The sequence below is a fragment of the Halotalea alkalilenta DSM 17697 genome (assembly GCF_000621205.1).
In the GTDB taxonomy this organism is placed as follows: domain Bacteria; phylum Pseudomonadota; class Gammaproteobacteria; order Pseudomonadales; family Halomonadaceae; genus Halotalea; species Halotalea alkalilenta.
Map to the genome: position 1 here is coordinate 210,046 of NZ_KK211230.1, position 42,780 is coordinate 252,825.

Sequence of the window (42,780 nt, forward strand, 5' to 3'; positions counted from 1 at the left end):
CCTTTTGCGACATCCATGTCGCAAACCCCGGTGCAATCGATTGCCGGCCAGCGCGCTCTCGGAGGCGGCTGGAAGCCATCGTGGCATCTTCAAATGCTTTGTCAGCAGTCTGAAACGCGATGCCCCGTCTCTCTCGAGACGGGGCATCCGGTTGCGATCCGCCCGATGCGCCTTGCATCGTGACGGCCCGATGGGGCTACTTGGCGATCTTGCGATAGATGAACAGCACTACCAAGGCACCGATCACCGCGACCGCGAAGCTGCCGAGGTTGAAGCCGTCGACGGTGCCGTAGCCGAGCGCGGTGCTGATCCAGCCGCCCACCACTGCGCCGACGATGCCGAGCACGATGGTCAGGATGAAGCCTCCGCCGTCCCTGCCGGGCATCAGGAACTTGGCGATGATGCCTGCGATGAGGCCGAACACGATCCACGAGATGATTCCCATTGCACCCTCCTTAGTCTAGAGAACGTGTTGATTGTAGTAGCTATTAGGCCGAGGGAAAGGAATCGTGGCGGATTGCGTTCAGACCGTCTCGGTGGGCCGTTCGATTTTGTCCACTTTCAGCATCCGGGCGATCACCTTGTCCAGCTCGCGCTGGTCGAAGATCTTCTTCCAGTCCGGCTTGATGATCGTCTCCTTGCCGTAGTCGATCGCGATCATGCAGGCGTCGGAGAACGGGTTGGTGCTGCGGAAGGCGACCGCCAGGGCGATCTGGATGTGTCCATAGAGCATCGCCTCGGCGGCTTCACGGGGTACGCCGACCGCCTTGACCGTTTCTTCGAGCGCTTCCTTCATGAAGGTGCCGACCATGCAGGCCACGGTCTCGACCAGGGTCGGTTCGAGGTAGGCGAGCTGCGTGACCGTCACCCAGTGAACCTGCTCGACCGGCGCATACATCACCCGGATGACCTCGGTCAGCGCGGCCCGCTGGGCGTCGCTGCCGCGTTCGAACGCGGCAGCGACGTGCTGGGGCGCGGCGACACCGCCGAACGCATCGGCATGCTCCTCCTTGGTGTAGCGCTCGAGGAATACCGAGGGGTGGCACGGGTGGGCGACGGCGTAGTGGATGTCCTCGCGCTTGGCCAGCAGGTTGGCGTAGGCCGCCGCCGGGTCGAGGGTCAAGAGCACCGCACCGCTTTTCATCTGGGGTACGACTGCGCCCGAGACCGCGCCGAGGGCGATGTCCGGGACCGCGAGAATCACTACGTCGGCGTCCGGTACCGCGGCATCGCTGTCGCAGAGTTCACGGCCCGCGGCGGTCACCTGCGCCTGTGCGGATGGGGAGTTTTCGCAGTAGCGGACGTCGAACGAGCTGCGCTGCAGGTTGGCGGAGATCCGCATTCCCATTTTGCCGCCGGCGCCGATCAATACTATGGATTGGGTCTGGAGAGTCATCATCGGGCTCCTTGGAGCGTTAGTGAGCATCACAGGGGTAGGTCTTGAGGTAATCGAGGCAATGGCGGGTCCACTCGGCCTCGAGACGGCAAGTAGTCGCCTCGTCCGTCTGCCAGGGCAGCCAATGCTCTACGATCTGGTTGATCCCGCGGGCTTGGGGACGTATCCGTTGGTCCAGGTAGGCGTAATCCAGCAGCCCCTCGCCGAGCGGGCAGCCAGCGAAGGTGAAGCCGACCCAGCCGTCACGACGCGAGAAGGCGAAATCCTTGACGTGCAGGTTGAGGACCCTCGCGGCACAGGCATCGATCACATCGACCGGGCGCTCCAGCGCGGCGACGCAGTTGCCGGGATCGAGGCAGATGCCGAGGAAGGGGCTGTCGATCCGCTCGACCAGATCGACCAGCACCGCGCTGGGCACCTGTTCGTAGGTCTCGAGTGCGAGCCTCACCCCTCGGGCCTCGAAGCGCGGTACCGCCTCGCCGAGCAGCTTTCGGGCCTCGAGCGCGGTGGGGCGGTGGTCCGCGCTGTAGAGCATGCTGCGCAGCAGGCTTACGCCAAGGGGCTCGGCGAGATCCAGGTAGCGATCCAGCGGGGCGCGGCCGATCCCCCTGGTGCCGAGCTCGAGCTCGACGCCGAGCTCCTCGGCGCGCAGGCGCAGTTTTTCGAGGCGTTGGGACGATAGCGTCTCCACCGCGGGGTAATCGCAGATCTGGAACACGCCGGCACCCAGCTCGGCGCACTCCTCGAGCATCGCCTCGATGCTCAGTGGCTTGCTGACGCGTGATGATGCGCGCCAGAAAAAAGCATAGGTGCTCAGGCCGATCGCCATGTCGCTGTCTCCTGCTGTGGCCGTTGCGCCGCCCGGCGCGGCATTGGGTGGTCAGGCATTGGAGGCGGTCCGGGTATCGCGAAGCGCGCGCTTGTCCGCGCCGTCGAGTAGCTGCATCAGAACGGCGGAGAGCAGCATGAAGCCGCCGACCACGAACATCGGAACGGTGTAGCCGCCGCTCAGATCATGCAGTGCTCCGGTCAGGTAGCCGGCGCTGAAGCCCGCCAGGTTGCCGATGGTGTTGATCAGCGCCACGCCGGCCGCCGCCGAGGCGCCGGTCAGAAAGCGTGTCGGCAGGGTCCAGAAGGTCGGCAGCGCGGAGAAGATCGCGCAGGCGGTCACGGTGAGCACCAGCACCGTGGAAAAGGCCGAGCTCATGTACAGCGCCATCGGCACGCTCACCGCTCCGGCGAGTGCCGGCAGGGTGATGTGCCAGCTGCGAAGTCCGCGCCGGCTGGCGTCGCGTGACCAGAAGTAGAGCACCACCGCCGCCGGCAGGTAGGGGATCGCGGTGATCAGCCCTTTCTCGATCACGTTGAAGGTGGTGCCGAACTGGGCCTGGAACCCGGCGATGATGCTCGGCAGGAAGAACGCCAGCGCATAGAGGCCGTAGATGAAGCCGAAGTAGATCATGCACAGCACCCACACCCGGCCGTTGAACATCACCGTACGTACGCTGGGATGGTGCGCTCCGCTGCTTTTCTCCACGTGCTCGCGCTCGAGTTCGTCGCTTAGCCAGCGGCGCTCCTCTTCTGTCAGCCAGCGGGCGTCCATCGGGCGGTCGACGAGGTAGAACCAGGCGACGATCCCGATCACGATCGCCGGCAGCGAGACGCCGAGGAACATCACCCGCCAGCCTTCGAGGCCGAACAGGCCGTGCTGCTCGATCAGTGAGGCGGCGAGCGGGGCGCCGATCACCGTGGTCAGCGGCTGGGCGAGATAGAAAAGGCCGAGCACCTTGGCGCGGTAGCGCGAAGGCACCCACATGCTCAGAAACAGGATCGCGCCCGGGAAGAAGCCCGCCTCGGCGATGCCAAGCGCCAGACGCAGGACGTAGAGACCCTCGACGCTCTGTACCCAGGTGAACAGCAGCGAGACGATCCCCCAGCTGACCATGATCCGCGCCAGCCATTTGCGGGCGCCGAACTTGTGCAGCGCGAGGTTGCTCGGCACCTCGAGCAGGATGTAGCCGATGAAGAAGATGCCCGAGGCGAGCCCGAACTGCGCGGCGGTGAGGCCGAGGTCCTGGTTCATCCCGTTGGGGCCGGCGAAGGAGATCGCCGTGCGATCGAGGAAGTTGATGAAGAACATCAAGGCGACGAACGGCACCAGCCTGATCGAGACCTTGCGGATCGCCGATTTCTCGACCTCCGATTGCAGCCGATGGTGGTTCACGGTGACTCCTGCGGCAGCCCGTCTTGCTGCCTTGGCGGGTGGAGACATTCGACTCGGCGCCCATCCGGTACCGATGGCCGATCTCTGAAGAGCCAATTCATGATTATATGATCGATGTTTGATCATATGATTGGTCTGGTCGTGAGTATCCATCCGCTCGCCATGGAGCTATATACAACTTTAGTGTTGGGTCCGGTCCGGCGGCCAAGATCCGGTGGTTTTTTTAATGCCTATTAAAATCAGTGTATTGAGGAATTTTTTAGGCGAAGCAATCCCCCATGTCGCGTTGAGTGCTTCACGGTGGAATAAAGTGCAAATAGTGTCATGCGTCGATCATATGATCGAGCGCTGAGCTTGGGTTTGATTCCCTGGCGCTGCGTTCAGGGTATGAAAACCCACTGAGCATGATGATGTCATCATACCAATGGTCGAATATCCTAAGGTTTCTGTCTCTGGCCGCTTGGCCGTTCGTGGCTCGACGCGGGGCCGGTGTAGGATGAATCGTTCTCCGCCCGGGTGGTTCCATCCGGCGCTGCGAGCGATGAGCGCAAGTCGATTCACGCTAGAGGAGTGAAATGCTGAATGCCGCCGCTTAAACCGCTGAAGAAGCGCCCGGTCGCGAGGCGAAAGCTGTCAGAGATCGTCTTCGAGCAGCTGATCGAGCTGATTCGGGAGGAGGGCTATGCGCCGGGTGACCCTTTGCCCACCGAGCGCGAACTGATGGAGACCTTCGGCGTCGGCCGTCCAGTGGTTCGCGAAGCGCTTCAGCGGCTCGAGGCGATGGGCATGATCTCGATCCAGCACGGTGAGCGGGCGAAGGTGCGCCAGCTCGACATGCACGCGCTGATCCAGCAGCTCGACGTGGGCGCTCGCCATCTGCTTTCGACCTCGGCGGAAAGCGTCGATCACCTGCGTGAGGCCAGGGTGTTCTTCGAAACCGGCCTGGTGCGGATCGTCGCCGAACGTGCCGATGCGCAGGCGCTCGAGCGGCTCAAAGCGGCGCTCGAGCGGATGCGTACGCTGCGCGATGCGCCGCGCGCCGAGTTCATCCCCGCCGATATGGCCTTTCACCTGGAGATCGCGCGGATCAGCGGCAACCCTATCTACCTCGCGGTGGCGAAGGCGATCCTCGAATGGATGGCGGATTACCGCCGCGACATGCTGCGCTTCAAGGGCACCGAGGTATCGATCGCCGAGCACGAGCGGATCTTCGAGCGGATCGAGCAGGGCGACGCCGAAGGTGCCGTACGCGCGATGCGCGATCATCTCACCGCCGTTGGCGGCGGCTGAGGGGCGCTGGGCTTCTACGCTACCAGCGTTGGGGAATCACGATCCTGCGCTCCTCGGCCGCCTGATAGGCGGCTTCGACCAGCGCCAGGGTGTGAAAATTGTCGATGCCGTGGGTTTCGGGCAGATCATCGGTCTTTAGCTTCGCCAGCCAGTCCGCCTGGAAGCGCACCACGCTCTGCTGAATCGGCGTCCAGGGAGGCGTGCTCCAGCTCGGCGCGCTGGGCGCGACGAGGCGTTCGGTTCGTTCGATCCGGCCGTCGCGCAACCGATCGATCTGCAGGCGAAAGCCTGCGAGCAGCCGTATTGAACCCCGTTCGCCGTCGATCTCGATCAGCGTCTGGGGAAAGGGATCCTCGCTCTGCCGGGTCGCGTAGCTGCAGTCGACGATCGAGGTCACGCCGCTGGCATGGGCCAGCATCATCGTTGCCACGTCCTCACCCTCGATATCCGCAGAGACTCGTCGCGTCTGGCAGCCCAGCCGGTCGACCTCGCCGAACAGCGCGCGGGCGATGTCGAGCAGGTGGATGCCCAGGTCGGCGATGATGAAACGCTTGGTTCTTGCCAGGTAGGGTTGAGCGCGGAAGACGTCGAAGCCGCTGCGATAGCTGATCCGGGCGAAGAAGGGCTCGCCGATCGCACCGTCGCGCAGTGCGTCGATGGTCTCGCGCACGGCCGCCTGCCAGCGGAAGTTCTCGTGCACGGTGAGCGAGACGCCGGCCCGCGTACAGGCCGCGATCATCATCCGGGCGTCGTTGAGATCGGTGGCGAAAGGCTTCTGGCAGATGACCGGCACGCGATGGGCGCAGGCGAGGGTGATCAGTGACCGATGCGCGCTGGTCGGCGCCGCGATATCGACGAAGTCGAGCGCGACCTCCTCAAGCAGACGCTCGGCTTCGGTATAGCAGGCGCTGGGCGAAAACGAGAACGAAGCGGCGAAGCGCTCCAGGCGCGCGGCATCGAGGTCGCACAGTGCGACGATCTCGACGCCCTCCAATTCGCGCCAGGCACGCAGCTGGTTCTCGGCGAAGAAGCCGCAGCCGAGCAGCGCGCCGCGCAGCGGTGCCTGAGGTCGTGCGCTTTGCGCTTCATCATCGGTGTCGCGTGGGGCGCGCAGTACGCCGCGCAGCGTCCTGATCTGGGTCATCTTTTTCTCCTCGTCCTACCCTCGTTATACTCGGCCATGGCTTGGATCGAGCGCTGCGGGCTTGGATGGCGCCGATGTTCAGCGCATGCCGAACCCGCCGGGCAGCACGTCCCCGGCGTTCTCCTTGCTGACCAGCACGCAGTCGACCGACTGCTTCTCCGGGAGCTGGGTGGTGCCGCTGCGCAAGTAGGCATCGGTCTGCTCGACCGCCATTTCCGCCATTCTGGTCGCCTGCTGCAGGCCGGTCGCCTTGATCGTGCCGTCGTTCGCGATCTGGCGGATCACGTCCGGGTTGCCATCGATACCGACGACGATCACATCGTCGGCCCCTGCATTGCGCAGCGCGGCCGCCGCGCCCAGCGCCATGGTGTCGTTGCCGGCGAGCACGCCGACGATGTCCGGATTGCCCTGCAGGATCGACTGCATCACGTTGTAGCCCTGGGTCTGGTCCCAGTTGGCGGACTGCTGGGCGACCATGGTCATGGTGGGGATCTGGTCCAGCACACGGTGGAAGCCTTCAGAGCGGACGTGGGCGTTGGTATCGGAGGTGCGTCCGAGCAGCTCGACGTAGTTGCCCTGGTAGCCGACCTGCTCGGCGAAGAACTCCGCCACCGAGGTAGCGCACTGGGAGTTGTTCGAGACGATCTGCGCAGTGGCGACGCCGTTGGCGTTGACTTCACGATCGATCAGAAACACCGGGACGTTCGCATCCTTGGCTCGTCTCACCGCCGCTACCGAGGCGTCGGAGCCTGCATTGTCGAGGATGATCGCGCTGCTGCCTTCGCCCAGAGCGGTCTGTATCAGGCGCAGCTGGACGTCCGGGTCATCCTGATGGTCGAGCGTCTTGACCCGGTAACCGAGCTCGGTCGCCTTGGCACGCGCCGCGTCTGCTTCCGCCTTGTAGAAGGCATTGCTCGGCGGTGGCGTGATCACGGTGATCAAGTGGTCCGCGGGAGAGAAATCTGCGGCGGCGTGGCCTGCGAATCCCATCGCCGCGGCGAGGGTGAGGCTGATCAGCGATTGGCGATGCATGGTTGTCGCTCCTTGGGTGACCGAACGAATGGTGGGCGGCTAGGCTTGCCTGGCTCTACGTTCCGACATCGACTTCTCCACCCGGCGCTGCAGCTGGTCGACCACCACCGCCAGCACGATCACCGCGCCGGTGATCACCGTCTGCCAGAAGTCCGAGATACCGACCAGCACCATGCCGTTGCTCAGCACGCCGAGCACGAAGGCGCCGACCAAGGTGCCACCGATGGTGCCGACGCCGCCGAACAGAGAGGCTCCGCCGAGCACGACGACGGCGATGGCGTTGAGTTCATAGGAGGTGGCGATGGCCGGGTTGGCGGCGCCGAGGCGGGAGGCGATGATCAGACCGGCGAGCGCGGCGCAGAAGCCTGAGATCGCGTAGGTGCCGATCTTGATCCGGTTGACCCTGACGCCGGAGAGCTCGGCCGCGCGCTCGTTGCCGCCGACGGCGAAGACCTGGCGGCCGAATACGGTGCGCCGGGTGACGTAGATCGCGACCAGTGCCAGCGCGACCATCAACCAGATCGGGATCGGCACCGACAGCAGCCGGCCGGTGCCGAGCAGCAGGAAGCCTTCGTTGTTGAGCGCCGCCTGGCCGCTCAGGTCGCCATAGGTGGCGCCGTCGGAGACCAACTGCGCCGCGCCCCTGGCGACGTAGAGCATGCCCAGGGTCATGATGAATGGCGTGACCCGCAGCCGGGTGATGAACCAGCCGTTGATCATGCCGACCAGGGTGCCTATCGCCAGGGCGGCGGCGCAGACCAACACCACGTGGGCGAACACGGCGACGTCGACGAACGGCAGCCGCAGCCCTTCGCTGATCAGGTAGCCGGTGATCATCGCCGAGAGCCCGGCGATCGAGCCGACCGAAAGATCGATGCCCGAGGCGAGGATCACGAAGGTCATGCCAATACCGAGGATGGCGAACACCGCGACCTGCTCGGCGACGATCACCAGGTTGCGCGAGGAGAGGAACGACGGCGCCACCAGCGAGAACAGCACGACCAGGAAGATCAGCGCGAGGTAGGCCCGCAGGCGCAGCAGCAGCAGCGGCAGCGACCTGAACGAATGGCTGGCACCGGCACGCGGCGTGGTACCGATCGAATCCGTCATCATGCACTCTCCTTGCGCGTGTCTCGTCGTTGGACTTGCGAGCTGGCCACCAGCCGGGCTTCGGTGAGTTCTTCGCGTTGCAGGTCGGCGGTGATTCGGCCCTGGCTCATGACCAGTACGCGATCGGCACCGCCGATGATCTCTCCCAGGTCCGAGGAGGCGTAGAGAATCGTAAGCCCGCTCTCGGCCAGGCGGTCGATCACCTCGAACAGCTCCCGCCGAGCCTTGATGTCGATCCCTCGGGTCGGCTCGTCGAGCAGCAGTATCCTGGGCTCGGTGAGCAGGTTCTTGCCCAGCACCGCCTTTTGCTGGTTACCGCCGGAAAGGGTCGAGACCAGCACGTCGGGATCGGATACCTTGATCATCAGCTCATCGATGCAGCGCGATACGTCGCGGCGCATCCTGCCCGAGCGCAGCCCTGTGATGCCTGCATAGCGCTCTAGGTTGGCCAGCAGCAGGTTGTCGGCGACCGAGCGATTGGGCACCAGGCCCAGCTTCTGTCGATCCTCCGGGACCAGCGCAATGCCTGCCCGGATCCGTTCGGCGATGGTGCCGTCGAGGGGGAGGCGTTGGCCCTCGATCTCGATCGTGCCCGCCAGCGCGCGGCGTAGGCCGATCAACGTCTCGAACAGTTCGGTTCGACCCGCACCCATCAGGCCGTAGAAGCCGACGATCTCGCCGCGCTTGATACTGAACGAGAGCCGTTTCAGCGCCAGACCGCCATTGACCCCGCTCGCCTCGAGGCCCTCGACCCGCAGCGCCACCGGGCGATCAGCGAAAGTGGCGGCGGCGCGCCCGTCGCGCAGCGGCCCTTCCATCTGCGCCCCGATCATGCGTGTCACCAGCCAGTCGACCGTCACCTCGCCCGCCGTTCCCGTACCGGCCAGATTGCCGTCGCGCAGCACGGTGAAGGTGTCGCCGATCTCGATCAGCTCTTCGAGCCGGTGCGAGATGTAGACGATCGAGACGCCCTGGCGCTTGAGTTCCTCGATCAGCGAGAACAGCACCCCGACCTCCGCCTTGCTGAGTGACGAGGTCGGCTCGTCGAGGATCAGAACGTCGACCTCGGAGACCAGCACCTTGGCGATCTCGACGATCTGGCGCTCGCCGATGCTGAGTTCCTGGACCAGCGCATCGACGTTGATCCGCTGGCCCATCCGCGTCAGCACCTCGGTGGCGATGCGGCGCTGCCGGTCGAGACGAACGGTGCCGACGGGGCCTTTCAGTTCCTTGCCGATGAACATGTTCTCGGCGACGTTGAGGTTGGCGCAGAGATTCAGCTCCTGATGGACGATGCCGATGCCACGCTTGATCGCTTCTCGGGGATGGGCGAGATGCAGCGCCTCGCCGCGGTAGTGGAGCGTTCCGGAAGTCGGCTGCTCGATACCGGCGAGAATCTTCATCAGCGTCGATTTTCCCGCACCGTTCTCGCCGATCAGCACGTTGACCTTGGCATGGTGGATGTCGAAGTCGACGCCCTTGAGCGCAACGGTGCCCGGATAGGCCTTGCGGATCGCACGGGCGCTGAGCACGATCCTGGGATCATCGTCCCGACACCGTTCGGCCGGGGCCGTCATGGCGCCACCTCCAGGCTTACCGGCACGATCCGCTGGGGCCCGCTCGGCCTCAAGTCGAAGACTCCGAGGAAGCGCACCCGCTGGCCCTCCAGCGTGCTGGCTGGATGGTCGGCATAGGCCTGGGCGAGGGCGCGCTGGTTGAGGGCCTGGGCGACGTCGGCGAACTGCATCTGGTTGGTGAAGCTGTCGAGTCCCATGCCCTCCATCGCGTCGCGCAGCGAGGTATCGACCACCAGCGGACCGGCGAACAGCTGGGCCGGGGTGTCGACGCCATCGAGCTCGAGCACGACCACGCCCATCGGCGTATCGGTGCGCACCTCGACCACACGGGCGCTGCCTTCGATCACATAGCGCGGCGTGCCGCTCGGCTGGCCGTATCGCTGGCGAGCGCCGTCCGGGTCCTCGGCAAGGGCCGCGAACAGGGTGGCTGCGTCGAGCTTGGCGCGCTCGAGCGTGGGGAGTACCTGCGTGCTCCACTGGTTATCGACGTAGGTCGCGGGGTCGAAACTGCCGACCGCGAACTTCTGATCGAGCCCTGCGCTATTGGCCGCAGTATCGCGTATCACCCGGCCGCTATCGGGATCGAGCGGACGCAGGGTGACCAATGGGCCGCTGGTCGACTCGAGCAGTACGAGCGACAGCGCCACCAGCGCGATGGGCAGGATGGGGAAGGGGAGTCGCCATCGATAGGTCGCCATCGTGTTCTCCGCAGGATGATGATCGGATGTTGGATGGCTGATCAAAGCGCACTGATCGAGATGATGTCATCATACCAATGGTCGATCATCCTAAGGTGTGATTGCCCGCCGCTCGCCCGCTCGACATTCTCTCCCGCAGCGCTTAGTCCTCCATCGACGTTCCAATCGTTGGAGAGGATGCCGCGCGCCGTCGGATCGTGACGAGGAGGCGCCATGGTGTGTGTACGCAAGAGTGCCATGCAGTGGCTGTACGGTACCGAGCAGCCGCCGACTCTGCCGCGTCGGGTGGATCTCGGCCCGTTGGGGTTCGATTGGTATGGCGAGACGATTCGGGCGTTGAGCTGGAATGGGCATGAGCTGGTTCGCGCGGTCTCGCTGGTGATTCGTGACGAAGACTGGGGCAGCTATGCGCCGACGGTGGTCGATTCGACGCTTCGGCACGGATCGAAGGGGTGGGAAATCGAGCACTTTTGTCGCATCGAGGATCATCTGGATGGTTCGACCTTGCTCGACAGCCGTTTCAGCGTACGGTTAGAAGCCCGAAGCGTGGTGGTCGAGGCGGTGCTCGATGCCCGCCGGCGCTTTGCCACCTGCCGGGCGGGGATCACCGTACTGCATCCGTTGCACGGAGTGGTCGGGGCACCGGTCAGCGTGACCCATACCGATGGCACGGTGAGCGAGAGCCGGTTTCCCGAGCTGATCAGCCCCTGCCAGCCTTTTTTTTCCATTCGTACGCTGCGCCATGCGCCGGCCGACGAGATCGAACTGAGGCTGCATTTCGAAGGCGACGTATTCGAGATGGAGGATCAGCGCAACTGGTCGGACGCTTCGTTCAAGACCTACAATCGGCCGCTGGCCTGGCCGACCCCCTATGCGATCGAGGCCGGTGATCGGGTCGAGCAGCGGCTGACGATCGAGATCATCGACCGGAGCACCGGGCGATGAGCGCTTCGCTGCGGGTCCAGCTGCGCGCGGCGGATCAGGTCAGGGTGCTGCCATCGCTCGGCTGTGGGCTGTGGCTCGAGACGTTCGATCCGGCTTTCGCCACCCGGTTGGGCCAGCTGCTGCGTCCTGCCCATCTCGACCTGCTGGCCGATGCGCGCAGGGCTGATTGGGAAGCTCGCCTGGACGCTGCGATGGCGCTCTGCGCCAAGATCGAAGCCCAGGCCTGGCTCTATCTGGTGCTGCCCGACGACCGGCCCGAAGCCGTGCTCGAGCGGTTGGCAGCGAGGCTCGATGGCAGCCCGGTCGCGGGTCTGCTGCTCACCCCGGCGGCCTATCTCAAGAGCTACCAGCCCGATGCCGTCTGGCCGAGTGGGCCTTCGCCCGCCGAACTCCTGGCGCTCGGTCGGAGGCGCTTTCCCGAGCTGGCGCTGGGCGGCGGTACGCCGACCTACTTCACCGAACTCAACCGCTGCCGGCCCGATCCCCAGGCGATCGATTTCATCACCCATGCCACCTCGCCGATCATCCACGCGGCGGATGATCGGTCGGTGATGGAAAGTCTCGAGAGCCTTGCCCATATCGTTCGTTCATGTCGGGCGTTGGCGCCTGGCAAGCCCTATCGGATCACCACCAGCGCGATCGGCGCCTGGACCAATCCCTATGGCCGGCGGCTGACACCTAATGATGGCCTGCAAAGGGTCACCCTGAGCGAGCGCGATCCTCGCCAGCGCGGTCTCTTCGCCGCCGCCTGGGCGCTTGGCTATCTTGCCGAGATCAGCCGGGTCGGTGGCGTCGATGCCCTGAGCCTGGCATCGCTGGGCGCGCCCTTCGCGCCCGCGACGCAGTTCCATCCCTATCCGCTCTACCTGGTGCTCGAGGGAGTCCTGCGCGGCAGTAGGCGACCTGCGCTGGAGATTGGGCACGCCGGCGGGAACAGGCTTGCCGCGGTCGGCTGGCACGAGTCCTCGGCGAAGGGCGAGCTGTGGTTGGCCAACCTATCGAGCGAACCGCTCGAGATCGAGCTGGCCGGGGCGCGGGTGGAGCGAGGCGCCGCGCTCGATCTTTCCTGCGTCGAGAGACTCTGTGCCGATTTCGGTTCACTGGAGTACGGCAGTTGGCAGGAGGCCCCCACGATCGCGCTGTCCCCCTTCGCTTCGCTGCGCCTGGATGTCGCACTGGCCGATCGAGCCGGGCCGGCGTAGCGGTTCAGTCGCCCCAGCCGACGATCAGCCCGGCCCGGCCGCGGCTGGCGGCGATCAGGCGCGCATTGGGTTCGTCGGTATGTTCGACCCAATCCCGCGCGGCTTCGGGCGATCGGCCGAAGCGTCGGTGCCTGCTTTCGAGCCGCTCTCGGCGCAGGCCGTCGTCGACTTCGAGAAACCAGCTCTGGTCGAGCATGGTCGCTACGCGGTTCCAACCCGGCTGCTCGAGCAGCAGGTAGTTGCCCTCGGTGATCACCAGCTCGACCTCGGGCTGCACTGCGATCGCGCCGGCCACTGGCTCTTCGATCTCGCGTTCGAAGGCGGGCGCGTAGACCACCTCATCGGTGCGCTGATGACGCAGACGCTGGAGCAGGGCCAGATAGCCGTCGATGTCGAAGGTATCCGGTGCGCCTTTGCGTCCCATGCGACCGAGCCTCGAGAGCTGGCGATTGGCGAGGTGGAAGCCGTCCATCGGTACGATGGCGGCGCGCTCTCCCAGGGCGGCGACAAGTGCTTCGGCGAAGGTCGACTTGCCCGCTCCGGGGGCGCCGCAGATGCCGAGCAGCCGCCGTTGCCCGGGTGTGCAAAGGGCGGCGGCGCGCTCGATCAGGGCCGCGGGCAGTGGGGGAGCGGGTGGCCGAGCGTGCAGGCCGGCGTGATGATCGAGCACTTGGATCTTCCTTGTGATGACGGTTTGGGGTCAGGCAATATACCCTAGCTGAATGTGTCCTGATCTCCGAGCCCCCATACGGTGGTGGCCGGGTGCCAGGGTGTTCTGGTCCGGGTCGCAGTGTCTGCGATGCGCGGTTGCCTCAGCGCTTTGCGGTACGGTAGCTGCAACGAATTCACTTGCGATGTTTGAGGCGTGGCCGGGAAGCTGTGCTAACATATGACGCCTCCCCCCCTTGATACTTAGCCGTCTAGCCACCATAAACCAAAGTGTCGGCAACGCGGTCCGAGGTTAGCTTCTCGTGTCGAAATTCCTGTCAGTCAAAGAAAAATGGTCACTGGAAGAACAGTTCGGGCAGATGCTTCGCGAACTGGATGAAAAGAAATCGCCAGCCAGGCGTGAAGAAGAGTTTGAATCCCGTCTGCACGCGCTGATGAGTGAATATGGCATAGCTGCCTCTACCATCGTCGAATGGTTCATGGCGGAGCGTCAGAGTTAGACCGGGCGGTCGATCGAATGGATCAACTCGATGTCGTTTCCCCTGTTGATTTCGCTTTCGTGCCGCCGATGTAAGAAGAGGCGGGGATGTAATCGTCCCAGGTTCGAAAAGTGCCGCTGTTGAGCTGAATAAGTGACTTTTGGACATGGCCCGGTCGGGTCCAGGTGCTATATTTTCCTAATCCGATGATGCCGGCTGATATTGTCTTTCGCATCGGCCCATTATCGGCCAGAGCCGCGACGCTTCTTTCGAACTCCATCGTGACTGATTGGAGCGTGGATCAATGCTCCTTCGCTTTCCAAGCCTGTCCATCGCGCGTCCGTGCCTGTCGGAAAACGAGCGGTCACTTCGATCCTTGGTGCATATCGCTCGCAGGCTCGTGTGCAAGAACGTAGAGAGCAGTGGATAACTCCCGCTCAGAGTAAGCGCCCTGAGCGCGGGAGCAGTCGATAATCCCGTTCGCGGTGAGCACCCGAGGAACGAGGGTAGTCGAACCATATCTCGCGCCAACCTGCGATTGCGCCGTGCCTCGCCGTCGAATTTTCGGGATGCGCACGAATTCGTCGAACCACGTCTCAAGCTGGGCGAACGGGTTTGGAAGGGCTGTTGGACGCGATTGCCCAATGGCGCTGTATTTGTATTGCGCACTCATCAGCATGGCGGCCAAGTGCCGCTGCATTCGTTGGAGACGTATTTCTATAATCTGGGGACGCTTTGCGTCTGATTATTTGGAAGGAATGTTATGGCTCGAGAAAGTACCTTGTCGATCAAGCAGAAATGGGCCCTGGATTCACAATTGGGCGAAATGCTGCGCAGTCTTGAAAAGCCGGCCGCCAATGATCAACGTTTCGAGAAACGCCTCAATGCGCTGATCGATGAGTACGGCATCGCTCATCAGGATGTCCTCGAGATCGTACTGTCGATGCGTGGCGCTTCGCGCTGACGCCCGCTATGGATGCTGGGCAAGGAAGGCCCGACCGGGCCTCGTCCATCGGGCTAGCACCGCCGCCCGGGGCGCATGGTCTTTCTTTGGCCTGCAAATCCCCGACTCTTGGGCGATGACAAGGCCGCGGCGCTGAACCAGTTCGACGAGTGGGATCGATCTCCCATCCATCGGATCAGGTCAGCGCCGCGGCCCGTTTCTTTCCAGACCTTTCTTTCCAAGGCTTTCTTTCCGGCACTTTGCCCCGCCCCGCGGCGGGGGCCGCTCAGGGCGCCTTGGTGCTGGCTACGTTGGTGTCGCGTAGCTGGCCGGTGAGCTGGGCGTAGTCGAGCAGGATCTCAGCGCTTTCCTGTAGCTGCGCCTGGTTGATCGGCGAATCGCTCTGGGGGGCAGTGTCGTCGTCATCCAAGGTTTCGGTCCAGCTCGCCAACGTCTCCAGTCCGAGCGCCTGACGCCGGCTATTCTCCAGGGCCAGCTGCTCCGCTTCCTGTGCCTGCATCTCACGGCGGCGCTGCTCGAGATTGAGGCTGACGCTGGTGTTCTGCTCGCGCAGGGTCTTGAGTAGCGAAGCTTCGCGCTGCAGATAACGGAAGTTCGGATTCTGCGCTGCGCGAACGGCATGCTGGTCGCGCAGGGTAGGCAGATAGGCGTCGAGGTTGCCGTAGCGGCGATAGTTGACCGGGCGCACGGTGTCCCACGGCAGCGCGTTGGGCAGTGCGCTCTCGCCGATCTCCTCGTCGCTGAACAGGGTCGGGAAGGTGATGTCCGGCTCGACCCCGCGCTCCTGGGTGCTCTCGCCGGAAATACGGTAGAACTTGGCGCGGGTCATGCGCAGCTCGCCGTGGCTCAGATCGCTCAGTGTCTGCACCGTACCCTTGCCGAAGCTCTGCGAGCCGAGCACCAGCCCGCGGCCGTAGTCCTGGATCGCGCCGGCGAAGATCTCCGAGGCGGATGCCGAAAGACGGTTGATCAGTACCGTGAGCGGTCCGTCCCAAGCGACGCCGCGGTCGGTGTCGCCGTAGAGATTGATGCGTCCGCGTGCGTCCCGCACCTGGACGGTGGGGCCGCGATCGATGAACAGCCCGACCATCGAGTTGGCTTCCTGCAGCGCGCCGCCGCCGTTGCCGCGCATGTCGAGTACGATACCCTGGACGTTTTGCGCCTTGAGCTTCTCGATCAGCGCGGCTACGTCGCGCGTGGTGCTGCGGTAGTTGGCCTGGCCCGATTGCCAGGCATCGAAGTCGACGTAGAAGGCCGGCACGGTGATCACGCCGACACGTTCGGTACGGCCATTGCGCTGCACCTCGATCACGTCGCTCTTCGCTGCCTGATCCTCGAGGTTGACCGTATCGCGGGTGATGGTCACGGTGCGGGTCTGGGTCACATCGAGCGCGCGCGCCGGGATTACCTCGAGGCGCACGGTGGAGCCCTTGGGCCCGCGAATCAGTTTGACCACGTCGTCCAGGCGCATGCTGACCACGCTGGTCATGTCGCCGCTGTCGCCCTGGCCGACGGCGATGATCCGGTCGGCGGGATGGAGCTGCCCGCTGCGCTCGGCGGGGCCGCCCGGCACCAGCTGCGCGACCTTCACGTACTCGTCTTCGGATTGCAGCATCGCGCCGATGCCTTCGAGGGAGAGGCGCATCTGGATGTCGAAGGACTCGCTCTGATCGGGCGACATGTACTCGGTGTGCGGATCGATCGAGCTGGTCGCGGCACCGAGGAACAGGCTCAGCACGTCCTCGTTGTTGGTCTGGCGCACGCGATTGAGCTGGTCGCGATAGCGGTTGACCAGCCGTCGGTTGATCTCGGCGTCGTCGATATCCGGCTCGGTGAGTTTCTGAGTCAGCGCCGCGTTCTTCATCCGCTTGGTCCACACCTGATCGAGTTCGCTGAACTCGTCGACCCAGTTGTTCACCTCGCCTTCGAAAGCGAGGCGTTCGTTGCCGGTGTAATCGAAAGTCGGGTTGGCCTCGAGCTGAGCGATCAGCCATTCGAGACGCTGTTCGAGACGGCTCTGGAACAAGCCGTAGAAGGCATAGACGCGCTCGAGCTCGCCCTGCTCCATGGCCTGGTTGAAGCCGGTACGCAGGTCGCCGAAGCGCTCTATGTCGGTGGAAAGCAGGTAGAGATGCTGCGGATCCATCATCTCGAGCATGCGAGCGAACGCTTTGCGCGACCAGGCCTCATCGAAGTTGATGTCTTCGTAGTGGCCGAAGCGGATCGACTGAGCGACTTCCCGGGAAGCCTGAGCGTCTTCCGCGGTGGGGGTGATTTCCGCCAGCGCGGGTATGGAGATCAGTAAGCACACCGCCATGGCGGCGATGCGCTGCATGATGACAGACGGGCTCATTAAAGAAGCACTCCCGGTTTGATGTACACTCTTGCATGTCTCAATTGAGAGGTCGTCCTTGCCTGCGATGTCGGTCGTATTGTTGGGCAAGTGGCGAATTGTAGCAGCTGATTGAGATCGCGCGCAGGGCATCGGCGGCGAAATCTCTTCACGTATAGAGCGTTGCGTGCGCCGGGCTTCGGCCCCGAAGGCGCGAGGGAGCTCCGAACGGCGACGAAAAGCCGTGGAGAAACACATTGGATGGCGCTCAAGACGTTCGTTCATTCGTCTCTCGTGTAGTCGAGCGCCGCTCATCAACCTGGGAGTTCCAATGGCTGAATCGCGGGTCATCGATCGACTTTTTGATTTCCTCAAGACATCCCCAACGCCCTGGCACGCAGTGGCATGCATGGCCGAGAGGCTCGAAGCGAACGGTTTCGAACGTCTTCGCGAGACTTCCTCCTGGTCGATATTAGCGGGCGGAAAGTATTACGTCACTCGTAGCGACGGCGCATTGATCGCCTTTCGCCTGCCGCAGGGCAAGCTTGAGTCGCTGCGGATGATGGGGGCGCACACCGACAGCCCCCAACTGAGGCTCAAGCCGCGGCCGCTGGTGCGCTCGCGCGATTGGCTCCAGCTCGGTGTCGAGGTGTATGGGGGAGCGCTGCTCAACCCCTGGTTCGACCGCGATCTCGGCATCGCCGGCCGCGTGCAGCTGCGTCGCGCCGGCAGGATCGAGCCGCTGCTGGTCGATACACGTCGCGCCGTGGCGGTGATCCCAAGCCTTGCGATCCACATGGATCGCGAAGCCAACCAGGGCCGGTCGGTCAATGCCCAGACCCAGATGGCGGCGGTGCTCGCCTCGCTCGAAAGCTGCGTCGACCAGAGCGTCGAGACGCTGATCGCGCGGCTGATCGAAGAGCAGTATGGAGAATTCGACGCCGAGGTACTGGATTTCGAGCTTGGCCTCTACGATCGCCAGCCGCCGGCGCAGATCGGTCTCGAGGGCGAGCTGTTCGCCAGCGCCCGGCTCGACAACCTGCTGTCTTGCTTCTGTGCGCTCGAAGCGCTGCTCGATGCAGACGGTAGCCAGGGTGCGCTGCTGGTCGCCAATGATCATGAAGAGGTCGGCAGCTCCAGCGCCAGCGGCGCGCACGGCACTTTCCTCGCCGATGTGCTGGCGCGACTCAACGAGAGCGTCGGTGAAGGTGGTGAGCAAGGGCGGGTACGGTTGGTCCAGCGCTCGCGGATGATCTCCTGCGACAACGCCCACGGCTTGCATCCCAACTTCGCCGACAAGCACGATGCCGGCCATGGACCGAAGCTCAACGGTGGCCCGGTGATCAAGGTCAACGCCAACCAGCGCTATGCCACCAGCAGCGCCACCGCCGCGCTGTTTCGCGACATCTGCCAGAGTGTCGAGGTCCCGGTGCAGACCTTCGTCACCCGGGCCGACATGGGCTGCGGCAGCACCATTGGGCCGATCACCGCCAGCGAGCTCGGTATCGCCACGCTCGATGTCGGCATCGCGCAATGGGCGATGCACTCGATCCGGGAAACCGCCGGCAGCGCGGATCCCGCTTATCTGATCCGCGCGCTCACCGCCTTTTGCGAGCGCTCGGAACTCGACTGAGGCTCGTCCCAGCCCGCCTGCCTGGCAATGGCCAAGACGGGCGGGCCCAGCGGGTGCGCGGGAGATGCCTGGGGGGCCAGCGCTTCAGTCAGTCGCGGTACCCAGCGCGGTGACGCACTGGCGTAGCGCCGCCTCCAAGGCGATCTCATTTTTGCCAAACCGCCGGGCCGGCGCCGGGATCGCCAGAGCATGGCGCTCGGCGAGGCCCAGTTCGACCACGCACGCCAGGGCGCAGACGTCTTCGGCATGCTCCTCGCGGTCGTAAGCCACGCCGCCACGGCGTATCGCCTGGATCTCGGCCAGCAGCGCCTGTGGCGACGTCGTGCTGTGCGGGGTGGGCGCCACCAGTGGGCGCTCGGCCAATGCGATGATGTCGGCATCGACCCATTCGGCGAGGAAGGCTTTGCCCGGTGCGGTGCAGTGCAGCGGATAGCGGCTCCCCAGCGCCACCTCGATGCGTACCTCCCGCTGGGCCACGATCTGATCGACCAGCACCGCGGCGCCGTCGCGCAGCGCCCAGACGTCAACGGTCTCTCCGGTAGCCCGGGCGAGCGCTTCGAGGTGCGGGCGCAGGCGATCGCGCACATTCTGGTGGGCAGCGGTGGCCAGGCGCATCAGCGCTGGACCCAGGCGTACCAGGCCATCGTCGATGGCGACGAGTTGTTCGACCGCGAGCGAACCTACCAGCCGCTGCACCGTGGTCCTCGGCAGGGCGCTGGCGCGGGTGACCTGCGCGATCGTGAGGCCAGCCGGAGCCTGTTCCAGGGTGCGCAGCACGCGGGCCGCACGGGCGATCACCGCGCGGCAGCCCTCGTCCTTACTGCGCTCCATGGAGGGAGCGTGGGCACCCTCGAGCAAGCTTCGGTTCATGTATTCCACCCTGGATGTCCATTATTCGGTCACTATAACCACTATTCGGATATATTGGTCTCTCAATCGGTCACTCTGGCAGCACCCATGTCGACGCGTTCATCCTCCCCGGTTTCTCACCGTGGGCTGATCCTGATTCTGGCCATGCTCACGGCCTTTGCCCCCTTCGCCACCGACATGTACCTGCCGGGCTTCGGCCAGATGGCGCTGGCCTTCCACACCGATAACGGCCGCATCGAGTCCACGCTGTCGGCTTTTTTTCTTGGCTTGGCGCTGGGGCAGGCGCTCTACGGCCCGTTGATCGACCGCTTCGGCCGGCGCGTTCCGCTGCTGATCGGCGTCGGGCTGTTCATCGCCACCACCATTGGCTGCCTGCTGACGCGGGACATCTCGGTCTTCACCGCACTGCGCGTGGTGCAAGCGATCGGGGGCTGTGCCGGCATGGTCATTGGCCGGGCGATCGTCAGTGACCTGTTCGACTCCAGCGAGAGCGCGCGGGTGCTTTCGCTGCTGCTGATGCTGGTGACGCTGGCACCGATCGTGGCCCCGCTGCTGGGCGGATGGATATTGATAATCGCCGGCTGGCAGGCGATTTTCGTGTTCATGCTGGTGTTCGCGCTGATCTGCGGGGTGCTGGTCTGGTTCCATGTGCCCGAGACCTTGCCATCCAGCCGGCGAACGCCGCTCAGGCTCTCGCAGGTCATGCGTACCTATGGCGAGCTGTGCCGACGCCCGGCCTTCATCGTGCCGACGCTGGTGGGCGGGCTGGCGCAGGCCTGCATGTTCGCCTTCATCACCGGTTCTCCGTTCGTCTTCATGGGGCTGTTCGACGTCGGCGAGCAGCAATACGGTTGGCTGTTCGGCCTCAACGCACTGGGCGTCGTCGCTTGCGCCCAGGCCAATCGGATCGGGCTGCGCCGCTGGCCCGTGCAAAAGCTGCTGGGCGCGGCACTCTGTCTCAACCTGGTGGCCGGCCTTGCGCTGGTGGCCAGTGCGCAGACCAGCCATTTGGTCGTGCTGATGGTCCCGCTGTGGGTCGCCATCGCCTCGCTCGGCTTCATCGGCGGCAACGCTGCGGCCGTCGCGATGGACGCCAGCGGAGAGCACGCGGGCAGCGGCTCTGCGCTCATCGGTACGCTGCAATTCGGCTGTGCTTTCCTGGTCAGCAGCCTGGTCGCCGCCGCGCAGAATGGAACGGCCTATCCGATGGCGCTGGCCATTGCCGCGGCGGGGCTCCTGGCCACCGTGCTGTGGTTCGCTACGGCGCGGATCAGACGTTGAGCAGGCGATGCCGGCGTGCGGCATGGCTTCGGCATTCCCAGGCGGGGCATGAAGCGGCGCGGCTGAGTTGCTCCACCGGCGCAGTCCAGCGAAGTGCTGGTGGGCTTGAGTCATCGCGGAACGAAAAAAACCGCCCCGCGACTGAGCGCGGGGCGGTTGGAAATCTTGGTGGCTACGCCCTGATTCGAACAGGGGACCCCATCATTATGAGTGATGTGCTCTAACCAGCTGAGCTACGTAGCCGCTTTCGATGGCTGCGCATCTTACTGATCCGCCTGAATAAGGTCAACTCTCACAGTAAAAAATCCCTCATCCCGCAGGGCGAGCGGGCACCGCCTGTGCCAAGCTGGACGAGGCGGAAGAAAGCCGACGGGCATGAGGAGACCGCATGGAGCGCGAGAAGTGAAGGCAAGTGGAGAGTGGATACCTGCGCTGGGCGTCGCAGCGGCCCGGGAGGGCGACAGGGAGAGGCGGGATGCCTGAGCTTTCCGTGCTGATCGAGCACTACGGCTACATCGCGATCCTGGTCGGCTGCCTGTTCGAAGGCGAGACCGTGACCATTCTCGGCGGTATTTCCGCTCACCAGGGGTGGTTGAGCCTGCCTGGGGTGATCTTCTGCGCCGGTCTCGGCGGTGCGCTGGGCGACCTGACCCTGTTCTTGCTCGGGCGGCGCTATGGCGAGCGGCTACTGGCCCGCCTCAAACGCGACCCGGCGAGGATCGAGGCGCTGCGCGCGAGCGTGCGCCGGCACCAGGACCTGGCGGTGTTCGGCGTGCGCTTTCTCTACGGCCTGAGACTGGTGGGCCCATTGGTGATCGGCGCCAGCGGGGTAGGGCTTTGGCGCTTCGTGCTGTTCAACCTGCTCGGTGCCGCCACCTGGGCGACGCTGTTCGTTGTCGGCGGCTATCTGTTCGGCACGGTGCTCGCACGGGTGCTGGGTGATCTGGAGCACCATCTGCTCTGGCTGCTGCCGCTGGCGGTGGTGCTGGCTTTGTTCATCCGCTGGAGGCGTCGCAGGCGAGCTAAGGGGGGTTAATCCTCGCTATCCGCCTTGCCATCGATCGGCGACATCGGGTGATGGGTCGAGTAGTCGCGCTGCTGCGATTCGCTCAGCGGCGTGCGGTGCAGCAGCGGCCGGTTGAGCGCATCGCGCCAGGCTCGACGCAGGCCGCGCTGGACGTCATCGAATACCTGCTGGGAGATCAGCCGATCGGCGACCATCCCCTCCATGCTCTCGCTGCTCTGGCGCAGGGCGAGCAGCCTCAGCATGCGGTATTCGAGCTGATAGGCGCGCGGGCCGAACTGGGCCTCGATCTCGCGGATCACCTGGTCGACGGAGTTGATCCGGATGTCGAGCACCGCGTCGAGCAGTGCGCTCATCCGCTTGCCGAACAGCGGTGCCAGCCGCTTGACGTTGTAGTCACGCAGCTCCTCGAGCACCGCGCGGCGGCAGATCAACAGCTCGAAGCGGTCGGTGAGCAGCAGCGACAGCGGCCAGCGCAGGTGCAGGTAGCGGTGCATCCAGGTGCTGAACTTGAGCCAGATGCTCGGGTCGAGGATCTTGCGCGCCTCGCGGTTGTAGCCGATCCGGCCATCGCTGCGGGCGGCGTCGATCATTCGTCCACCGTTGTGCATCATTGCGTCGAGGTTGCGCACGTTGGTCACACCGCTGCCGTAGCGCGGGATCAGGTCACGCTCGCGAGTCGCCAGGGTGACCAGGGCGATCGCCAGTCGATCGCGTTCGGGCAGCGCCTGGTCGAGGTCGAAGGGCGCGGCTTCGATCGCCATATCACGGCGATAGCGCGCATTGACCGCATCGACGATCGAGGAGGCGATGTGGAAAGTCGCCGCGCTACGCTGTACCGCGCTCTCGACCTCGATGGTCGAGAGCCGGATCGCTTGCTGCTGCAGTGCGCTATCCTGCGCGCTCAGCTGGTCGAGCTTGAGTGCGCGGATCACCGGGCGCAGGGTCGAGCCATTGATCAGCAGGCTGAACAGCACGAAACCGGTGGCGAGGATCGCGACGAAGTGGCGCACCTGCTCGGGAAGGTTGGTCTGTTCGGCGATCCCCAGTGCCAGCACCAGGGTCACCGCGCCACGCAGCCCGCCCCAGGTGATCGCCAGCTTGTAGCTGGCGCTGATCGGTGCGGAGAGCTTGAGCCGGCTGAGCACTGGCAGGAAGCCGAACAGCACCAGCAGGCGGGCGAGCAGGGTGGCGACGACCACTACCGCGAGCAGCGGCAGCCACGCGAGACTGATGCCCTCGAGCATCCTCGGTACCTGCAGGGTGGCGATCAGGAACACCGCGGCACCGGCGAGCGAGGCGATCTGCCCCCAGAGCAGCTGCAGGTGCGTCCAGTTGACCGGCGAGGTGCGGGTGCGCCCCAGCCCGCTCAACACAAGCCCTGCCGCGACCACCGCGACCACTCCCGAGACGCCGAGACTTTCACCGATCAGGTAGACCGGGTAGGGCAAGGCCAGGGTCAGCGCGGTCTGCGCCTTGCCATCATTTCCGATCAGCGCCAGCGCCGCCGCACCGAGCCGCCCGACCAGCGCGCCGAACAGCAGGCCGCCGCCGAAGGCGATCGACAGCGCCCAGGCGCCCGCCTGCCAGGTCGCGGCGGCCGCATCGCCGGTCAGCGCGGCGACCAGCACCCCGACGATCGCGATCGCCGCGGCGTCGTTGAGCAGGCTTTCTCCCTCGACCAGGCGAATCAGCCGCGCCGGCGCACCGACGTTGCGGAAGATGGCGATCACCGCCGCCGGGTCGGTGGTGGCGATCACCGCGCCCAGCAGCAGCCCCGCGGTAAGCCCGGCACCGCCGAGCAGCCACATCGATACCCCCACCATGCCGGTGGCGACGAACACCGCCACCACCGCGAGCAGCAGGATCGGCGCCGCATCCGGCACCATCTCGCGGACGTCGACGCTGAGCGCGGCCTGGAACAGCAGCGGCGGCAGGAAAATCCACAGATAGGCCTCGGCAGGCAGCCCCGACGACAGCAGCGGCTCGAACAGCGCCGCTGCAGGCTCCGGCCAGAGCGTCGAGAAAGTGGCGTAGGCGAGTCCCAGCGCGATACCGGTCAAGGCCAGCAGGGTGGCTTCCGGAAAAGCGGTGCGCGAGGAGACGCTCTGCACCGCGGCGATGATCAACAGCACCAAGCCGCCGAGCAGCAGCAGATTGAACAGCACTTCCATCGATGCAACATCCCCGCGCGATAAAGCCTGGATTCAAGTATCGATCCGTTGGCGAATCGGCGCCAGCGCCTTCGCATGTGGGTATCGAAGCAGCGCAGCTCGAGGAGGTGGACGGGGCCGCGCCAACGCAAACCGCCCACCGTCGTCGACGGTGGGCGGTTGAGTCGGGATCGCAGCGGCGGTTCAGACGTTGAAGCGGAAGTGCATCACGTCGCCGTCCTGGACGATGTAGCTCTTGCCCTCGAGGCGCCACTTGCCGGCATCCTTGGCGCCTTGTTCACCCTTGTAGTGGATGAAGTCGTCGTAGCCGATCACCTCGGCGCGGATGAAGCCTTTCTCGAAGTCGGTATGGATCACCGCGGCGGCCTGGGGCGCGGTGGCGCCGACCTTGACCGTCCAGGCGCGCACTTCCTTGACCCCGGCGGTGAAGTAGGTCTGCAGGCCCAGCAGGGCGTAGCCGGCGCGGATAACTCGGTCGAGCCCCGGCTCTTCCATGCCCAGTTCGCCGAGGAACATCGCTTTCTCCTCGGGGTCGTCGAGTTCGGCGATCTCGGACTCGAGCTTGTTGCAGACCGCGACCACCAGGGCGTTCTCGGCGGCGGCGATTTCACGCACCACTTCGAGGTGGGGGTTGTTCTCGAAGCCGGTCTCGTCGACGTTGGCGATGTACATGGTCGGCTTGAGGGTGAGGAAACCGTAGCCGCGTACCAGGGCGAGTTCGTCCGCCTCGAGGCCGAGCGAGCGCAGCGGCAGGCCTTCGGCGACGTGGGGCTGGATGCGCTCGAGCAGCGCCTTGGTCGCGACCGCTTCCTTGTCGCCGCCCTTGGCCATGCGGGTGAGGCGCTGGATGCCGCGCTCGACGCTGTCGAGATCGGCGAGCGCCAGCTCGATGTTGATCGTCTCGATGTCGGCGCGTGGGTCGACCTGGTTGGCGACGTGGATCACGTTGTCGTCGTCGAAGCAGCGCACCACGTGGGCGATGGCGTCGGTCTCGCGGATGTTGGCGAGGAACTGGTTGCCGAGGCCTTCGCCCTTGGAGGCGCCGGCGACGAGGCCTGCGATGTCGACGAATTCCATGGTGGTCGGCACCACCCGCTCGGGCTTGACGATCTCCGCCAGCGCGTCGAGGCGCGGGTCGGGCATCGGCACGATGCCGGTGTTGGGTTCGATGGTGCAGAACGGGAAGTTCTCGGCATCGATCCCGGACTTGGTCAGGGCGTTGAAGAGGGTGGACTTGCCGACGTTGGGAAGGCCGACGATGCCGCAGTTGAAGCCCATGGCGAGATCCTGGAGAAATGTGTTCGTGAACGGTTGTGGCGGCCAGCGCCGCGCGAAAGGCGCAGTCTACACCAGCGCGCCGCTGGCTTCAGTGGCAGGGTGTATCCACCCTGATGCCGAGGCGGGCTGCGATGAGCGAAAACGCGGCCGGTCGGCTAGAACTTGCTCGCGTGCAGCCGGTTCATCGCCTTGGCCCAGTCGCCGGAGAGCGCGTAGGGCAGGGCGTCCAAGGCGGCGTCTATGCTCTCGTCGATCGCTAGGCGCTCCGCCTTGCCGGGCAGGCCGAGCACGTAGTCGACCACCTTGGCGGCGTCCCCGGGGTGGCCGATGCCGATGCGCAGGCGATGGAAGTCCCGCGCGTTGCCGAGCGCGCTGATGATGTCGCGCAGGCCGTTGTGCCCGCCATGGCCGCCGCCTTGCTTGAATCGCGACTGGCCAGGCGGAATGTCGAGCTCGTCGTGCGCGATCAGCAGCGCCTCGGGGGCGAGCTTGTAGAACTTGGCCAAGAGCGATACCGCCTGGCCGCTGTGATTCATGTAGGTGGCCGGTACCAGCAGGTGCAGCTCGTGGCCGTCGAGGTTGAGCTTGGCGTAGTCGCCGAGGAACTTGCGTTCGGGACGCAGCGAAATCCCCGCGCGCCGGGTGAGCAGCTCGATGAACCAGGCACCGGCGTTATGGCGGGTATCGGCGTACTTGGCGCCGGGATTGGCGAGGCCTACGATCGCGCTGACCTGGGACGGCGGCATCGGTTGTTCTCTCGGTGACAGGGGTATCCGTAAAGGGGCATCGCGACACCGTCGCAGGCCTCTGACCGTCTGAAAAGACGAAACCCCGGGCGCCTCGTCGAGGCGTCCGGGGTCGCGGACAACGGCCTTACTCGGGGCTGTTGTCGGTGTTGCCCGCGTCTGCCGCTGCGGCTTCGTCGTCTTCGCCAGCGCCGCCGGCCGGACGGGTGACGGTGACCACGCCGATGTTGTGGTCATCGCCATGGCCGAGCGCGACCAGGCTGACGCCCGCCGGGGTCTTGATGTCGGAGAGGTGCAGGGTGTCGCCGAGGCCCAGTGCGCTGACGTCGAGTTCGAGATACTCGGGGATGTTCTTCGGCAGGCAGCTGACTTCGACGTCGGTGGCGAGAATGTGCAGTACGCCGCCGTCTTCCTTGACGCCCTTGCAGCTTTCTTCGTTGGCGAAGTGCAGCTGGACGGTCAGGGTGATCTCTTCATTGGCGCTGACGCGCATGAAGTCGGCATGGGTGATCAGCGGCTTGTACGGATGGCGCTGGAGATCACGGACGACGACCTGCTCGGTCTTGCCTTCGACGTCGATGTTGATGATCGAGGAGAAGAAAGCTTCGTCTTCGACCATCTTGTACAGCGCGGGCTTGTCGATCGCGATCGGGGTCGGCTGGGCGTTGCCGCCGTAGATGATCGCGGCGACGCGCTCGTTCACACGGCGCAGGCGGCGGCTCGCACCTTTCCCCAGCTCCGAGCGAACGACAGCGGTGAGATTGTAGTCGTGCTTCATGGATGAATCCTCTTGGGCGCCTGTCGGCGCTCAGTCTATGTAAGCGAATACCCGGCCAGGGTCCGCGACCAGACCTCGACCGTTTCGCGGTTCGGGCGGCGTGGCGCCGCCCCTTCTCCCGCGCGCTGTTCCTCGATCGATCAGTGGAACATCGCGCTGACGGATTCTTCGTTGCTGACCCGGCGGATCGCCTCGGCGATCAGCCCGGCCACCGACAGCTGGCGAATCTTGCCGCAGCGTCGGGCGTGCTCGGCGAGCGGGATGGTGTCGGTGATCACCAGCTCGTCGAGCAGCGAATTGTTCACGTTGTCCACCGCTGGACCCGAAAGGATCGCATGGGTGGCATAGGCCAGCACCCTGGTGGCGCCGTGGGCCTTGAGCGCCTCGGCGGCCTTGCACAGGGTGCCCGCGGTATCGACCATGTCGTCGACCAGGATGCAGGTCCGGTCGCGCACTTCGCCGATGATGTGCATCACCTGGGCCTGGTTGGCCTTGGGGCGGCGCTTGTCGATGATCGCCAGCTCGACGTTGAGCTGCTTGGCCACCGCGCGGGCGCGAACCACGCCGCCGATGTCCGGAGAGACGATCACCACGTCTTCGTAGTTCTGCCGCTCGATGTCGTCGAGCAGGATCGGCGAGCCATAGACGTTGTCCACCGGCACGTCGAAGAAGCCCTGGATCTGGTCGGCATGCAGGTCCATGGTCATCACCCGGTCGACGCCGGCCTTGACCATCATGTCGGCGACCACCTTGGCCGAGATCGGCACGCGGGCGGAGCGCACGCGACGGTCCTGGCGGGCGTAGCCGAAGTAGGGGACCACTGCGGTGATGCGTGTCGCTGACGCGCGGCGCAGCGCGTCGACCATCAGGATCAGTTCCATCAGGTTGTCGTTGGTGGGCACGCAGGTCGACTGCAGGATGAAGACGTCCTTGCCGCGGACGTTTTCGTTGATCTCGACGGCGATCTCGCCATCGCTGAACTGTCCTACGGTCGCATGGCCTAGACGATTATCGAGGCACTCGGCGACCCGGCGGGCCAGTTCGGGGTGGGCGTTCCCGGCGAAGACCATCAATTTGGACACAGCGCAGCCACCTTTGGATGCTTATGGAATCTCGAGAGTGGTGTTGGTGCCAGGCGTTTTGGATCGGTGCGCGCCGAAGAGACAAAGAGGCGCTGAATGAAATGGCTGGGGTACCAGGATTCGAACCTGGGAATGCCGGTACCAGAAACCGGTGCCTTACCACTTGGCGATACCCCAGCAACCGACCTACCTGTCATGCTCGACCGACTGGAGCGAGACATGAAGGGAAGAGACGTCACTCGAACCCGCCGACGGTGTCGTCGAGCTCGGCGCAGAATCTTAAGGGTCGCGGTTCGATTCGTCAAGGCGATTTCGGCGTTCGACCTCGACGCCGTGCCTGGACCGCTCCCCGCGCGCCCTCCCTGCAGCGCGCGCCATACTAATCATTGGCCCTGGGGGTGTCAATTTGATCCCGACCCCGTTGACGCGCAAGGCGAGGGGCGCGGCGGCAGGGCAGCGTCGCGCCGGAACCGGTCAGGAGCCGGTCTGGTTGGGCTGCCATTGGGTGACCACCAGGGTGGCGATCAGGTCGCCGTAGCTCATCCTCAGCCGTCCCGGCAGCCAGTAGCCCGCAGCGTAGCTCCACTGACGATACTCGATGTTCCAGCCGTCCTGAGTGATCGCCTGCGGGAAGCCCTGTGCATCGACCTCGACCTGGCTCGGCGAGCGTGGGTCGGGCAGGCCCCGCACCCAATGGTCGAGCGAGGAGATCGGCAGCGACCAGCCCATGCGCTGCTCCATCAGGTCTTCAGGCGTGGCGGCGGAGAACCGGCCATCACCGTTTTCGAGCGTGATCCCGCCCTGTTCGCCGGTCAGCACGTTGCGGCCAACGCCGAACGGGCCGGAGATCAGCATCCGATAGCCGGTGTCCTGCTGGACCCAGTCGAGGTTGGCGCTGCGGCTCTGCTGCGGCGAGCGCAGGCCGATCTTGCCGGTCAGGGTCCAGCGGTCGAGGGCCTCGATCCGGCTCAGCTGGTGCTCCCAGTCTCCCTGGGCCCGGTCGACCTCGGGGGAGGGGGGCTGGCTGGCGCAGCCGGCGAGCAGGGTCAGCAGCAGGGTGAACAGATAGAGGTGCATACGTTTCATCGCGGAGGTTCTCCTTTTCCAGGCGATGAGGGGGACGATTCGCTGGCGCTGCGCGAGTCCAGCCAGGGCTGGCTTTCGATCAGCGCATCGATGTGCGGGTGAGGCTCGGGGCGGGCCAGGCTGCGCTCGACCAGCTCACGGGCGCGGTCGCGCTGGTCCAGCGCGATCAGCACGCAGGCCAGGTGGGCGGCGATCTCGTCGTCCGGCATCAGTTGGTGGGCACGCTCGAGCAAAGGCAGCGCCCGCTCCGGCTCGTCGAGGCGAAAGTGGGTCCAGCCGAGGCTGTCGAGGATCGCGGGATTGTCCGGGGCGAGGGCGTGGGCGCGTTCGAGCATGCCGAGCGCCTCCTGGTAGCGGTCGGTCAGCTCGGTGAGCGAGTAGCCGTAGGCATTGAGCACTTCGGGGTCGTCCGGATGGCGTTCGAGCAGGGTGCGCAGGTCTCGCTCCATCCCCGCCGCGTCACGGCGTTCGATCGCGCGAAAGGCGCGGATGAACAGCAGCGGGTCGTTGTCCGGCGCGCGTGCGGCGACCGCGCGGTCGAGCAGTGCGTCGGCATCGTTGGTGCGCCCGGCCTGGTCGAGCAGGGAGATGCTCATGTCGAGCAGTGGCGCATCCTGCGCCGGTACCGCCCGGCGCTGCGCGGCGAGGAAGGCCAGCGCGGCATCGATTCCCCGCCGCTCTTGCAGCAGTTGGGCCACACGCGCGCGCGAGGGCAGGAAGCTTTCGCTCTCGGCGGGCACGGCGCGGTAGCGCTCGATCGCGGCGTCCAGGTCTTCGCGCTGCTCCGCGGCGAGCCCGAGCAGCGACTGGACGCTGCCGTCGGTCGGCACCCTGGCTGCCAGGGGGGCGAGCAGGGCCTCCGCACGCTGGGGTTGCTCCTGCTGCAGATAGACCCGGGCGAAGGCGAGGCGCAGTTCATCTTGATCGACGGGTTGTTCGAGCAGGCTCTTGATCTCTCGATCGGCCTCGTCGAAGCGTTCGAGCATGATCAGCGTCTGCACCGCGGCGAGGTTGAAGCGCAGATCCCGTGGCGCCAGCCGCTGGCCGTGGCGGGCATCCTCGAGGGCGCGCTCGGGCTCTGCGCTCCTGCTCGCTATCTGGCTCGAGGCCAGCCATACCGACGGCAGCTCCGGCCAGCGCTCGCGCAGCCGCTCGATCTCGGCCAGGGCGGCCTCGCGCTGGCCTCTGCGCTCGGTGAGCAGCGCCCTGGCGACCTGCGGGATCGGATGGTCTGGTTGGGCCTCGATATGAGCCGCGAGCTGGGCGTCGAGGGCATCGAGGTCGGCCCCCTGCTCGGCCGCGCTTTCGATCATCGCCTCGAACTGCAGGGTCTCGCCCGCCGTATCGAGTACGAGCGCCTGGCGCAGCGCCTCTTCCCAGTCGCCTCGTCGAGCGGCGGCGTCGACCAGCAGCCGGCGCATCGAAATGCTCTCCTGCGGGTTCGGCTGCGCCTGGCCATCGTCGACCTGGCGTGCCCACTGCTCGGCGACGCGCTCGAGTAGCGCGGAGTCGCCGGTCGCCTGGGCGATCTCGCCTGCCCGGCGGATCAGCTCGAGATTTTCGTAGCGCTCGCCGACGGAGAGATAGCGCTGGGCGGCGAGGCCGAAATCACCGCTGTAGAGCGCGAACTCGGCTTCGAGCAGTGCGCTCAGCGAGGCGGCGTCGAGGCCTGCCTCCCCGGCAGTCGCCGGGGCGGCCTGGATGGGCCAGGGCGCGAAGGCCAGGCTCAGCGCGAGCAGCAGGGAGGTGCGAGAGATTCGTTTCATTCCGGCCTCATGCCAGGGCTGCTTGGCAAGACCGGCAGTGCGCGGCCATGCGGGGAGAGTTCACCGCGAACGGCGCTCGCCGGCCCGGTATGGCAAGCGCCGGTCGGGAGCTCTTGCGTGTGGAAACGGTGGGAAGGATCGATCATGTAGCCAGCATAACGGCTCTCTTCGAGGGCGACCATAGCGCGCCCCTCGAGGCGAGCGCGCAGCGCAGCGCTCGCTCTGTAACGATAGCCCGGCGCAATCGCTTCCATAGCACCAGCAGCCGCGGTGTTCTCAAGGTCTGTGCGTGGGTGGGAGAAGAAAGTATCGCTATGCTAGAATGCTCGGCGTCGACAAGAGGCGCGGTCGCGCCATCCATCTTGGTAAGTTGATCATCTGCGCGTTCGCGCCGTCCTCGCCGTATCCGGCGTGGGACATCGCCATGCGGCTCGTGCCCGAACGCTGGAAGTGCCGGACCGCTGAGAGCTCGGTTCGACTCGACGCTTGAAAAAGACGGGCATCATGACGCTTCTGATTCTGGGCACCAATCATCGTACCGCTTCGCTCGATCTGCGCGAGGCGGTGGCCTTTTCGCCTGAGCAGCTCGAGCAGGCCCACGCCGAACTCGTCGCCCTTGAGGGCGTCGATGAGGCGGTCATCGTCTCGACCTGCAATCGCACCGAGCTGTACCTCAGCGGCGAAGGCCTCGACGCGGGGTTCGGCGCGCGGGCGTTCGCTTGGCTCGCCGGTTTTCACCGGGTGGCACAGGCTTCGCTTCAGGAGTGCTTCTACCTGCACGTCGGCGATCGCGCGGCCAGGCACCTGATGCGGGTCGCCTGCGGGCTCGACTCGATGGTGCTCGGCGAGCCGCAGATTCTCGGCCAGATAAAAGGCGGCTATCAGCTCGCGCGGCGCTACGCTACGCTCGGCGGCCCGCTGGAGCAGCTGTTCCAGTACGCGTTCTCCACCGCCAAGCAGGTGCGCACCGAAACCGGCATCGGCGAGAACCCTGTGTCGGTCGCCTATGCGGCGGTGAATCTCGCCGGGCGAATCTTCGACGATCTATCTCATTCGCGCGCGCTGCTGATCGGCGCTGGTGAGACCATCGACCTGGTCGCCCGGCATCTGCGCGAGGCCGGTATCCAGGGGCTGATCATCGCCAATCGCACCCAGGCCCGCGCCGAGCGGCTCGCCACCGAGGTCGGCGGCGTCGCCGTCGGCCTGGAGGAGGTGCCCCAGGCGCTCTCCTGCGCCGACATCGTGATCACATCCACCGCAAGCCCGCTGCCGGTTCTCGGCAAGGGGGCGGTCGAGAGCGCGCTGAAGGTGCGCCGCCATCGTCCGATCTTCATGGTCGACATCGCCGTGCCGCGCGACATCGAACCCGAGGTCGGCGAGCTCGACGACGTCTTCCTTTATACCGTCGACGATCTCAACGAGATCATCGACGAGAACCGCCGCAGCCGCGAGGTCGCCGCCACCCAGGCCGAGTCGATGATCGACGAGCGGGTCGACGAGTGGCACCGCGATCGCCGCGAACGCGGGGCGGGACAGCTGATCCGGCGCCACCGTCGTCAGGCCGAGGCGCTGCGCCAGGCCGCCGAGGCCCATGCGCTGGCCCAGCTCGAGCGTGGCGAGGACCCCCAGGACGTGATCCGCAGGCTCTCTCACCAGCTCACCAACAAGTTGCTCCATGGTCCCACCGCGCGGCTGCGTGCCGCCTCGGGTGCCGAGCGCCAGGACATCATCGCCGCCGCCGAGGCGCTGCTGCTCGACGAAGCCGCGAGCGACGCCTTCGACGCCGCGGAGATCGACGCGCTGAAGCCCGGCGCGCACTGCCCCATTGGTGCCCACTCTCAGCAGGTCCCCTAGATGAAGGATTCACTACGCGCGCGCTTCGAGCGTGCCGCGGAGCGTTTCGAGGAACTTTCGGCGCTGCTCTCCGAACCCGAGGTCATCCACGACCAGGCCCGCTTTCGCAGCTATTCCCGCGAGTATGCCGAGCTCGACGAGCTGGTCCAGGTCTGGCGCCGCTACGTTGGCCTCGAGGAGGAGCGAGAGGGCGCGCGTGCGATGGCGAAGGACGACGATCCCGAGATGCAGGCGATGGCCGAAGAGGAGCTGGAGTCGCTGAACGCCGGGCTCGAGGCGCTCGAGCTCGAGCTCAAGCGCCTGCTGGTGCCCAAGGACCCCGACGATGAGCGAGGGGTGTTCCTCGAAGTGCGCGCCGGCACCGGCGGCGACGAGGCGGCGCTGTTCGCCGGCGATCTGTTTCGCATGTACTCGCGCTATGCCGAGGCGCGCGGCTGGCGGGTCGAGCTGATCAGCGCAAGCCACGGCGAGCAGGGCGGCTACAAGGAGGTGATCGCGCGGCTCGAGGGCACCGGGGTCTACGGCCGGCTCAAGTTCGAATCGGGCGCCCACCGGGTGCAGCGGGTCCCGGCCACCGAGTCGCAGGGCCGCATCCACACCTCGGCCTGCACCGTCGCGGTGATGCCCGAGGCGGATGAGGTCGGTGAGATTTCGATCAATCCCGCTGAGCTTCGCGTCGACACCTTCCGCTCCAGCGGCGCCGGTGGCCAGCACGTCAATACCACCGACTCGGCGATCCGGATCACCCACCTGCCCACCGGCACCGTGGTCGAGTGCCAGGACGAGCGCTCCCAGCACAAGAACCGCGCCAAGGCGATGGCGCTGCTCGCCGCCCGGCTCAAGCAGGCCGCCGAAGATGCCCACCACCGCCAGCAGTCGGAAACCCGTCGCTCGCTGGTCGGCTCCGGCGATCGCTCCGAGCGGATTCGCACCTACAATTTTCCCCAGGGCCGGCTCACCGACCACCGTATCAACCTGACGCTCTACAAGCTTGCCGATGTGATCGAGGGCGACCTCGACGGGGTGGTCGAGCCGCTGATCCACGAATACCAGGCCGAGCAGCTGGCCGCGCTCCAGGAGAGCTGAGCCGATGAACCTCGACGCCGCGCTGCGCGAGGCCGCGGGTCGCCTGAGCGATGCATCGGCGACCCCCCGGCTCGACGCCGAGCTGCTGCTCGCGCAGCTGCTCGGCAAGCCGCGCAGCTGGCTCTACGCCTGGGGCGACCGCGCGCTCGAGCCAGCCATCGGCGCCGCCTTCGAGTCGCTGATCGAGCGTCGCCGCGCCGGTGAGCCGGTAGCCTATCTGGTCGGGTACCGAGAGTTCCATGGCCTCGAGCTCGAAGTCGGCCCGTCGACGCTGATTCCCCGGCCGGATACCGAGTGCCTGGTCGATCTCGCGCTCTCCCTCGCCGAGCAGGAGCAGGGCGATGCGCTCGATCTCGGCACCGGCAGCGGCGCGATCGCGCTGGCCTTCGCCCGCGCCCGGCCGGGCTGGCGGGTGGTCGCCTGCGACCGGGTCGAGGAGGCGCTGGCGCTGGCGCGGCGCAACGCCGAGCGTTTGGCGATCGACAATCTCGAGTTCGTCCACAGCGACTGGTTCTCAGCGCCCGGGTTCGCCTCGCGACGCTTCGGGCTGATTCTTTCCAATCCGCCTTATGTCGCCGAGGATGATCACCACCTCGCGCTCGGCGATCTGCGCTTCGAGCCGCGCTCCGCACTGGTCGCGGCCGATGGGGGCCTGGCGGACCTGCGCCGGATCGTCACGGATGCCGTTCACCACCTGCTGCCCGGCGGCTGGCTCTTGCTCGAGCACGGCATGGCGCAGGGCGGCGCGGTGCGCGATCTGCTGATGGCGGCCGGATTCGAACGAGTGGCCACCCATCCCGACCTCGGCGGTCGCGAGCGGGTGAGCCTCGGTCGGCGCACCTGCCCGGCGCCCGGCGAATGACTCCCACCACAGCCTGGCCAGGACGATGAGGAACAAATCCCGCAGCCTCGATCGCATCGATCTCAACATTCTCCGCCACCTGCAGGAGAATGCGCGCATCTCCTACGTCGATCTCGCCGCCAAGGTAGGGCTTTCGACCACCCCCTGCCTCGAACGGGTCAAACGGCTCGAGCGCGCCGGCGTGATCCGCGGCTATCGCGCCCTGCTCGACCCCAAGGCGCTGCGCGCCCAGCTCCTGGTGTTCGTCGAGATCAGCCTCGAGACCCAGTCGCCTTCGGTGTTCGACGAGTTTCGCCGCGCGGTTTCCAAGCTGCCGCAGATCCTCGAGTGTCACTTGGTCTCCGGCCAGTTCGACTACATCCTCAAGTGTCGTATTCCCGAGATGTCCGCCTATCGCCAGCTGCTCGGCGACGTGGTGCTGACCCTGCCCGGGGTCAAGGAGACCAAGAGCTACGTGGTGATGGAGGAGGTCAAGGAGTCGTTCTCGATCGACGTGCCCGAGCTGGATGCGTTCGACTGAGCCGATGCGGGCCATTCGATGTTGACGAGGGATTCGCGATGAATGACCAACAACTGCTGCGCTACAGCCGCCACCTGCTGCTGCCCGAGATCGACATCGAGGGCCAGCAGCGCCTGCTCGACGCCAGCGCGCTGATCATCGGCCTCGGCGGGCTCGGCTCGGCGGCGGCGCTCTATCTCGCCGCCGCCGGAGTGGGGCGGCTGACCCTGGTCGACTTCGACAGCGTCGAACTCTCCAACCTCCAGCGCCAGGTGATCCATACCCAGGCCCGTATCGGCGAGGCCAAGGCGCGCTCCGCGGCGATCGCGATCGCTGAGCTCAACCCGGATTGCGAGGTCGAGGCGCTGGTCGAGCGGCTCGACGACCAAGCGCTGGTCGAGCAGGCCAGGCGCGCCTCGGTGGTGCTCGACTGTACCGATCGGTTCTCCAGCCGCTACGCGATCAACCGCGCCTGCGTGATGGCCGGCACGCCGCTGGTGTCAGGCGCCGCGATCCGTTTCTCCGGCCAGCTCGCGGTGTTCGATCTGCGCCGCGCGAGTGCGCCCTGCTATGCCTGTCTCTACGGGGTGGAGAGCGACGACGAAGCGCTCTCCTGCGCCGAGAGCGGCGTGGCCGCGCCGCTGGTGGGGGTGATCGGCGCCTGCCAGGCGCTCGAGGCGATGAAACTGCTGAGCGGTGCCGGCGAGCCCGCCTCCGGGATATCCACCTTCGATGGGCTCAAGGGCGAGTGGCGCCGTTTCGAGCTCGAGCGCGATCCCGCCTGCCCGGTCTGCTGCCACCGCTAGGCTTCGATCCTTGCGGCTTTTTCGCGGCACCGCGAAGAGGCTATGGTGGACGTTCCATCCATCCTCTGCCCTCCATCCTTTGAAAGGAGCTTGCCGTGTCCCGTGCCGATCGCTCTGTCCCCAATCTCTCTGCCTTTGCGCTCGCCCGGCGACTCGATCCGGTGATCGCTTCGGCGCTCGACCAGCGTCGTCTGGTCGGTGGGGTGGTCCTGGTCGCCGTCGATGGCGAATGCCGCTTCGCTCGCGCCTTCGGACTCGCCGACCGCGAGGCTGGGGTCGCCGTCGAGCAGCGCAGCCTCTTTCGCCTGGCCTCGGTGACCAAGCCCATCGTCAGCACCGCGGCGATGCGGCTGGTCGCCGAAGGGCGGCTGGCGCTGGACGAGCCTATCTCGCGCTGGCTGCCCGAGTTCGATCCCCGCCTCGCCGGCGGCGAGGCGGCGGTGATCACTCCCCGCCAGCTGCTCAGCCATACCGCCGGGCTGAGCTATCGCTTCCACGAGCAAAATGACGACGGGCCCTATGCCCGCGCTGGGGTCAGCGACGGGCTCGAACTGGTGGACTTCGATCTCGCCGAGAACCTGCGCCGGATCGCCTCGGTGCCGCTTGCCTATCCGCCGGGCCGTAGCTGGCGCTATTCGCTCGCCATCGACGTGCTCGGCGCACTGATCGAGCGGGTCGTCGACGCCCCGCTCGATGCCGCGATGCGGGCCTTGGTCACCGAGCCGCTGGGCATGGACGACACCGCTTTCCGCGTGGTCGATCCCGAGCGTTTGGTCACGCCCTACGTCAATGCGCAGCCCGAACCGCGCCGGCTGGCCGACGGTGAATGGGTGGGGACGCCCGAGGGCGGCGGTGTGCGTTTCTCACCGTCGCGGGCGTTGTCCTCCCAGGCCTATCCTTCCGGCGGTGCCGGCATGGTCGGTAGCGCGCCGGACCTGCTGCGGCTGCTCGAGACCCTGCGTCAGGGCGGTGGTGAGCTGCTGCCGGCGGCGCTGGTCGCCGAGATGGCGCGCGACCAGACCGAGGGGCTCGAGCTCGAGGGGATGCCGGGCTGGGGGTTCGGGCTCGGCTTCGCGCTGCTGCGCGATCCGCGCGCCGCTGGCTCTCCCGCCACCCGGGGCAGCTGGCGGTGGGGCGGCGTCTATGGGCACAGCTGGTTCGTCGACCCGGCGCAGCGGCTCAGTGTGATCGGCCTGACCAACACCCTCTACGAGGGGATGGGCGGCCGTTTCGTCGATGAGCTGCGCGATGCGGTCTACGGCGCTTAGGATGAGGCGCGGGCGCTGCGCTGAGGTTCAGCGCGTGCGCTGATGACCACCGCGAGCAGGATCAAGGCACCCCCGGCCAGGGTGCGCGTGGCCGGGATCTCGCCGAGCAGCAGCCAGGCGGCGGCGATCGCGTAGACCGGCTCCAGCGCGATCACCACCGCAGCGGCGCTCGCGCGCACCTTGCCCAGCGCCTGGACGAACAGGGTATAGGCCAGCGCGGTGCAGCCGATCCCGAGCAGCGCCAGCAGGCCCCATTCGACCGCGGTCGGCAGGCGCTCTTCGAGCAGCGCGAAAGGGGCGAGCAGCAGGGTGATCGTCAGGCATTGCCACCAGCTCGCCACCAGCGGTGCGACCCTTGCCGAGGTAGCGCGGTTGAGGATCGCCAGCAGCGCATAGAGCGCACCCGAGCAGACTCCCCAGAGCAGTCCGGCGAGTGCCTGGTCGCCGAGCTCCAGGTTCGGGGTGACCAGTACCAGGCCGAGGCTCACCATACCGAGCGCATAGAGCGCGCGCCGGCTCGGGCGGCTGCGCAGCAGCAGCCATTCGAACACCGTGGTGAAGGCCGGGAAGCAGGCGAAGCCGAGGGTGCCGAGCGCCACGCCGCCGAGCTGCACGGCGAGAAAGAAGGTCAGCCAGTGGATCGTCAGCAGCGCGCCGCCGAGCAGCAGCCAGCCGGCGGTGGCGGCGCCCACCTCGCGCCACGGCCGGCTGCCGAGCAGCGGGCACAGCAGCCATAGCGCGAGCAGCGCGAAGGCGCCGCGGCCGAGCACGATCAGCGTCGGGGACAGCGAAAGCGCCGCGCCGATCAGCGCGGAAAGGCCGAACAGCGCTGCGGCGATGTGCAGCTGCAGGTGGGCGAGTCGATCGCTGCTCCGAGGCTCAGTCAAGCTTGGTCAAGACCTCGCCGACGGCATCGAACAGGCGATCGAGTTCGGTTTCGGTGGTGGAGAAGCACGGCCCGAACTGGAGGCAGTCGCCGCCGAAGCGGACGTGGAAGCCGGCCTCCCACAGCGCGCGCGAGGTGTCGCGCGGGCGCAGGCTCGGGTCATTGTCGCGCGGGGCGAGCTGGATCGCGCCGGTCAGGCCGTAGTTGCGGATATCGACCACCGGACCGCTGCCGCGCAGCGCATGGATCTTCTCCTCGAACGCGGGCGCCAGTGCGGCGGCCTGGTCGGGGAAGCGCTCGCGGTCGAAAAGCTCGAGGGTGGCCAGGGCCGCGGCGCAGGCGACCGGATGGGCCGAGTAGGTGTAGCCGTGGGTGAATTCCACCGCGTTTCGCGGCAGGTCGGCATTCATGAAGGTGGCATAGATGTCGCGGCTGGCGACCACCGCGCCCATCGGTACCGCGCCGTTGGTGATCTGCTTGGCCAGCGTCATGATGTCCGGCACCACGCCGAAGGCATCGGCGCCGAAGGCGCGACCCATGCGGCCGAAGCCGGTGATCACTTCGTCGAAGATCAACAGGATCTGGTGATCGTCGCAGATCTTGCGAAGCCGCTGGAGATAGCCCTTGGGCGGTACGATCACGCCGGCCGAGCCTGAGAGCGGCTCGACGATCACCGCGGCGATGTTCGAGGCATCATGCAGTGCGATCTGGTCGAGCAGGGCATCGGCGAGTTCGGCGCCTCGTTCCGGCTGGCCGCGGCTGAACTCGGCGCCGGGCGTTTGGGTGTGGGGCAGGTGGCTTACGTCCAGCATCGTGCCGTAGAGCTTGCGGTTGCCGCCGATACCGCCGACGCTGGTGCCGCCGAGGTTGACTCCGTGGTAGCCCTTGGCGCGGCCGATCAGCCGGGTCTTCTCCGGGCGGCCCTTGAGCCGCCAGTAGGCGCGCGCCATCTTCAGCGCGGTGTCCGCGCTCTCGGAACCGGAGCCGGTGAAGAATACGTGGTCGAGTCCCTCAGGGGTCAAGGCGGCGACTTTTTCCGCCAGTTCGAAGGCCAGCGGGTGACCGAACTGGAACGCGGGCGCGTAGTCGAGGGTACGCAGCTGGCGCTCGACCGCGGCGCGGATGGTCTCGCGATTGTGCCCGGCGCCGCAGCACCAGAGTCCGGAGAGCGAGTCGAACAGCTTGCGGCCGCGCGAGTCGATCAGGTAGCGTCCCTCGGCGCCATGCACCATGTAAGGATGGTCATGGAACTCACGGTTGGCGGTGAACGGCATCCAGTAGGCGCTGCCGAGCGCAGCGGTGGAAGACGCGGAGGGGGCCGAGGTGGAGGGCGAGACGTGCGGCTGCGCGGTGGGGGTGCTCATGGGGGCCTCATCGGGAATCGAAACGCGGCGAACCCGCGTACGCCAGTTAGCCTCGCTCCAGGGGCCGCGGGAGACAATAGCTAAATGCCAACCCTTGCGTGAGCCGGCGGCCAACTATCGATGATCGGGGGAGGGCGGGGGTTGCCTCGCGACGAGCGTGTATGAGTGAACGCAAGAATGTGCTGGGCAGGATCAGCGACTTCGACATCCGCCTGCTGCGGGTCTTCGCCACCGTCGTGGAGTGCGGCGGCTTCACCGCCGCGGAGGTACCGCTCGGCATCGGACGCTCGGCGATCAGCGTGCATATGAGCGATCTCGAGGCGCGGATCGGGCTGACCCTGTGCCGCCGGGGGCGCTCCGGCTTCGCCCTCACCGAAGAGGGGCGCGAGGTGCATCGCGCCGCACTCGAGCTGTTCGCGGCGCTCGGCACCTTTCGCGACGGGGTCAACGACCTGCATGCGCAGCTGCGCGGTGAGCTCGACATCGGCATCACCGACAATCTGCTCAGCATGCCGCAGATGCGGGTCACCGAGGCGCTGGCGCGGCTCAAGCGCAGCGGTCCCGAGGTGCGGATCAACATCTCGATGATTCCGCCCAACGAGGTCGAGCTCGGCGTGCTCGACGGGCGCCTCGATGTCGGTGTGCTGCCTTGGATCGCGCCGATCGGCGGGCTCGACTACCTGAGTCTCTACGAGGAGCGCTCCAACCTCTACTGCGCTTCGACCCATCCGCTGTTCGCCGCTGATCACGGCCAGGAGTGCGACCTGCTGGCCTACGACGCGGTGGCGCCGAGCTATGCGGTGAGCGGCGAGGTGCGCGCCCGCTACGCCGGGCTCAACGCTACCGCCAGCGCTTCCGACCGCGAAGGGGTGGCATTCTTGATCCTTACCGGCTGCTACATCGGTTTTCTCCCCGATCACATGGCCGAGCCTTGGGTCGCACGAGGCCTGCTGCGATCGCTTGCGCATCTGAGCCCCGGTTTCGATACTTCCTTCGTCGCCGCTACCCGCAAGGGGCGGGAGCCGGGAAGGGTGCTCGAGCGTTTCCTCAGCGGCCTCAGGGCGAGTTGACTGGCTGGCGCAGGGCGATGGCTTTTTGCTCCGCCAGGCGACACAATCCAGTGACAATCGAACCTAGGTTTCGACCGGAAAGTCGATGAGCGAAGGATGACCGGGTACTGTCGTCCCGGTGGGCCTGAACGCAGGTATTTTTCGGACGAACCGTAGCCACGTACCGGCCCAGGCCGGCACCGATGGAGTTTAGATGCGTTCGCGGCCTTCCCGATCGGCATACGACGAAGTCTCCTCCTACTACAGCGACACCCGCAGGGTGACCCTGGCACCGACGCCGGTGCTGGAGGGCTTTCGTCGTGCCGACGTCTGTGTGATCGGCGGCGGCATCACCGGCTGCTCGACGGCGCTGCACCTCGCCGAGCGCGGCCTCGACGTGGTCCTGCTCGAGGCACAGGAGATCGGCCACGGCGCTTCCGGGCGCAGCGGCGGCCAGATCCTCACCGGGCTCGGCACCGGCATCGAACGGGTCGAGGGCGAGCTCGGTCCGGACGCCGCGCGGCGCATCTGGGAGATGAGCCGCGAGGCGGTGGCGCTGACCGAGCGGCTGATCGAGCGCCATTCGATTCCCTGCGACTACCGCAAGGGGTATGTCCACGCCGCCAACAGGCCGCGCCACGTTCGCCACCAGCGCGATTGGATCGAACGCATGGCGAGCCGCTACGACTATCACGGTCTCGACTGGCTCGATCGCGACCAGCTTCGCGCCCATGTGGTGACCGATGCGTATCTCGGCGGGGTATTCGACCATGACGCAGGCCATCTTCATCCGCTCGACTACACCCTCGGCCTCGCCCGCGCCGCGCAGCGCGCAGGCGCCTCGTTGCACACCGGCAACCGGGTCGCCGAGATCGACGCCGGCGAAGGCGGGCGGCTGCGGGTATCCGGGCGGCGCGGAATCGTCGAAGCGGAGTTCGTGGTCCAGGCCACCAACGCCTATTTCAGCGGACTGGTGCCTGAGCTCGACGCCAAGCTGATGCCGGTCGACAACTACATCGTCGCCACCGCGCCGCTCAGCGAGGCCCAGGTCGCCGCCTCGCTGCCAAGCGACGCGGCGGTCTCCGATGCGCGCTTCGTGCTCGATTACTACCGGCTCTGCGCCGACCGCAGGCTGCTGTTCGGCGGCCAGGTGAGCTACACCGGGCGGCAGCCGTTCGCGCTCGATCTGCGGATCAAGCGGCGGATAAAACGGCTGTTCCCCGCGCTCGCCGGGCTCGATATCGACTATCGCTCGGGCGGGAAGGTCGCGATCACGCTCGATCGGGCGCCGCACTTCGGCCGTCACGGTGACAAGCTCTATTTCGCCCAGGGCTACTCCGGCCACGGCATGGCGCTGGCCGGTTTGGCCGGGCAGCTGATCGGCGAGGCGATCGCCGGGCAGGCCGAGCGCTTCGACCTGTTCGCACGGCTTGAGCACCGCGATTTCCCCGGCGGGCGGCGTCTGCGCACTCCGCTGCTGGCATTGGCGACGACTTTCTATAAACTGCGCGATCTTCTCTAGGGCGACCGACCCGCCGATGCGTCGAAACATACCCGAGCCGCTGGCCCACATGGCGGTCAACCTTGCGTGAACATCTGGAGGTGCTGACATGACAGCCAAGACCGCGTCCTCTTCCTCCGCGGGGCTCGAGCGGCAAGCGCAGGCCCGGGCGGCGACCCGCGAGGCTTCGTCGATCACCCTCAAGGGGCTGTCGAAGCGCTTCGGTAACGACGCCATCGCCCTCGACGGCGTCGATCTCAAGATCGAGGCCGGTGAGTTCTTCACCCTGCTCGGCCCCTCGGGCTGCGGCAAGACCACGCTGCTGAGGATCCTCGCCGGGCTCGACGTCGCCGATGATGGCACCGTCGAGATCGGCGGGCGCGAGGTCACCGATACCCCGCCGCACAGGCGCAGCGTCAACACCGTGTTCCAGTCCTACGCGCTGTTCCCGCACCTCTCGGTGCGCGACAACATCGCCTTCGGGCTCAGGATGCGCGGGATCAAGGCCGCCGAGCGCGACCGCCGGGTCGATGAGATCGCCACGCTGATGAAGCTCGATGCGCTGCTCGAGCGGCGCATCCACCAGCTCTCCGGTGGCCAGCGCCAGCGCATCGCACTGGCCCGCGCGCTGGTCAACGAGCCCGACGTGCTGCTGCTCGACGAGCCGCTCTCGGCGCTCGACGCCGGGCTGCGTGGCGATCTCCAGGTCGAGCTCAAGCGGCTGCAGCAGCGCCTCGGCATGACCTTCGTCTTCGTCACCCACGACCAGGAGGAGGCGATGGTGATGTCCGACCGCATCGCGCTGCTCGACGGTGGCAAGATCCA

38 protein-coding genes and 2 tRNA genes are annotated in these 42,780 nt (G+C 66.2%); 17 read left to right on the forward strand and 23 right to left on the reverse strand.

The window, feature by feature from the left end:
- Nucleotides 1–196: 196 nt before the first annotated feature.
- From Q376_RS0116430 to Q376_RS0116445, 4 genes are all read right to left on the reverse strand, one after another.
- Nucleotides 197–445 carry a GlsB/YeaQ/YmgE family stress response membrane protein gene (locus tag Q376_RS0116430; RefSeq protein WP_027351234.1) on the reverse strand — a complete coding sequence of 83 codons (249 nt, stop codon included), beginning with the start codon at nt 443–445 and terminating at the stop codon, nt 197–199.
- A 78-nt stretch (nt 446–523) separates the two neighbouring features.
- Nucleotides 524–1,396, reverse strand: a complete 873-nt coding sequence (locus tag Q376_RS0116435) for a phosphogluconate dehydrogenase C-terminal domain-containing protein (protein WP_027351235.1) — start codon at nt 1,394–1,396, stop codon at nt 524–526.
- Between the two features lie 19 nt (nt 1,397–1,415).
- Nucleotides 1,416–2,225: a sugar phosphate isomerase/epimerase family protein gene (locus tag Q376_RS0116440; protein ID WP_027351236.1), complete on the reverse strand. Its 810-nt coding sequence runs from the start codon at nt 2,223–2,225 to the stop codon at nt 1,416–1,418.
- 51 nt (nt 2,226–2,276) lie between these two features.
- A complete protein-coding gene (locus Q376_RS0116445) occupies nt 2,277–3,620 on the reverse strand; it encodes an MFS transporter (protein WP_027351237.1) in 1,344 nt (447 codons plus the stop codon).
- 582 nt (nt 3,621–4,202) lie between these two features.
- On the opposite strand from Q376_RS0116445, the gene nanR reads away from it, so the two are divergent.
- On the forward strand, nt 4,203–4,910 hold the full coding sequence (gene nanR / locus Q376_RS0116450) for a transcriptional regulator NanR (RefSeq protein ID WP_027351238.1): 708 nt from the start codon (nt 4,203–4,205) through the stop codon (nt 4,908–4,910).
- Nucleotides 4,911–4,929: 19 nt separating this feature from the next.
- On the opposite strand, the gene Q376_RS0116455 is transcribed toward nanR, so the two are convergent.
- The 5 genes from Q376_RS0116455 to Q376_RS0116475 form a co-directional block, all read right to left on the reverse strand.
- Entirely contained in the window at nt 4,930–6,054 is a 1,125-nt protein-coding gene (locus Q376_RS0116455; protein WP_081803615.1) for a Gfo/Idh/MocA family protein, read from the reverse strand.
- A gap of 78 nt (nt 6,055–6,132) precedes the next feature.
- Nucleotides 6,133–7,086, reverse strand: coding sequence for a D-ribose ABC transporter substrate-binding protein (locus Q376_RS0116460; RefSeq protein ID WP_027351240.1), 954 nt, complete (start codon nt 7,084–7,086; stop codon nt 6,133–6,135).
- 39 nt (nt 7,087–7,125) lie between these two features.
- Nucleotides 7,126–8,199, reverse strand: a complete 1,074-nt coding sequence (locus Q376_RS0116465) for an ABC transporter permease (RefSeq protein WP_052365435.1) — start codon at nt 8,197–8,199, stop codon at nt 7,126–7,128.
- The gene (locus tag Q376_RS23120; protein ID WP_052365437.1) at nt 8,196–9,773 is read right to left on the reverse strand and encodes a sugar ABC transporter ATP-binding protein; all 1,578 of its coding nucleotides are present in this window, start codon (nt 9,771–9,773) and stop codon (nt 8,196–8,198) included. The genes Q376_RS0116465 and Q376_RS23120 overlap by 4 nt, the downstream gene beginning before the upstream one ends.
- Nucleotides 9,770–10,471, reverse strand: coding sequence for a DUF2291 family protein (locus Q376_RS0116475; RefSeq protein ID WP_027351242.1), 702 nt, complete (start codon nt 10,469–10,471; stop codon nt 9,770–9,772). Before Q376_RS0116475 ends, Q376_RS23120 begins: the two co-directional genes overlap by 4 nt.
- Nucleotides 10,472–10,684: 213 nt before the next feature.
- On the opposite strand from Q376_RS0116475, the gene Q376_RS23125 reads away from it, so the two are divergent.
- Both Q376_RS23125 and Q376_RS24100 read left to right on the forward strand, forming a co-directional pair.
- Nucleotides 10,685–11,416: a D-apionate lactonase family protein gene (locus Q376_RS23125; protein WP_155834388.1), complete on the forward strand. Its 732-nt coding sequence runs from the start codon at nt 10,685–10,687 to the stop codon at nt 11,414–11,416.
- Nucleotides 11,413–12,618 carry a D-apionate lactonase family protein gene (locus Q376_RS24100; protein ID WP_052365442.1) on the forward strand — a complete coding sequence of 402 codons (1,206 nt, stop codon included), beginning with the start codon at nt 11,413–11,415 and terminating at the stop codon, nt 12,616–12,618. The genes Q376_RS23125 and Q376_RS24100 overlap by 4 nt, the downstream gene beginning before the upstream one ends.
- Nucleotides 12,619–12,622: 4 nt before the next feature.
- Here Q376_RS24100 and Q376_RS0116485 read toward each other — a convergent pair whose 3' ends face one another.
- The gene (locus Q376_RS0116485) at nt 12,623–13,288 is read right to left on the reverse strand and encodes a nucleoside/nucleotide kinase family protein (protein WP_245598982.1); all 666 of its coding nucleotides are present in this window, start codon (nt 13,286–13,288) and stop codon (nt 12,623–12,625) included.
- 301 nt (nt 13,289–13,589) lie between these two features.
- Between Q376_RS0116485 and Q376_RS24970 the strand changes: the two genes are divergently transcribed.
- Both Q376_RS24970 and Q376_RS0116495 read left to right on the forward strand, forming a co-directional pair.
- Nucleotides 13,590–13,787, forward strand: coding sequence for a hypothetical protein (locus tag Q376_RS24970; RefSeq protein ID WP_155834389.1), 198 nt, complete (start codon nt 13,590–13,592; stop codon nt 13,785–13,787).
- 760 nt (nt 13,788–14,547) lie between these two features.
- Nucleotides 14,548–14,730 (forward strand): hypothetical protein, encoded by a 183-nt coding sequence (locus tag Q376_RS0116495; protein WP_155834390.1) that lies wholly within the window; start codon nt 14,548–14,550, stop codon nt 14,728–14,730.
- A gap of 265 nt (nt 14,731–14,995) precedes the next feature.
- Here Q376_RS0116495 and Q376_RS0116500 read toward each other — a convergent pair whose 3' ends face one another.
- Nucleotides 14,996–17,083: a carboxy terminal-processing peptidase gene (locus Q376_RS0116500; RefSeq protein ID WP_027351246.1), complete on the reverse strand. Its 2,088-nt coding sequence runs from the start codon at nt 17,081–17,083 to the stop codon at nt 14,996–14,998.
- 310 nt (nt 17,084–17,393) lie between these two features.
- Between Q376_RS0116500 and Q376_RS0116505 the strand changes: the two genes are divergently transcribed.
- Nucleotides 17,394–18,695, forward strand: a complete 1,302-nt coding sequence (locus tag Q376_RS0116505) for a M18 family aminopeptidase (protein ID WP_027351247.1) — start codon at nt 17,394–17,396, stop codon at nt 18,693–18,695.
- A gap of 84 nt (nt 18,696–18,779) precedes the next feature.
- Here Q376_RS0116505 and Q376_RS0116510 read toward each other — a convergent pair whose 3' ends face one another.
- A complete protein-coding gene (locus Q376_RS0116510; protein ID WP_052365444.1) occupies nt 18,780–19,565 on the reverse strand; it encodes an IclR family transcriptional regulator in 786 nt (261 codons plus the stop codon).
- Between the two features lie 87 nt (nt 19,566–19,652).
- Here Q376_RS0116510 and Q376_RS0116515 point away from each other — a divergent pair, with 87 nt between their 5' ends.
- The gene (locus Q376_RS0116515) at nt 19,653–20,846 is read left to right on the forward strand and encodes a multidrug effflux MFS transporter (protein WP_081803616.1); all 1,194 of its coding nucleotides are present in this window, start codon (nt 19,653–19,655) and stop codon (nt 20,844–20,846) included.
- 166 nt (nt 20,847–21,012) lie between these two features.
- Here Q376_RS0116515 and Q376_RS0116520 read toward each other — a convergent pair.
- Nucleotides 21,013–21,089 (reverse strand) — tRNA-Met (locus Q376_RS0116520).
- A 232-nt stretch (nt 21,090–21,321) separates the two neighbouring features.
- Here Q376_RS0116520 and Q376_RS0116525 point away from each other — a divergent pair.
- The gene (locus Q376_RS0116525; RefSeq protein WP_027351250.1) at nt 21,322–21,882 is read left to right on the forward strand and encodes a DedA family protein; all 561 of its coding nucleotides are present in this window, start codon (nt 21,322–21,324) and stop codon (nt 21,880–21,882) included.
- Here the strand turns inward: Q376_RS0116525 and Q376_RS23135 are convergent.
- From Q376_RS23135 to Q376_RS23140, 8 genes are all read right to left on the reverse strand, one after another.
- Nucleotides 21,879–24,044: a cation:proton antiporter gene (locus Q376_RS23135; RefSeq protein ID WP_052365446.1), complete on the reverse strand. Its 2,166-nt coding sequence runs from the start codon at nt 24,042–24,044 to the stop codon at nt 21,879–21,881. The genes Q376_RS0116525 and Q376_RS23135 overlap by 4 nt on opposite strands.
- Nucleotides 24,045–24,227: 183 nt before the next feature.
- Nucleotides 24,228–25,322, reverse strand: coding sequence for a redox-regulated ATPase YchF (gene ychF / locus Q376_RS0116535; protein WP_027351251.1), 1,095 nt, complete (start codon nt 25,320–25,322; stop codon nt 24,228–24,230).
- Nucleotides 25,323–25,477: 155 nt separating this feature from the next.
- A complete protein-coding gene (pth, locus tag Q376_RS0116540) occupies nt 25,478–26,068 on the reverse strand; it encodes an aminoacyl-tRNA hydrolase (protein ID WP_027351252.1) in 591 nt (196 codons plus the stop codon).
- A gap of 127 nt (nt 26,069–26,195) precedes the next feature.
- Nucleotides 26,196–26,846: a 50S ribosomal protein L25/general stress protein Ctc gene (locus tag Q376_RS0116545; protein ID WP_027351253.1), complete on the reverse strand. Its 651-nt coding sequence runs from the start codon at nt 26,844–26,846 to the stop codon at nt 26,196–26,198.
- Nucleotides 26,847–26,986: 140 nt separating this feature from the next.
- Nucleotides 26,987–27,928, reverse strand: a complete 942-nt coding sequence (locus Q376_RS0116550) for a ribose-phosphate pyrophosphokinase (RefSeq protein ID WP_027351254.1) — start codon at nt 27,926–27,928, stop codon at nt 26,987–26,989.
- A gap of 102 nt (nt 27,929–28,030) precedes the next feature.
- A tRNA-Gln gene (locus tag Q376_RS0116555) sits at nt 28,031–28,105 on the reverse strand.
- Between the two features lie 297 nt (nt 28,106–28,402).
- Nucleotides 28,403–29,014, reverse strand: coding sequence for a lipoprotein insertase outer membrane protein LolB (gene lolB, locus Q376_RS0116560; RefSeq protein ID WP_043448330.1), 612 nt, complete (start codon nt 29,012–29,014; stop codon nt 28,403–28,405).
- Nucleotides 29,011–30,780 carry a tetratricopeptide repeat protein gene (locus Q376_RS23140; RefSeq protein ID WP_052365447.1) on the reverse strand — a complete coding sequence of 590 codons (1,770 nt, stop codon included), beginning with the start codon at nt 30,778–30,780 and terminating at the stop codon, nt 29,011–29,013. Before Q376_RS23140 ends, lolB begins: the two co-directional genes overlap by 4 nt.
- A gap of 504 nt (nt 30,781–31,284) precedes the next feature.
- Between Q376_RS23140 and hemA the strand changes: the two genes are divergently transcribed.
- The 6 genes from hemA (at nt 31,285) to Q376_RS0116605 (ending at nt 37,155) form a co-directional block, all read left to right on the forward strand.
- Nucleotides 31,285–32,634 (forward strand): glutamyl-tRNA reductase, encoded by a 1,350-nt coding sequence (gene hemA / locus Q376_RS23150; RefSeq protein ID WP_081803617.1) that lies wholly within the window; start codon nt 31,285–31,287, stop codon nt 32,632–32,634.
- The gene (gene prfA / locus Q376_RS0116585; protein WP_027351257.1) at nt 32,635–33,720 is read left to right on the forward strand and encodes a peptide chain release factor 1; all 1,086 of its coding nucleotides are present in this window, start codon (nt 32,635–32,637) and stop codon (nt 33,718–33,720) included. It begins immediately after the preceding gene.
- A gap of 4 nt (nt 33,721–33,724) precedes the next feature.
- Nucleotides 33,725–34,582, forward strand: a complete 858-nt coding sequence (prmC, locus tag Q376_RS0116590; protein WP_027351258.1) for a peptide chain release factor N(5)-glutamine methyltransferase — start codon at nt 33,725–33,727, stop codon at nt 34,580–34,582.
- A 25-nt stretch (nt 34,583–34,607) separates the two neighbouring features.
- Nucleotides 34,608–35,102 (forward strand): Lrp/AsnC ligand binding domain-containing protein, encoded by a 495-nt coding sequence (locus Q376_RS0116595; RefSeq protein WP_027351259.1) that lies wholly within the window; start codon nt 34,608–34,610, stop codon nt 35,100–35,102.
- A 38-nt stretch (nt 35,103–35,140) separates the two neighbouring features.
- Nucleotides 35,141–35,887, forward strand: coding sequence for a HesA/MoeB/ThiF family protein (locus Q376_RS0116600; RefSeq protein WP_027351260.1), 747 nt, complete (start codon nt 35,141–35,143; stop codon nt 35,885–35,887).
- A gap of 95 nt (nt 35,888–35,982) precedes the next feature.
- Nucleotides 35,983–37,155 (forward strand): serine hydrolase domain-containing protein, encoded by a 1,173-nt coding sequence (locus Q376_RS0116605; RefSeq protein WP_027351261.1) that lies wholly within the window; start codon nt 35,983–35,985, stop codon nt 37,153–37,155.
- Here the strand turns inward: Q376_RS0116605 and Q376_RS0116610 are convergent.
- Together Q376_RS0116610 and aptA are read right to left on the reverse strand one after the other, a co-directional pair.
- Nucleotides 37,152–38,042 carry a DMT family transporter gene (locus tag Q376_RS0116610; RefSeq protein WP_211266697.1) on the reverse strand — a complete coding sequence of 297 codons (891 nt, stop codon included), beginning with the start codon at nt 38,040–38,042 and terminating at the stop codon, nt 37,152–37,154. The genes Q376_RS0116605 and Q376_RS0116610 overlap by 4 nt on opposite strands.
- Nucleotides 38,035–39,405 (reverse strand): omega-aminotransferase AptA, encoded by a 1,371-nt coding sequence (gene aptA / locus Q376_RS0116615; RefSeq protein ID WP_027351263.1) that lies wholly within the window; start codon nt 39,403–39,405, stop codon nt 38,035–38,037. Before aptA ends, Q376_RS0116610 begins: the two co-directional genes overlap by 8 nt.
- Nucleotides 39,406–39,566: 161 nt before the next feature.
- Here aptA and Q376_RS0116620 point away from each other — a divergent pair, with 161 nt between their 5' ends.
- From Q376_RS0116620 to Q376_RS23155, 3 genes are all read left to right on the forward strand, one after another.
- Entirely contained in the window at nt 39,567–40,475 is a 909-nt protein-coding gene (locus Q376_RS0116620) for a LysR family transcriptional regulator (protein WP_027351264.1), read from the forward strand.
- Nucleotides 40,476–40,668: 193 nt separating this feature from the next.
- On the forward strand, nt 40,669–41,976 hold the full coding sequence (locus Q376_RS0116625; protein WP_027351265.1) for an NAD(P)/FAD-dependent oxidoreductase: 1,308 nt from the start codon (nt 40,669–40,671) through the stop codon (nt 41,974–41,976).
- A gap of 88 nt (nt 41,977–42,064) precedes the next feature.
- The coding region (locus Q376_RS23155) for an ABC transporter ATP-binding protein (protein WP_043448336.1) at nt 42,065–42,780 on the forward strand (716 nt) is incomplete at its 3' end.

Coding starts and splice junctions, on each gene's coding strand:
- Q376_RS0116430 (WP_027351234.1), bottom strand. CDS start 445: ATGGGAATCATCTCGTGGATCGTGTTCGGCCTCATCGCAGGCATCATC.
- Q376_RS0116435 (WP_027351235.1), bottom strand. CDS start 1,396: ATGACTCTCCAGACCCAATCCATAGTATTGATCGGCGCCGGCGGCAAA.
- Q376_RS0116440 (WP_027351236.1), bottom strand. CDS start 2,225: ATGGCGATCGGCCTGAGCACCTATGCTTTTTTCTGGCGCGCATCATCA.
- nanR (WP_027351238.1), top strand. CDS start 4,203: ATGCCGCCGCTTAAACCGCTGAAGAAGCGCCCGGTCGCGAGGCGAAAG.
- Q376_RS0116455 (WP_081803615.1), bottom strand. CDS start 6,054: ATGACCCAGATCAGGACGCTGCGCGGCGTACTGCGCGCCCCACGCGAC.
- Q376_RS0116460 (WP_027351240.1), bottom strand. CDS start 7,086: ATGCATCGCCAATCGCTGATCAGCCTCACCCTCGCCGCGGCGATGGGA.
- Q376_RS0116465 (WP_052365435.1), bottom strand. CDS start 8,199: ATGATGACGGATTCGATCGGTACCACGCCGCGTGCCGGTGCCAGCCAT.
- Q376_RS23120 (WP_052365437.1), bottom strand. CDS start 9,773: ATGACGGCCCCGGCCGAACGGTGTCGGGACGATGATCCCAGGATCGTG.
- Q376_RS0116475 (WP_027351242.1), bottom strand. CDS start 10,471: ATGGCGACCTATCGATGGCGACTCCCCTTCCCCATCCTGCCCATCGCG.
- Q376_RS23125 (WP_155834388.1), top strand. CDS start 10,685: ATGGTGTGTGTACGCAAGAGTGCCATGCAGTGGCTGTACGGTACCGAG.
- Q376_RS24100 (WP_052365442.1), top strand. CDS start 11,413: ATGAGCGCTTCGCTGCGGGTCCAGCTGCGCGCGGCGGATCAGGTCAGG.
- Q376_RS0116500 (WP_027351246.1), bottom strand. CDS start 17,083: ATGAGCCCGTCTGTCATCATGCAGCGCATCGCCGCCATGGCGGTGTGC.
- Q376_RS0116505 (WP_027351247.1), top strand. CDS start 17,394: ATGGCTGAATCGCGGGTCATCGATCGACTTTTTGATTTCCTCAAGACA.
- Q376_RS0116510 (WP_052365444.1), bottom strand. CDS start 19,565: ATGAACCGAAGCTTGCTCGAGGGTGCCCACGCTCCCTCCATGGAGCGC.
- Q376_RS0116515 (WP_081803616.1), top strand. CDS start 19,653: ATGTCGACGCGTTCATCCTCCCCGGTTTCTCACCGTGGGCTGATCCTG.
- Q376_RS0116525 (WP_027351250.1), top strand. CDS start 21,322: ATGCCTGAGCTTTCCGTGCTGATCGAGCACTACGGCTACATCGCGATC.
- Q376_RS23135 (WP_052365446.1), bottom strand. CDS start 24,044: ATGGAAGTGCTGTTCAATCTGCTGCTGCTCGGCGGCTTGGTGCTGTTG.
- ychF (WP_027351251.1), bottom strand. CDS start 25,322: ATGGGCTTCAACTGCGGCATCGTCGGCCTTCCCAACGTCGGCAAGTCC.
- pth (WP_027351252.1), bottom strand. CDS start 26,068: ATGCCGCCGTCCCAGGTCAGCGCGATCGTAGGCCTCGCCAATCCCGGC.
- Q376_RS0116545 (WP_027351253.1), bottom strand. CDS start 26,846: ATGAAGCACGACTACAATCTCACCGCTGTCGTTCGCTCGGAGCTGGGG.
- lolB (WP_043448330.1), bottom strand. CDS start 29,014: ATGAAACGTATGCACCTCTATCTGTTCACCCTGCTGCTGACCCTGCTC.
- Q376_RS23140 (WP_052365447.1), bottom strand. CDS start 30,780: ATGAAACGAATCTCTCGCACCTCCCTGCTGCTCGCGCTGAGCCTGGCC.
- hemA (WP_081803617.1), top strand. CDS start 31,285: ATGACGCTTCTGATTCTGGGCACCAATCATCGTACCGCTTCGCTCGAT.
- prfA (WP_027351257.1), top strand. CDS start 32,635: ATGAAGGATTCACTACGCGCGCGCTTCGAGCGTGCCGCGGAGCGTTTC.
- prmC (WP_027351258.1), top strand. CDS start 33,725: ATGAACCTCGACGCCGCGCTGCGCGAGGCCGCGGGTCGCCTGAGCGAT.
- Q376_RS0116595 (WP_027351259.1), top strand. CDS start 34,608: ATGAGGAACAAATCCCGCAGCCTCGATCGCATCGATCTCAACATTCTC.
- Q376_RS0116600 (WP_027351260.1), top strand. CDS start 35,141: ATGAATGACCAACAACTGCTGCGCTACAGCCGCCACCTGCTGCTGCCC.
- aptA (WP_027351263.1), bottom strand. CDS start 39,405: ATGAGCACCCCCACCGCGCAGCCGCACGTCTCGCCCTCCACCTCGGCC.
- Q376_RS0116620 (WP_027351264.1), top strand. CDS start 39,567: ATGAGTGAACGCAAGAATGTGCTGGGCAGGATCAGCGACTTCGACATC.
- Q376_RS0116625 (WP_027351265.1), top strand. CDS start 40,669: ATGCGTTCGCGGCCTTCCCGATCGGCATACGACGAAGTCTCCTCCTAC.